Raw genomic sequence first — 55,578 nt, forward strand, 5'->3', positions numbered from 1 at the left:
GCCGCGCTGGTGCCGGACAGGGTCACGACGACGCCCCGGATGCCGGGCTCGCCCGCGTCGCGGGCGCCGTTGCCGTTGCGGTCCTCGTAGACGACGCCGCCGATGGACGACGGGAACTCCTGGAAGACGTACCCGCTGCCCGTCTGGCCGGAGCGCAGGACGATGCCGCTGAACACGTCGTTGTCGGAGTTGACGCCACCCGCGTCGCCGACCGTCTCGGGGCCGTCCGCGTAACCGGGGGGCTGGAACTCCACGACGCTGTAGGTGCCGGGGCGCAGGCCGTCGAACAGCCAGACGCCGTTGTCGGCGGTGGTGGTCTCCTTGGAGCCGTCCGGTCCGGTGAGGACGACGCGCACGTTCGGGATCGGGTCGTCGTGCTCGTCGACGACCGAGCCGTTGAGCGAGGCGAGCAGGTAGTCGGCGAAGTTGTAGCCCGTGGCGGCGGTGCGCGAGGGCAGGTTGATGTCGGCGATGTCGCTGGAGGTGGGGGTGCCGCCGACCGTGCCCGGCGTGGACTGGCCGTCCTGGTAGGTGCTCGGGTGGTCCTCCTCGATGTTGTACGTGCCCTGGCGCAGCCGGTCGAACCGGTAGGTGCCGTCCGCGGCGGTCAGGGTCGTGACGCGGACCGGGTTGCCCGCCGAGTCGGTGCCGGTGAGCGTGAGGGTGACGCCGCCGATGCCCGGCTCGCCCGGCTCCAGGACGCCGTTGACGTTGAGGTCGTTGTAGACGGTGCCCGCGAGGCTGGAGGCGGCCAGCTCGGCGAAGTCGTTGCCGACGCTGGAGCCGTTCTGCGGCAGGGTCACGGTGAACCGGTCGTTGCCCGCGCTCGTCGCGAAGGTGCCGGGGGTGTCCTTGCCGTCGTCGTAGTCGGCGGGCTGGGTCTCGGCGACGGTGTAGGCGCCCGCCGGGACGCCCGCGAACGAGTAGGAGCCGTCCGAGGTGGTCGTGGTGGTCTGGTTGACCGCCGTGCCGGTGCCGCTGGTGCCGGACAGGGTGACGGTGACGCCCTGGATGCCGGTGCCGCCGTTCTCGGGCTCGTAGAGGCCGTCGTCGTCGCGGTCGTTGAACACGCGGCCGGAGATCGAGCCGGGCGTGGTGGTGACGACCGTGGCGGTGTCGCTCACGGTCTTGCCCGCCGGGTCGGCGCCGGCCGCGGTGGCGGTGTTGGAGTCACCGGCCAGCGGCGCGGTCGTGGTGCAGGTGTAGGTGAAGCGCGCGCCCACGGCGAGGTTCTGGTTGGGGCGGGCGCAGGCCGGGACCTTGGGGTCCGAGACGTTCACGTTGGTCAGCGGGGCGTCGCCGGTGTTGGCGACGGAGATCGTGAAGGTGATCGTCTCGCCCGCCGCGTAGACGGTCTTGTCTGCGGTCTTGGTGATGTCGATGGCCGGGTGGATGACGGTGAAGGACTTGCTGGCCTCGCTCTCCACCACCCCGCCGAAGTCGTCGCCGCCGGAGGCGTAGGCGATGTTCGTGCCGCTCGTGTCCGGCGCGGGTCCGGTGCAGGTGTAGGTGACCGGGACGTTCGGGAGCAGGGTGCCGATGGCGCGGTTGCAGTCCGCGAAGGACGGGTCGGTGACCGTCACGTTGACCGCGCGGCTGGCGCCGGGTGCGACCACGCTGATGGTGAACGGGATCTGCTCGCCGGGGCGGTACGGGCCGCCGGTGGTGTCCTTGGTGATGTAGATGGCCGGGACCGGCACGGAGAACACCAGGTTCTGCGCCAGGTAGGTGTCACCGGCGGTGGTGAAGGTGAGCTGCGCCGAGGTGTCGCCGACCGCGATGGAACTGGTCTCGACGACCTTGGCGTCGACGCTCATGTTGTTCGGCACGTTCGGGCTGACCGAGTTCTGGCCGTTGGACACCCAGAAGTTGTTGGTGTTCGACGGGTCCAGCAGCGCCGGTTGCGCGGTCCCGTTGACCACGAACCGGTCGCCGGAGATGTTGAAGTCGCCCTCGTAGGCGGTCAGGCCGATGCGCACCGGGGTGGCGGCGACGCGGAATCCGGTGACCGGGATGGTCGTGGCGGCGTCGGTGGAGGACTGCCGCACGTGGCCGTCGTAGAGGAAGATCTCCCGCTTGGTCGGCGCGTAGTCGGTGTTGGGCGCGTCGTAGGCGTAGACGAGCACCAGGGACCAGCCCGAGTAGCAGCCGAAGCCCTGCGGGGTCCAGACGTTGCCGAGGGTGATGGTGTTGGCCGTGCCGGACGGCAGGTTCTGGAAGCGGGAGGTCACGTCCGCGTAGGCGGAGTAGAACTGCGGCTGGCTGGAGGGCACGTTCGCCAGCGCGTCGCGGGTGATCACCTGCGGGGCGATGTTGACCGGGGCGCCGCCGCCGATGGTGAGCACGGTGGAGGTCGACTCGGGCGTGCCGGAGGGGACGACCGCGGTGCCCGCCGTGGACTGGAACTGGCGGGTGTTGCAGCCGGGCGCGGTGGAGACGGCGCCGGTGCTGAGCTTGATGGAGCCGGTGTCGCCGGACCAGTTCAGGCGGGCGTAGGCCACGCGCGAGCCGGGCGGGATGGTGACGCTGCCCCTGGAGGAGTTGAACGTCGCGGCGTTGCTGTCGACGTCGGCCCACTGCATGTAGTACGAGTCGTTGTTGTTCGCGGCGGCGGTGAGGGTGCGGGCCTGCGCGCCCGCGCAGTTGGCCTTGGCCTCGCCGAACGGGTCGGTGGGGGCGCTCGCGTCCGGGCAGGAGGAGTTGCCGTTGCCCGCCTCGACGAAGTCGCCGTAGACCTCTTCGTTGTAGTTCAGCGTGAAGGCGCGTTCGACGGCGGCTTCGGCGGTCAGGGGAGCGAGACCGACGCTCACCCCTGCGGCTATGAGGAACGACGTCGCCGCTGCCAGCAATCGCCGGCCGGGTGCGAGCAGGGTCATCAGACGGCCCCCTTTAAAGGCGTGACCATACGGATACGGACAGCAATATCCGGGGGTTTGACCACCGCCGCTGGGCCCGATCGGCAACTCCACCTGTTCGAGTGGGCGGGCGCGGGGTATGGGGCGCTCGCCCGATGAGGCGGTTTGGCGCGGAGGGCCCGGAGGGGCGTCCGAGGATCGGGGCGCGGGTCCGGAGCGGGCCCGCCACGAGTGCCACCAGGAGGATTCGGATGTTCGCTCGCAACGCCGCCACCGCCGCTGCCGCCACCGCCGCCGTCGCGGGGCTGTGCCTGGTCACCGCCCTGCCCGCCGCGGCGGCGCCCCGGTTCGGCTCGGCGACCCTGTGCAACACCTCGCCCACCGAGGTGCAGGTGTTCTCGGCCGACCTGGACGAGGGGGTGCGGTACGTGATGCCCTACGAGTGCGACGACACGCTGTACTTCCCGTTCTCGGAGGGCGACTCGACCGTGACGCAGTGGCGGAACCTGTCGACCGGGAACGGGTGCGTGCGGGTGACCGTGCGGAACCGGGACTCGCTGGTGATCACGGCCGCGCCCGGCGGGGTCCGGCTGCACCGGCAGGACTCGCCGACGAACCTGACGCTGCTGTGCTCGACGTTCTGACGTGCGCGGCGCCCTGACCTGATCGGCGTTCTGACGTTACCGGGGCGCGTGGGCCGTGCGGGTCGCGGTCCGCGCGTCACCCGCGCGGGTGGCCGTAGTGGCACTCCGGTCGCGGCGGGTGGTCGGGGCCTCGCACGACGGGGGGTGGCTACGCTCGCTCCCGTGGGGGAACGGGGGTTCGACGCGCAGGTGCTGGGCAGGCTCACCGGCTCGTTGTCGGCGGAGCGGGTGCACCTGCTGCAGCGGGTCATGGGCGGGGTCGACCCCGGCGCGGTGCTGAGCAAGCACGCCTCCGGGCTCGCGGGGCTGGTCACCGAGCTGCCCAGGGTGCGGGCGGCGCTGCACTACCACCACCGGCAGGGGCAGCCCGCCGTGCGGCTGGTGAACCGGATGTGCGCGAACGCGCTGCGACAGGTGCGGGCGGTGCGCGCGGTGTGGGAGCCGGACCCGGTGCTGGAGCGGGTCGCGCGGGTGCTGGAGGAGGCGCACGCGGCGGTCGTCGCCGACCAGTCGGGGTTCCGGGCGCGGGCCGGTGGGTTCGCGGTGGAGCTGGAGCGGGCCGCCGACGAGGTGCCGGAGGTGCTGCGGGCGCGGTTCCGGCAGGCCTGGGACGGGCAGCTGGGGCCGACCGCGCACGACGCGCTCGCGGACGAGGTGGCCTGCCTGCTGGCCGCCGCCGACCGGGACCTGACCGCGCTGGAGCAGGACCTGCTGACCGCCGACGTGCCGCGCGACGGCGACGCGGCCTGGGAGCTGCTGCTGCCACCGGCGGCGGAGTACCGGGTGCTCGGGGTGGTGCGGGGCACGAGCGAGCTGGTGGACCTGGAGCGGTTCAGGGCGGACGCGGCGCAGTGGCCGCTGCGCGAGGCCGCCGGGCTCAGCTGGGGGCGGGAGACGGCGCGGATGCGGCGGTTCGCCGAGACGTTCGCCGGTGGCGGCGAGGCCTGCCTGGTCGGGGTGGTGGTGACCGCGCGGGACAAGCCGTCGGCGGGGCGGTTGGCGCGGCGCACGCTGGTGGAGCTGCTGGACCAGTACCTGGCGGGCGACCGGTTCGCCGAGCCCGCGCTGGAGCCCAGGGTGCTGGTGGCCAGGGCCGGGGGCGGCACGGAGGAGATCGGGCCGAGCGGGCGCGGCACCCGGCGGGCGAGGCCGCTGACCGCGCCGGGGCTGCCCGACGAGGTGCGGCGGGCGCTGCGGATGGCGCACCTGGCCGCCAGGACGGACTCGCCGAGCGCGACGGCGGCGCTGGCCTGGTCGGCGGTGGAGGCGTGCGGGCTGGGCAACCGGGACGAGCTGGCCGCCGCGCTGGCGCTGCAGAGCCTGCGGCAGGCCGTGGTGCACACCCACCGGTGCGTGCGGCTGTCGGTGACCACGCGGCTCGGGTACGCGCGGAACCGGGCGGCGCTGGCCGAGTCGGCGGTGGCGCAGGCGCGGGCCGCGCTGCCGGGGCGCAGCGGGCGGCACCTGGAGGTGCTGGAGCGCAGGCTGTACGAGGCCGAGGTGGTGCGGGACGCGGCGGTGGGCGAGCGGGACCGGCTGACCGGGGTGCTGGAGGGCGGGCTGGCGCGGGTGGCCGAGCACGCGCCCTACCGGTACCGGTACCACCTGGACGACCTGAACCGGTGGGTCGGGGCGCTGGTGGACCCGGAGTCCCCGCTGGAGGAGCTGCTGGGGCACCTGCACCCGCTGGCGGTGCGGCAGGCCCACGACTGGCGGGGGCGGTTGACCTCGCCGCAGCGGTGCGCGAAGTGGCTGCTGCGGCAGCAGCACCGGATGACGACCGTGCTGGACGCGCTGTACGCGACGCGAAACCTGACGCTGCACGCCGGGGTGTTCCACGGGGCGGCGGACACGGTGCACGGGGCGGGGGCGGTGCTGGTGACCGACCTGGTGCTGGAGCTGCTGGGGAACTGGTACAACACGGCGCCTCGGGTGGGCGGGGCGGACGGCGGGGAGGCCGGGGCGGGCGGAGTGGCCGCCGCAGCAGCCACGGGCGCGGGCGGTGCAGGTGGTGCGGGCGGCGCAGGCGCGGGCGGTGCAGGTGACGCGGGCGGTGCAGGGGCGGCCGGTGCGGGGGCGGCCGGTGCGGCGGGTGGGAAGCCGTCCGGCGAGGCGGTCGAGGCGGTGGACCTCGGCGCGGTCGTGCCCGCCGGGGTGATCGCGGCGCTGGCCCGGCGGCAGGGCCGGGTGCTGGCCGGGCTGTCGGCGGGGCAGGACCCGAGCGGGCTGGACTTCGAGCGGCTCACCGGGCCCGACGTCGCCCCGTGGGAGGGCTGAGCCGCACTCCCCCGCGAGCGCTCCCCTCGGGCGCCCCGCCGCCTCCGCTGAGCGGAAGCCGCAGGTCACCGGCGCGCCACCGCTGAGCGGAAGTCCGCACACGTCCCGGAACCCCTGGGCAGAAGGTCCCGAGAAGGCCGGTCGAGCCCTCCCGCGACCACCCTCAGAGAGCACCCCTCACCCCCCGTGACCAGCGGCTGAGCCCCTCAGCCGAGTAAATACGGACCACTGGTCCCGCCCCGCGCGGGCCCTCCGACCCTGTGTCCGGCGGCCCGCTCGCGGAACGATTCAGGTGGGCACGGAGCTAAGGGGTGCATGATCATGACGGCGGTCTCCGCAGGACTCGGACTCGACGCCTGGAGCGGCTTCAAGGGCGGCGCTTGGCGCGACTCGATCGACGTCCGCGGGTTCATCCAGGACAACTACGCGCCGCACCTGGGCGACTCGGCTTTCCTGAGCGGGCCGACCGAGCGCACCACCGGGCTGTGGCGGGACCTGTCCGGCCTGTTCGCCGAGGAGCGCAGGCGCGGCGTCCTGGACGTGGACCAGCACACCCCGTCCACGATCACCTCGCACCGGCCCGGCTACCTGGACAAGTCCCAGGAGCTGATCGTCGGGTTGCAGACGGACGCGCCGCTCAAGCGGGCGATCATGCCCAACGGCGGTCTGCGGATGGTGGAGAACAGCCTGGCCGCGTACGGCTACGAGCTGCCCGCCTCGGTGCGCGAGGTGTTCACCAAGTACCGCAAGACCCACAACGACGGCGTGTTCGACGCCTACACGCCCGCGGTCATGCGGGCGCGGCGCGCGGGCGTGATCACGGGTCTGCCGGACGCCTACGGGCGCGGCCGGATCATCGGCGACTACCGGCGGGTCGCGCTGTACGGCGTCGACCGGCTGGTCCAGGTCAAGAAGGACGAGCGGGCCGCGCTCAACGAGGTGCCGTCCAGCGAGGACGTGATCCGCGAGCGCGAGGAGATCGCCGAGCAGATCCGGGCGCTGGGCGAGCTGAAGGAGATGGCCGCCTCGTACGGCGGCGACGTCTCCCGGCCCGCCGCCACCGCGCGCGAGGCCGTGCAGTGGGTGTACTTCGGCTACCTGGCGGCGGTGAAGGAGCAGAACGGCGCGGCCATGTCGCTGGGCCGGGTCTCCACCTTCCTCGACGTCTACTTCGAGCGGGACCTCGCGGCGGGCACGCTGACCGAGGAGGGCGCGCAGGAGCTCGTCGACGACCTGGTGATCAAGCTGCGGATCGTGCGGTTCCTCCGCACCCCCGCCTACGACCAGCTGTTCTCGGGCGACCCGACGTGGGTGACCGAGTCGATCGGCGGCATGGGCGAGGACGGGCGCCCGCTGGTGACCAAGTCCAGCTTCCGGTTCCTCCAGACCCTGTACAACCTCGGCCCGGCCCCCGAGCCGAACCTGACGGTGCTGTGGTCGCCCGCGCTGCCCGAGGGCTTCAAGCGGTACTGCGCGCGGGTGTCGGTGGACACCAGCTCCATCCAGTACGAGAACGACGAGCTGATCCGGCCGCAGTTCGGCGACGACGCGGCGATCGCCTGCTGCGTGTCCCCGATGCGGGTGGGCAAGCAGATGCAGCTGTTCGGCGCGCGGGCCAACCTCGCGAAGGCGCTGCTGTACGCGATCAACGGCGGCCGGGACGAGGTGACCGGCGAGCAGATCGGGCCGGAGTTCCCGGCGATCACCGGCGACGTGCTGGAGATCGGCGAGGTGCGGGCCGCGTTCGACAAGATGTCGGACTGGCTGGCGCGGACCTACGTGGACGCGCTGAACGTCATCCACTACATGCACGACAAGTACGCGTACGAGCGCATCGAGATGGCGCTGCACGACAGCCCGGTGCAGCGGATGCTCGGCTGCGGCATCGCGGGCCTGTCGGTCGCGGCGGACAGCCTGTCGGCGATCGAGCACGCGACGGTGAAGGTGGTCAGGGACGAGACCGGGCTGGCCGTCGACTACGAGATCGAGGGCGACTTCCCCCGGTACGGCAACAACGACGACCGCGCGGACTCGATCGCGGCCGGTCTGGTGCGGGACTTCATGGAGAAGGTCCGCCGCTACCCGGCGCACCGGGGCGCGCTGCACACCCAGTCGGTGCTGACCATCACCTCGAACGTGGTGTACGGCAGGCACACCGGCAACACGCCGGACGGCCGCCGGGCCGGTGAGCCGTTCGCGCCCGGCGCGAACCCCATGAACGGCAGGGACAAGCGCGGTCTGGTCGCGGCGGCGCTGTCGGTGTCGAAGCTGCCCTACGAGGACGCGCTCGACGGGATCTCGCTGACCGCGACGATCACGCCGAACGGGCTGGGGCGCGACGCCGAGGAGCGCACCGGGAACCTGGTGGGCGTGCTGGACGCCTACACGGACGCGGGCGGCTACCACCTCAACGCGAACGTGCTGCACCGGGAGACGCTGCTGGACGCCATGGAGCACCCGGAGAACTACCCGCAGCTGACCATCCGGGTCTCGGGGTACGCGGTGAACTTCGTGCGGTTGACCAGGGAGCAGCAGCAGGACGTGGTCAACCGGACCTTCCACGGCGGGCTGTGACCCGGTCATGACAACCACCCTGCCGATGCCGACAGCCACACCCACAGCCACACCTACGCCGATAGCGGGGGCGACTCCGATGACGAGCACACTGGTCGGCCCGACCACGACGGGTTCGGTGCACCCGATGATGACAGGCGCGATGCAGCCGAGGGGCGGGCAGCCCAAGCCGATCAGCGGCACGGTCCACTCCTGGGACCTGGCCACGGCGGTCGACGGGCCGGGGACCCGGTTCGTGGTGTTCACCAGCGGGTGCCCGCTGCGGTGCCTGTACTGCCAGAACCCCGAGACGTGGAAGATGCGCGACGGGACGGTGGTGACGGCCGAGGAGATCATGGCCGAGGCCGAGCCGTACCGGCGGTTCATCCAGGTCGCCGGTGGCGGGTTCACGGTCAGCGGTGGGGAACCGCTGCTCCAGCCGGTGTTCACCGGGGAGCTGTTCCGGCGGGCCAAGGAGTGGGGGATGCACACCGCCCTGGACACCTCCGGGTACCTGGGGATGCGGGCGTCGGACGAGCTGCTGGCGGACGTCGACCTGGTGCTGCTGGACGTGAAGTCGTGGTTCCCCGGCACCTACCGGCGGGTGACCGGCGGCGAGGTGGCGCCGACGCTGGACTTCGCGCGGCGGTTGGCGGATCTGGGCAAGGCGGTGTGGGTGCGGTTCGTGCTCGTGCCGGGGCACACGGACGCCGAGGACAACGTCGCCGGGGTCGCGGACTTCGCCGCGTCGCTGGGGAACGTGGAGCGGGTGGACGTGCTGCCGTTCCACAAGCTCGGTGCGAGCAAGTACGAGGAGTTGGGGATCAAGTTCCCCCTGGCCGGGACGCCGACGCCGACCCCGGCGCTGGTGGCCAGGGTGCGGGAGCAGTTCGCGGAGCGCGGGCTGGTGGTGTAGCCGGTGACCACCGGGGACCGGAGGGGTGCCTTTGGGGTGGCGTTGGAGAGCTGCTTGAGCTGACTGTGCCGGGAGAGCGGGGGCGTGCGAGCGCCCCCGCTCTTTCGCGCGTCGTGGGTTGTGGGTCGCGGTTCGTGCGTCGTGGGTCGTGGAAGTGCTGGGGCGCAAAGGGAACGGGAGCGGTGGCCGTGGCCTCCGCTCCCGTTGTCGTTGCGCCGCTTCGGTTTACTTCAGGGTGGGCACGCTGGCCGCCTTGAGCGGAACGACCATCACCGGGCAGGTGGCGCGGTGCAGCAGGGCCTGGCTGGTGGAGGCGTGCAGCCAGCCCGCCAGGGTGCCCCTGCCCCGGCTGCCCACGACGACCAGGGAGGCGCCCCGCGCCTGCTCGCGCAGCGCGCACGCGGCGCGCTCCCTGCGCACCACCAGTTCCACCCGCACGTCCGGGTAGCGGCGCCGCCAGGGCTCCACCACGCGCGCCAGGCGGGCGCTGCGGTCCGCGTCGCCCTGCGGGTCGTCGTCACCGGCCAGCAGCGGCGGGCGGCAGGTGCTCACCACAACCAGGCGGTTGCCGCGCGCCTGCTCGAACGCCCGCGCGAGCGCGACCGTGTCGTCGACCGAGCGGACCCCGCAGACCACCGGGCCGGGCACGGGGTCGCGGTCCGGGACGACGACGACCGGGCACGCGGCCCGCGCGCCGACGGCGACGGCCGTGGAGCCCAGCAGCAGGGAGGTCAGGCCGCCCACGCCCCTGGAGCCCAGCACGACCAGGTCGGCCCGCTCGGACTCGGCCGTGAGCAGCGGGGCCGCGAGCGCGATCTGGGCCCGGTACTGGACCGCCACTCCCCCGGCCTGGCCCGCCGCCTCGTCCAGCCACACCAGGGCCTGCTCGTGCATCTCCTGCCTGGTCCGGTCGTCCAGACCCGGAATCCCCTGCGGCAGCGGCATCTCCGCGTGGGCCAGGCGCAGCGGGACGTCGCGCGCCCTCGCCTCCGACGCCGCCCAGCGGACCGCGCGCAACGCCGTCCTGCTGCCGTCAACCCCGACCACGACCGTGCTCACCGCGCCGCTCCTCCGCGCCACCGCACCGCTCCGCCCTGCCACCGCGCCGGGCCGCCGTCGGGCAGCTCGGCCTCACCGCACTCCGGGACCCCGGTCCGCGCGCCTGGGAACGGCGCGGGCGCGTCGTCCAGCCAGCGGAATTTGTCAGCCTTCACCACTTCCCCTTGTCCGACAAGGGTTTCGTCCGGTCTCCAGTCGGCCACCGCGTCCACGTCGCGGTGCGCGATGCCGTCGAGCACGCCGACGACGCCGGGCACCGAGTCGACCAGGCGCACGGCGGCCTCCGCGTCGGAGCGGTGCTCCAGCAGACCGGCCAGGACGACCACGCCCCCGTCCACCTCGACCACGACGTCCGCCAGGCCCCTGCGGGCCAGCTCCGCCTCCACGACGTCGCGCAGGGCGGCGTCCGCGCGCAGGAACGGCCGGAGCAGGTCGCCGCGCGAGAGGACGCCGACGAGCCTGCCCGAGTCGTCCACCACGAACACCCGGTGCACGTCCTCCTCGGCCAGCACGGCGGCGGCAAGGCGCGCCGGGTCGTGCGGGCGGACGGTGATCACCGGGGTGGTCATCACGTCGGCGGCGGTGGTGCCGTGCGCGCGCCTCCAGCGGCGGCGGGCCTCGGGACCGGCGAACGGGCTCAGCTCGGCGCGGCCCCGGTACTCCTCCTTGGCCAGCAGGTCGCCGCGCGAGACCACGCCCACCGGGCGGCCGTCGAGCAGCACCGGCGCCGCGCCGAAACCGCCGCCGACCAGCAGTGCCACCAGCTCCTTGAACGGGGTCGCCGGGCTGGCCGCGACCACGTCGGCGGTCATCAGCGAGGCGACGTCGACCTCACGCACGACTGGTCCAGACCGGTTCGACGCGGGCCCACTCGCGCTCCAGCTCGGTGGCGCGCAAGCGGTTGAGCACCGCGCGCAGCACCATGCAGGCCAGCACGATCGCACCCGCGAACCCGGCCCACAGGCCGAGCGCGACGGTCACCCCGGCCAGCACCGCGCCGTCCGACTGCGGCGGTGGCGGCACCAGGCCGCCGAGCCCGTCCACCCACACCTCCACCTCGGCGCCCGCCGGGCTGCCGTTGGGAGCGGCCACCAGGCCGGTGCGGGTCAGGCCGCCGGGGGTGGTCCACTCGGCGCGCGCCTCGACGTTCTCCAGGCCGGTGACGCCCGCGACGACCGGCGCGTCCTCGACGAGGGTGGCGGTCGCGGGGTGCTTCTCGGCGACGTCGGTGGCGATGAAGTCCGAGCGCATCGAGTGCACCTCGGAGCCGATCGCGGCGGCGACGGGCAGCGCCAGCAGCACGAGCAGCACGGCGATCGCGATCACCACGCGTTCGAGCAGGTCGCCGGGACGCGCCAGCGAGTTGCGGCTGGCGGCGCTCGCGCTGTCCGCGCCGCGCTCGCTGTCCTCCCGCTCCGAACCCTCGTCCATCAGACTCGGCCTCCCCACACGGCTTTCCAGTGCACCACCAGGCTCGTCCTTCGCGGGCGCGGGCCACAGGGCCGTTGGTGCCCGCCCCGGAAGGGACCTCCGCCCCTGTGTGGGGGGTGCGTCCGAATGCCAGCGTCGAAAGTGGGGATTTGGAGGTGAGGCGCGATGAACCGGGGCCAACCCGACGCGGCGACAGTGCGAGCCGCGGTGACCTTGGCCTGCCGCGCGCCGTCGGTGCACAACACGCAGCCGTGGCGGTGGCGGGTGGGCGCGCGCAGCGTGCAGCTGCACGCCGACGCCGGACGGCGGCTGCCCGGCGTCGACCCCGACGGCGCCGACCTGCTGCTCAGCTGCGGAGCGGCGCTGCACCACCTGCGGGTGGCGCTGGCGGCCGTGGGCTGGCGGGCGCTGGTGCGCAGGCTGCCCAGCCCGGACGACCCAGGGCACTTGGCGACGGTCGAGTTCGCGCGGCACGTGCCGACGGCCGCGGAGATCAGGATGGCGACGGCGCTGCGGCGGAGGCGGACGGACCGGCGGGACTACTCGAACTGGTCGGCGCCCGAGGCGGCGCTGGAGCGGTTGGAGCGGATCGCCGAGGCGGAGGGCGTGGTGGCGCGGGTGGCCGGGCCCGCGCACCTGGTGCCCGCGATCTCGGTGGCGGCGGCGGTGCAGTCGGCGGACCCGGTGTACCGCTGGGAGCTGCGCAACTGGACCGGCAGGCACGGCGGCAGCCCGGACGGCGTGCCCGCGGCGAGCGTGCCTGCGGCCGGGTCGGGGCGCGGGGTGGTGCGGATGCGGGAGTTCCCGGTGGGCGAGCTGGCGCAGCCGCCGGGCGCGGGAGCGGAGCGCGACGAGGCGGCGCTGCTGGTCCTGGGCACGATCCGCGACGACGCGCTGGGGCGGTTGCGGTCGGGCGAGGCGATGAGCGCGGTCCTGCTCGCGGCGACGGCGGCGGGAATGGCGACCTGCCCGCTGACCCAGCCGCTGGAGGTGGACGAGGCGAGGCACGAGGTGGGGCGAGCGGTGTTCGGGGGCGATGTGGTGCCGCAGGTGGTGCTGCGGTTGGGGTGGGTGCTGCCTGGGGCGGCGGAGCTGCCTTTGACGCCTCGGCGGGGGTTGGATGAGGTGGTGGACCCGTTGTGAGGGGGGCGCGGGTGAACGGTCCGTTGGGCGAGCAGGACGCGAGCGAACGGACCACTGGCCAGCCGTGACCCCGGCGAACGGACCGTTCACCCGCCATAACCCGACGTGCGGACCGTTCACATGCCGATCAGCAGGTAACGGGCCACGAGCGAACGGACCGTTCACCGGACGTCACCTGATGTGCGGACCGTTCACCTGCCATAAACCCGACGTGCGGACCGTTCACATGCCGATCAGCGGGCAATGGGCCACGAGCGAACGGACCGTTCACCAGGCAGCACCCGGCGAACGGACCATTCACTGGCCGATCAGCAGGGACGGGTCGTTAGTGAACGGACCGTTCGCTGCCGGGCCGAACATGAACGGACCGTTGGCGAGCGGCGAGCGGCGAGCGGCGAGCGGCGAGCAGCCAGCAGCCAGCAGCCAGCAGCCAGCAGCCAGCGGCCAGCGGCCAGCGGCCAGCGAATCGGCGATGGGACGCGCCCAGGGTGGGTGCAAATGGGTGAGGGCTCCGATGTCGGTGAGTGTGCAAGACGGGTGAGCGTGCCGGAGTGGGGCGGCGGCAAGGTGGGATCGGCGGCGAAGTGGGCGCGCTGAGATGGGCGGTGCGGTGCGGGCAGCGCGGTGCGGTGCGGGCAGCGCGGCGGAAGGGTTTGTTCGTCGGAGTGCGCGTGCAGGCTGGCGGCTGGGTTTGAGCATCGGGTTTCCAATCCGGGTTGCCCGGTTGGCAGCGGTCCGTTCGGGACGGACTCGTGGCACCCTGCCCGCTCGTTCGCCCCCGCCCCACCCGATCACACCGCCCTATCCCGTCCCACCTCGGTCACATCACCTCACCCGTCCCACCCGGTCACATCGCCCCCTCACCCACCCCGCCAAGACGGCTCCACCCGCGCCCACTCCCGCTCCCAAGCGCGCAAGTGCGCCCTGCGCACCACGACGTGCGCGGTCGCGCCGCAGCCGGTCGCCGTCGCCACCAGGGCCAGCCAGGTGCCCAGACCCGCGCCCGCCGCGCCCAGCAGCGCGTCTCCGCTGGTCAACGGCTCGGGCACCGGCTCACCCGACTGGTTCAACCACACCGGCACCGCGGCGCCCGCCGCCAGGTCGTTCCCGGCCTCCACCTCACCCCGCCTGGGCGTGCCGTCCGGGGCCCGCCAGGTCGCGGGGACCGGGGTGCGCTCGTGGCCCGCGCCGATGGTCGACGAGTCCGACGTGGGGGAGTCCGCCAGCAGCACCGCTCGCGCCGGGACGGTCGTGGCCGTCTGCTGGTCGGACAGGTCGGACAGCCGGTCGTGGGTTCGGGTGCCCACCGCCCCCGCGACCGGCATCCCGATCGCGGCGACCACCCAGACCAGGCCGAACAGCGCGCCGACCAGCCGGTCCCCCGCCCTGGCCAGCGGGTTGGGGCCGGGCAGGAGTCTCATCGGCACCTCCGGGTGCGTGGTGCGACCGCGCCGGGGACGGGGACGGGGAACGTCAGCCACCTGTCCAGGGTCCTGCTTCGCGGGCCGGTCCGCTGTCCTGCGAACGGGCGGTCCTCAGTGGCCGGGCGCGTCCGGCCCGGTCCAACGAGGACTTTCGGCGGTGTGCGGGCCCGCGTCCTCGCCGGATAGTGGTTGAACGGGAACGGAGGTGGCGCGCGATGACCGGAGCGCTGGGACTGGCGGGGCGCGACGTGGCGGACGTGCTGACCGCCGCGGCTGCGGCGGGCGGTCGTTCGTGCAGGTTCCGCCTGACAGCCGACCGGATCGAGCTGCACGCCGAGAGCGACCGGCTCGACGCTCGGCTCGCGGTCGGGTCGGCGCTGCTGGTGCTGCGGCTCGCGCTGCAGGACCGGGGGGTGCGGGCGCTGGTGACGCTGCGCCCGCCGGACGTGCCCGGCGCGCTGGCCGTGGTGCGGCTGGGCGGGACCAGGGACCCCGACGAGGAGACCAAGCGGCTGCTCGCGGCCTCGGGAGCGCCCGAGGCCGAGCCGCTGCCCGGCGTCCCGGTGCCGCTGGCGCGCAGGCAGGCGCTGCAGCGGGCGGCCCAGCGGGAGCGGGCCTGGTTGCAGGCGGTGGACAAGGAGGAGATGGCCTGGCTGGGCGTCGCGGACGCGCCGCTGGTCGCGGTGCTGTGCACGTTCACCGACGGACCCGAGGCCGAGGTCCAGGCCGGGCAGGCGCTGCACCGGGTGCAGCTGGCCGGGGCCTGCCTGGGGCTCACGGTGCGGCGCGACGACTGCGGACCGCAGAAGCTGCGGCGGGCGCTGGGCGGGGCGGTGGTGCCGCAGGTGGTGCTGCGGATCGGGTCCCGGCCGCTGACGGCGGTCGAGCTGCCACCGCAGCGGGTCGCCTCCAACTGACCTGAGGCGGGAGCGGGACCGGGAGCAGGGCCGGGGGCAGGACTGGGGGCGCGGGCCGACCACATCCGGCGACCGAACCACAGCCGCGCCAACGGGCCGCGCACAGCGGGCGAACGCGCGGCTACCGGGGCACGTCCAGCGGTGGAGCGCGTCCGGTGGCCGGATGCACGGCGGGTGGGGCACCCGGCGGGCGGACACCCTGCGGGCAGGGCACGTTCACCGGCGGAACACGCCCGGTGGCCGGACACCTGCGACCGGAGCACGCCCACCTGCAGAACACGCCGGTCGCCGGACACCCGCGACCGGAGCACGCCCAGCGGCGGACCGCGCCCGGTGGTCGCCCCCGGCGAACCGCATCCAGCACCGAGCCGTGCCCGGCTAGCCGCCCCCGCCGAGCCACGTCCGGTGGCCGGACACTCACCCGCCGGACCGCCCCCGACGCCCGGTCACGCTCGGCCGGACCGCCCCCCGACGCCCGGTCACGTCCGGCCGGACCGCCCCCTACACCCAGCCGCGTCCGGCTGGGCCGATCGGAGCACCCCCACGAGTCCGTTGCGCGCCAAGGGGTCCGCGTCGACCGGGCGCGGTTCCGGCCGCTCGATCCGGCCTGGTCGGCGGACGTCCCCGATTACACTGAAGCGGTGGCAGTAGCGGAGCCGCTTTCGGCTGACGAGCAGCAGGACGTGCTGGACGACATCACGACGATGGTGCTGCCCACGCTCCCACCGGGGTGGGCGCAGCTGGTGGTGCGGGCCTCGGTGGTCGGGCGGCACAGCGAGGCCAGCGCCGGGGTGCTGATGCCGGACCGGACCACGCTCCGCTGGGACTTCCCGCCCGACGTGTGGGAGCTGTTCCAGTTGCTGCGCAAGGGGATGCACGTCGAGGGGCTGGGGTCCTGGGTCGGGTTCTCCTACGTGCTCGACCCGCCGCACGAGTGGTCGATCAGCTACAACCGGGACGAGGCGCCGGTGTTCCAGGTCGCGCCCACCGGGTTGGACTACGCCACCGAGAACCGCTGGTTCCCCAGGGACCCGGAGACCGCGCCCGCGTGGTTCCGGGCCGGGTTGGCGCGCGGCCAGGCACAGGGCTGAGCGGGCGCGGGAACGGTCCCGTGCTGGCCGACGCGGGGGTGGCGGCGCTGTGCGTCGTCGTGTTCTGGTTGCCGCCCGGTGGGAACGCCGCGCTGCACGTGGTGCTCGTGGTGGCGCTGGTGCTCGGGGTGCTGCTGCGCGGACGGCTGCCGGTGGTGGGGTTCGCGCTCGTCTCGGTGGTCACCGCGATCGGCTGGGCGGTCGGGCTCGGGCACGACCCGTTCCTGGCCGCCGCCTGGGTGCTGCACCCGGTGGCGGTCCGGTACGGCGGGTCGACGCGGCGGGTCGGGGCGGTGCTGGGCGGGGTGCTCGCGGTGCTGCTGGTGACCGGGACCGAGGAGGAGCCGGGGGTGGTGGTGCGGCAGGTGATGGTGTCCCTGCTGGCGCTGGCCGCCGCCTGGCAGCTCGGCGCCTCGGTGCGGCGCGAGCGGGCCGAGGCCGCGCGGGCGGCTCGGGCCGAGGGCGAGCGGGCCGTGGTGGCGGAGCGGTTGCGGGTGGTGCGGGAGGTGCACGACGTGGTGTCGCACTCGCTGGGGGCCATCGCGCTGACCTCGGGGGTCGCCGCGCACCTCGGCGACCCGGAGGCACTGCGGCGCGGGCTGGACGAGGTGGAGCGGACCAGCAAGCGGGCCATGGGCGAGCTGCGGGCGGTGCTCGGCGCCGTGCGGGAGAGCGGGGTGCGGGAGAGCGGGCCGCAGCCGGGGATCGGGGACCTCGCCGCGCTCGTGCGGGACAGCCCGGTGGAGGCCGAGCTGCGCCTGGAAGGCGAGTGGGGCGGGGAGCTGCCCGCCGCCGTCGGGCTCGCGGTGTACCGGGTGGTGCAGGAGGGGCTCACGAACGCGGGCAAGCACGCGGTGGGCGCGCGGTGCTCGGTGCGGGTGGCGCGGCGGGGCGGAGGGGTCGAGGTGAGCGTGGTCGACAGCGGTGGGGGGTCGGCGGGCCGGGAGGGGCGCGGAAGTGGTGCGGCGCCGGGGTTCGGGCTGGTCGGGGTGCGGGAGCGGGTGGAGCTGCTCGGCGGCGGGGTGAGCGCGGGACCGTTGCGCGGCAAGGGGTTCGCGCTGCGGGCGGTGATCCCCGTTGAGCGGTGAGCGGATCAGGGTGCTGGTCGCCGAGGACCAGGAGGTGGCGCGGGACGCGCTGTGCGCGCTGGTCGGCGCGACGCCGGACCTGCTGCTGGTCGGGCGGGCTCGGGACGGGCGGGAGGCGGTGGACGCGGCGGTGCGGCTGCGGCCGGACGTGGTGCTCGTGGACATCCGGATGCCGGTGCTGGACGGGGTCGAGGCGACCCGGCTGATCAGGGCGCGGGTCCCGCAGGCGCGGGTCGTGGTGCTGACCACGTTCGACCTCGACGAGTACGTCGACCGGGCGCTGCGGGCCGGGGCCTGCGGGTTCGTGCTCAAGAGCGCGCCGGTGCAGGACGTGCTGCGGGCGCTGCGGGCCGCGCGTGCCGGGGACTCCGTGCTGTCGCCGGAGGTCGCGCGGCGGGTGGTCGCCGGGTACGCGGCCCGGCCCGGCGGTCCGACGCCGTTCGACGCGCTGGCCGAGCGGGAGCGGCAGGTCGTGGCGGGGGTGGTGCGCGGGCTGTCGAACGAGGAGGTCGCCGCCGAGCTGTTCCTGAGCCTGGCCACGGTGAAGACCTACCTGAGCCGGGTGTTCGACAAGCTCGGCGTGCGGGACCGGACGCAGCTGGTGGTGCTGGCCTACCGGACCGGGTTCGCCGGGCAGGAGTCAACTTTCGGCTGATGCCGGTCCGGCGCGCGGGCCGCAGGCTGGGCGCGTGATCGAGGTCGAGGAGCTGACGAAGCGGCGCGGCGGGCGCTTCGCCGTGCGGGAACTGGGTTTTCACGCCGCGCCGGGACGGGTCACCGCGTTCCTGGGGCCCAACGGGGCGGGCAAGTCCACGACGTTGCGGGTGCTGCTCGGGCTGGACCGGGCGGATTCGGGGCGGGCGCTGGTGAACGGGCTGCCGTACGCGCGGTTGCGGTGGCCGCTGCGGGTGGTCGGGTCGGTGCTGGAGGACGGGGCGCACCCGGCGCGCAGCGGGCGGGCGCACCTGGCGTGGGTGGCGCGCAGCAACAGGATTCCGCTCACCCGCGTCCAGGAAGTCCTCGGGATTGCTGGTCTTCCGGACGCGGGCGGGGTGAAGGTCGGGGCGTGCTCGCTGGGGATGCGGCGGCGGCTCGCGGTGGCGACCGCGCTGCTGGGCGACCCGGAGGTGCTGGTGCTGGACGAGCCGGTGAACGGGCTGGACCCCGAGGGCATCAGGTGGTTGCGGCGCCTGGTGCGGGACTTCGCCGACCGGGGCGGGACGGTGCTGCTGTCCAGCCACCTGGTGGCCGAGGCGGAAGCGGTGGCGGACGACGTCGTGGTGCTGGACAGGGGGAAGCTGGTCGCCGCCGGGACCGTCGCGCAGGTCGTGGGGGCGCGCGGGAGCCTGGAGGACGCGTTCTTCGCGCTGACCGGGGGTGCGGCGTGATCGCGGCGGCGCTGGCGGCGGAGGCGCGGAAGCTGGTGTCGCTGCGGGCTTTCCCGGTCGCGTTCGGGGTCGGCGTGCTGGTGCCGCTGGCGCTGCTGCTGATCAACCGGGCGGCGGGCGGCGAGGGGGTGCTGGCGTTCGCGGGGCTGCCCGGCGGGGCGGTGGGCGGCGTGGTGCTCGGGGTGGTGGTGATCAGCAGCGAGCACGGGAACGGGCAGCTCGCCACCACGCTCGCGGCGGTCCCCCGGCGGTGGGTGCTGCTGCTGGCCAAGGCTCTCACCGTCGTGGTGGCGGTCGCGGCGCTGGCCGGGACGGCGGTCGCCACCGTGCTGACCGTCGAGGGCAGCTGGGGCGCGGACGGCTCGCACGGGCGGGCCGCCGGGACGGTCGTGTACTGGGTGCTGACGGCGCTGATGGCGTTCGCGGTGGCGGTGGTGGCGCGCAGCGGGCTGGTGCCCGTGGTGGTGTTCACGATCAACGGCACGCTGGTGTCGGTGAGCTACCTGCTGCTGCGCGTCACCCCGCACGCGAAGTACCTGCCGGACCTCGCGGGGGTGCGGATGTTCGCGGGCGCGGACTTCCACGGCGAGGCGCTGCCGCCGGTCACCGGCGGGCTGGTCATGGCGGCCTGGGCCGCCGCCGCGCTGGCGGCGGCCGGGGCCGTGTTCGCGCGGCGGGACGCGTGAGCCGGGTGATCCCGTTGCGCGGCAACGGGATCACCCCTTCGGCAACGGGATCACCCCTTCACCGAACCGGCCAGACCGCCGACGATGCGGCGCTCGGCCAGCGCGAAGAAGCCCAGCGCGGGCAGCATCGACAGCGCGGTGAACGCGAGCACGCGCGCGGTGTCCTGCGAGTACTGGGCCTGGAAGGTCGCCACGCCCAGCGGCAGGGTGAAGCTGGTCTGGTCGTTGAACACCAGCAGGGGCAGCAGGTACGCGTTCCAGCTGGTGACGAACGCCAGCACCGCGACCGTCGCGAGCGCGGGCGTGGACAGCGGCAGCAGGACCCGCCAGAAGAAGCCGAGCCTGGTCGCGCCGTCGAGCGTGGCGGCGTCCTCGATCTCCTGCGGGATCGCCCGCATGAACGGGCGCAGGATCACGATGGTGACCGGCAGGGAGAACGCGGCCTGCGGCAGCGCCACGCCCCACGCGGACTCCAGCAGGCCGAGCTGGCGCAGCCACGGGTACAGCGGCAGCGCGGCCAGGCCGACGGGGAACAGCAGCCCGAGGGTGAACAGGGTGTAGACGGCCTCGCGGCCCGCGAAGCGGTAGCGGGACAGGGCGAAGCCCGCCGCCGAGCCGCAGGCGACCGCGAGGACCGTGGCGGCGAGGGCGATCGTGGCGCTGTTGCCCAGGAAGCGCCAGAATTCCCACGAGCCCAGGATCGACGCGTAGTTGTCCAGCACCCACGGCGCGGGCAGGCCCGCAGGGTCGTCGTTGATCTGGGCGTTGGTGCGGAAACCGCCCAGCACCACGAACAGCAGCGGCACGACGGTGATCCCGACGACCGCGATCGCGGCGGTGTACCCGGCGGCGAGGCCGGTCCTGGTGTGCGTGGCGGCCATCAGCCCAGCGCCCCCTCGGTGTCGCGGCGCAGCGCGAAGCGCTGGTACAGCAGGGCGAACGCGAAGCAGACCACGAACACCAGGACCGCGACGGCGCTGCCGTAGCCGATCTCGTAGCGCTTGAAGCCGTGGTCCACCAGGTAGGTCGCCATGGTGGTGGAGGCGTTCGCCGGACCGCCCAGGGTCATGATCCAGACCAGGTCGAACAGCTGGAGCGAGCCGATCACCGACAGGAACACCCAGATCCGGACGGTCGGGCCGAGCAGCGGCAGCAGCACGTGCCTGGTGGTCTGCCACGGACTCGCGCCGTCCAGCGCGGCGGCCTCGCGCAGCTCCTCGGGGATGCCCTGGAGCCCGGCCAGCAGCAGGATGATGCCGAAGCCGAGGTACTTCCAGGTGATCACGCCGAACAGGGTGTAGAACACCACCTCCGGGTCGGCGAGCCACTGCTGCACGAGGTCGCCGAGGCCGACCGCGCCGAGCACGCGGTCGGCGAACCCGCCGGGTTGCAGCACCATCAGCCACACCACGGCGGTGATCGCCTCGGACAGCACGTACGGGGCGAACACGATGGCGCGCAGGGCCGCCCGACCGCGCAGGCGGCGGTTCAGCAGCAGCGCGAGGCCGATGCTGAGCGGCAGCTGCACCGCGATCGACAGGACCGCGATGACCGCGTTGTGCCAGAAGGCGTCCTGGAACACCTTCCCGGTCAGCGCGTCGGCGTAGTTGCGCCAGCCGACGAAGTCGGTGAGCGGGCCGAAGCCGTTCCAGTCGTAGGCGCTGTAGAAGCCCGCGATCGCCATGGGGGCCAGGACGAACAGCCCGAACAGCAGGAGCGCGGGGGTCAGCAGCAGCGCCAGTTCCAGCCTGCGCGCCACCGGCATCACTTCGCCCCGTCCGCCGCCTCGTTGACCGCGTCGACGATGCCCTGCGGCGAGCCCTGGCCCGCGAACAGGTTCGCGACGGCCTCGTTCAGCGCGGCGCCCACGTCGGTCGGGAAGGCCCGGTCGAAGTACATCTGCACGTACGGGGCGTTGCGGCCGTGCTCGGCCACGGTCTTGAGGTTCTCGGTCTTGAGCGCGCTGACGGCGGCCTCGTTGACCGGAAGGCCGGTGCCCGCCGCGGCGAGCTTGTTCTGGATCTCCGGGCCGGTCAGGTACTCCAGGAACTTCGCGCAGGCGTTGGCCGCGCGGGTGGTGCAGGAGAAGCCGTCACCGCCGCCGAGCACCGCGGCCGGGTCGCCCTGGCCGCCGGGGACGGTGGGGAACGGGAACCAGCCGACCTTGCCGTCCAGGTCCTTGTCCTCGGTGAGGGAGGACATGGTGCCGGGGTTCCAGTCGCCCTGGAGCTCCATCGCGGCCTTGCCGTTGGCGACCAGGCCAGCCGAGCTGCCCGCGCCCTGCTGGGCCGGGGTGCCGTTGAAGCCCTCCTGGAACGGCTCGGTCTCCAGGAAGTCCACCAGGTCCTGGCCCGCCTTGACCCAGCACGGGTCGTCCAGCTTGAGGTTCTTCACCGAGGACTCGATGGTCTGCTGCGAGCACTCGCGGACCGCGAAGTAGTTCCAGTAGAAGGCGTCCGGCCAGCGGTCCTTGCCGCCGACCGCGATCGGGGCGAGCCCGGCGGCCTTGAGCTTGGCGACGGCGCCGTTCAGCTCGGCGATCGTGGTGGGCGGGGTGGTGATCCCGGCCTGGGCGAACAGGTCCTCGCGGTACCAGAAGCCCACGACGTGCTGGGCGAACGGGACGCCGAGCTGGCGGCCGTCGACCTGCCAGCCCTTGGCGAAGTCGCCGATGGTGGAGATCCACGGCTTGCTGGCGTCGGTGATGTCGGCGAGCTTGCCTGAGGTGACCTGCGAGGCCAGGTCGCCGCCGCCCCACTGCTGGTAGACGTCCGGCGGGGTGGGCGACTGGAGCGCCAGGGGGATCTTGGTGGAGAAGCCCTCGTTCTGGATGGGCTGGGCCTCGATCGTGATGTCCGGGTTCTTGCCCTGGTAGTCGGTGATCACGTCCTGCCAGACCGTCTTGATCGGGTCGGACGTGCCGTTGTGCCACCAGGTGAGCGTGATCGGACCGGTGGGGTCCTGCGGGGCAGCCGGGCCGCCGCAGGAAGCGAGCAAGGCGAGCGCCGCCGCTGCGGCCAGTGCTCGGGGTAAGCGCATGGGGGTCCACTCCTGACGTCGTCGGCCGAGTAGGACGTGCATGGGCTGAGCTGCCAGCGAGTCTGGCCCCAGGCAAAATCTCGTGTCAATCGTTATCGATAACGTTTTACTTCGGTAGTCTGCGGGACGTGCAGCCCGGTCCCCGCGCCACCATCCGAGACGTCGCCGCGCGGGCGGGCGTGTCCGTGGCCACCGTGTCCAAGGTGATCAACCAGCGGCACGGGGTCGCCGCCGCGACGTCCGCGCGGGTCAGGGCGGTGATCGAGGAGCTCGGCTACGAGGCCAGCCTGGTGGCGCAGAGCCTGCGCAACCACCGGACCAACGTGATCGGGGTGCTGGTCGCGGACCTGGAGCCGTTCAGCACCGAGCTGCTCAAGGGCGCGGCGGGCGCGATCCGGGGCAGCGGGTACGAGCTGGTGGTGTACTCGGCGGGCGGCGACCAGGCGGGGTGGGAGAAGCGGTACCTGTCCCGGCTGAGCGGGACGCTGGTCGACGGGGCCGTGGTGGTCACCCCGGCGGTGGTGCTGGAGGGGCTGCCGGGCACGCCCGTGGTGGCCGTCGACCCGCACACCGGGCCGTCCAGGGTGCCGACGATCGACTCGGACAACCTGCGCGGCGCGTGGGCCGCCACCTCGCACCTGCTGGCGCTGGGGCACCGGCGGATCGGGTTCCTGGCCGGGCGGCCGGACCTGCAGTCCGCGCAGCTGCGCGAGGCCGGGTGGCGGGGGGCGCTGGTCGAGGCCGGGGTGGCGGTGGACGAGTCGCTGGTGCGGGTCGGCGGGTACGACCCGGCGGTGTCGCTGGGGGTGGCGCGGGAGCTGCTGACGTCGGCGGACCGGCCGACGGCGGTGTTCGCGGCGAACGACCTGTCGGCGATCGCGACCGTGGAGGCGGCGCGCGGGCTGGGGTTGCGGGTGCCCGAGGACCTGTCGGTGGTGGGGTTCGACAACCTGCCGGACTCGGCGCTGTGCACGCCGCCGCTGACCACGGTGGACCAGCCGATCCAGGAGATGGGGCGGCGGGCGATCGAGTGGTTGATCGCGCTGATCCGGGGTGAGGGCGGGGGCGGGGAGCACCACCTGACGCTGGAGACGCGGTTGGTGGTGCGGGGGTCGACCGGGCCGGTGGTCGAGGGTGCTGGGGGCGGGGGCGCGGCGGCTGGCGGGGGCGCTGCGGTCAGCGGGTGAGCTGCCTCGGCAGGCAGTCGGCGGTGGGCAGGCCGAGGTCGGCGCACCAGGCCGTGACGGCGGCGGAGTCGGCGAACGGGCCGGGGTGGTAGCCGACCAGGTAGCCGGGGCGCAGTGCGGAGTAGTCGGAGCTGAGCAGCACGGGGATGTCGGACCCGGTGCGCAGCGAGAACTCCAGCAGGCGGGCTTCCAGCACGCTCGGCGGCTGGTCCACGGCCACCGAGAACAGTTGCGCCACCCAGCGGCCGTCCAGGTCGTCGGGGGCGGGGGTGTCGAGGGGCGGGATCGGCTCGACCGGCTGCTCGGGGGTGTTCGGCGGCGCGGTGGTGGTGGTGGTGGTGGTGGCGCTGACAGCGGTGGTGGGGGACGGCGTCGGCTCGGCCGTGCTCGGCTCGGACGCGCCGGTCGTGGTGGTCCCGGCTGTCGCCTCGGCGTTGGACGCCGCCACACCCGACGCGGCGCCTGCCCGGCCCGGCAGGACGTCGTCGTGGCCCAGGAGCGCGATCAGGCCCACCGCCAGGCACGGCAGCACCAGCAGTGCGGTGGTCGCCGCGCTCTTCGCGCGTCCTCCGGTCATCCTCGCCCGCCCCACCGCGCCACTCCCCCGACCTGTCGCCCCGGTTGCCCGTGCCAGTGGGTTCGCGGGAGGCGGGGGCGGTGTTAGCGGGCTCGGATCCGGTACCCGCCGAACGGGCTACCGGTGGCGCGGGCGAGGTCGGCTGATGCGGGAGGCGCGGCCCCGACCGGTCAGCGAGTCCGAGGCCGGTCGGGCGAGCGCGGAGGTCGGGACGCGCGATTGTCCCGGTGAGGAGGATGGGATGACCACGACGAGGAGGAGCCGCCATGCTCGACGAGCTCGCGGACGAGACTCGCAGGCCACCGGCACGCCGTCCCGCGCAGGCCGGGGGCGTGGCGGAGCCGGTGGTCGTTCCCGCTCCAGGTCCGGCGCGGCCGAGACCGCTGAGCCCCGCGCACTTCAGCGCGCTCCAGCGGGTCGTGGGCAACCGGCGGGCCGGGATGGCGCTGGCGGGCGCCCCGGTCCAGCGGCTCGCGGTCCAGCGGCTCGCGGTGACGACGGCGCCCGAGGACGATCGGACCTACGCCAGGTCCGACGACCACCGGGTGGTCACCGGCCTGGACAACCCGAACCACGAACTCCTCGTGGCGGACACCGGCGCGATCGGCGAGATCAACACGGCCATCCGGGACTCACCGCTGGCAGTCGTGCCCGGCGCGAAGCGCACGCTGTTCACCACCGGGATGACCGAGGTCCGCCTCGCCTACTCGTCAGCGCGACGGCCCGCCGAGGCGCGCGGGCACTGGCAGCCGCGGCCCTTCTCGCAGGGAGTGCCGGAGAACCTGCAAGCCCGGTACGAGAAGCACATCCTCCCCAACATCATCGCCTACCGGACGACCATCCGCGCCAACGCGCTGAACGAGATGTACGCCGAGAAGTTGACGTTGGCGTCCACCTGCGGGATCGCGACGCGCCTGGAGGAGCTGAGCGGGTCGCTCGGCAGGTTCCGCAACGTCGTGGCCGCGGAACTGGCGGGCAGGGGCGACTTCCCCGGCGAGGTCCACGAGCTGACCCGGTCCGCGCTGGACGTCCTCATCGAGGTCGAGTCGGCGCTGGCCGAGGAGAGCGTGACGAAGGCCAGGCTCCGCTACGCCGCCACCAGCATGTCCGAACTGCCGTTCTTCAGCGCGCGGAACGTCCCCCCGTCGCTGGTGCGGCTCGCCCTGCGCGTTCACCGGGAAGTGACCGCGTTGTCCGAGCTGGTCCCCGAGGCCCCGCTGTCGCTGCTGCCGTTCCAGGTCTACAACTTCAACCGGCAACTGCTCGGACAACTGCACACGCCGGACAACGTCGCGCTCTACCGCGCGTGCGACGTGCAGGCGTCGACCCTGCTGGGCAACTCGCTGACCGAGAAGAACGCGCACCGGCTCAAGACCTACAACACGGGCAACGGCAAGGACTTCCACTACGCCACCAAGATCCTCAGTTCCGGCGCGGACTGGGTCAGCCTGGAGCACTTCGCCGCCTCCCAGCGCGAGAGGAGGATCAGCGGGCTCGGCGACGGCGACATGTTCAAGAACCTCGACCACACCTGGCAGTTCCTGATGATGGGCACCAGCGGAAGCGGGGCGCGGCGGTCCACCGAGGACGAGGACAGGTACTTCGAGAGGTACACGAGGATCGTGTACTACCTGGACAACCTGGTGGAGCACGAACGGGGCGGCTTCAGCACCGCGCTGCGCGACCGGATCGCCGATCGCGGCGGGACAACCCACGTCCAGCTCTCCAGTTCGAGCCAGCTCGCCAACGTCATGGGGTGGCGCGCCTTCTACCGGAAGGTCGCGGACCGGGCCGAGGAGAACCGGCTGATCGACCTGATCGTCGCGATGGAGAAGGCGGTCGGCGCCGACGAGGTCAGCCCGCTGCAGGCGGCCCTCCGCTCCTGGGACGACCTGGTCAAGGAGATCGGCTGACCCCGCGCGGGCGCCTACCCGCGCGGGACCTCTGGCTCAGTCCTCCTCGACCGGCTCGTGCGCGGTCTCCTCCGGGCGGCCCTCGCGCCAGTAGCCGCAGAAGTAGACGCGCTTGCGGTCGACGCCCAGGTCCTTCACCAGGTGCCTGCGCAGGCCGCGCACCAGGCTCGACTCGCCCGCGAGCCACGCGTAGCCGGGGCCGTCGGGGACGCCCTCGGCGCGGATCGCGTCCAGCAGCGGGACGTCGGCGCCGCGCACCAGCCAGGTCGTGTCGACCTCGCCCTCGGTGCGCCACTCCTGGCGGTCGCTCGCGCTCGGGACCTCCAGGACCACCCGCGCGCGCACGCCCTTCGGCAGGGACTCCACGATGCCGCCGATCGCGGGCAGCGCGGTCTCGTCGCCGACGATCAGCTGCCAGGTGGAGTCGGCGGGCGGGGCGTAGTCGGCGCCCATGCGCGCCGGGTTCTCCGGGACGTGGTGGGCGTTCGGGGCGAGGATGACCGTCCGGTCGCCGACCGAGGCCTTGCCCGCCCAGGTGGACGCGGGGCCGGTGTCGCCGTGGCGGACGAAGTCGATGTCGACCTGGCCCTGGCGCACCGCGCGCAGCGTGTAGGTGCGCATCGCCGGGCGCTCGCGGTCGGGCAGCTCGCGGAAGCGGGTGTACCAGTCGGCCCCGGTGGGCACGGTCAGGCCGACCTGGCCGGACTTCGGGAAGAACAGCTTGATCCGCTGGTCGGGGCCCCAGGTGCGCACGTCGCGCAGCGCGGGGCCGCCGAAGGTCACCCGCACCATGCTGGGGCCGAGTGCCTTCGTGGCCAGCACCTCGGCGTCGAAGTGCTGGAACGGTTCCGTCGTCGGGCTCACCACGACCTCTGCTGCCATGAGCCTTAGGCTAGCCTCACCTATTACCGAATGGAGTAACCGGGGGCGGCGAATGCCACCGGAGGTGGGTCCCGGTGGCCGCGTCCGGGTGCGGATCACCCGAACGCGGCAGCGGGAACCCGCAGGTCAGGCGGTCTTCGCCAGCAGGTCCGCGAACCGGTCCAGCGCCTCGGACGGCTCGTCCACCACGTACGACAGGTCGACGAACAGGTCGTCGAACCCGGCCTGCGCCGAGGCCAGCGCGGTGTCCGCGATGGCGCCGATCGGGGTGTCGCGGGCGGCGTTCAGGCGGAGCACGGCGGGGGTTCCCGCGCCGATCTGCTCGCGGGCGCGCGCCAGCGGGGCCGGGTCCTGCGCGGTGGCCCCGACCTGCAGGACCGGCAACCACCCCGCGCCGCGCCGGGCGATGCGCTGGAACGCGACCTTCGAGAAGCCGCCCAGGTGCACCGGGGGCTTGCGCGCGGGCTTGAGGTCCACGTAGCCCGCCGGGACCGAGTAGTGCTCGCCCTCGTGGGCCAGGACGTCGGCGGTCCAGGCCTGGTCGAGGAGGTCGAGGGCCTCGTCGAAGCGCGCGCCCCTGCCCTCCCACGGGACGCCGGACGCCCGGTACTCGTCGGGCGACCAGCCGATGCCGAAGCCGGGCAGCAGCCTGCCGGAGCTGAGCACGTCGATCGTGGTGAGCAGGCGCGCGAGGGCCACCGGCTGGTACCAGGGCAGGTTGAGCACGCTGCTGCCGAGGGTGGCGGTGGAGGTGTGCGTGGCGACGGCCGCGAGGAGCGCGAACGGGTCGAGCACGCGGCGGAACTCGACCGGGATGTCGTCGCCGCCCGCGTAGCCGACGACGGGGTCGGCGGGTGCGTAGAGGCGGTCTGCGACCCAGAGGCTGGCCGCGCCGAGGCGCTCGGCCTCGACCGCGAAGGGGACGATCTCGTCCACGCGCCTGCTCTGGGGGCCGAACTGGGGTAACGCGATACCGATTCGCATGTGTGGATCAACGCGGGGAGGGGGCTTGAGCTTCCGGGTGACGGGGGTGTTGTCCGGAACCGGTCACGGGGGTCACCGCGCCCGTCGTGCCCGTGCCCGTGGTCACCGTGCCTGTGGTCACCGCGCCCGTGGTCACCGCGCCCGGTCGTGGGGAGCACGACCGGGCGCGCGCGGCCGGTTCGCACCGGGCGCGCGCCCGGCCTGCCGGTCGGCGCGGCCTGGGATCCGCGTCGACCGGGACCTGGGGACCCCCTGAGGGGTCAGCGCAGGCGGATCAGCGCAGGCTCCGCCTGCCGTAGGCGCCGGCCGCGACGCCGACGCCGACCACGGACAGGGCGAGCTGGATGCAGAACTCGACCCAGTCGAAGCCCCTCGTGTCGCCGATCCCGGCGGCGTCGGCGACGAGCGTGCCGAGGAACGCGGCCAGGATGCCGACGACGATCGTCAGCCAGATGGGGATGTCCTGCTTCCCCGGCCGGATCAGCCTGCCCAGCACGCCGATGACCAGACCGACGAAGAGCGCGCCGATGACGCTGCTGAAGCCCACTTCCGCTCCTCCTGGTTTCGTGGTGGACCACTGGTACCCGTTCCGCGCCGCGCTCACGCTTCCACTCCGCCGCAGCGCCGTGACCAGCCCGTTCGGCGGCGTGCGGCGGGTGGTTCCCGCTTCCGGCGCGGTTGCCGGGATGATGGGGGGATGGAGTCCACCCGCGTGGACCGCTGGCTGTGGGCGGTCCGGTTGACCAAGACCCGCCCGGACGCGGCGGACGCCTGCCGGGGCGGGCACGTGCGCGTCAACGACCGGCCCGCCAAGCCCGCCACCGTGGTCGTGCCCGGTGACCAGGTGCGCGCTCGGGTGAACGGGGTCAACCGGGTGGTCGAGGTGGTGCGGGTGATCCAGAAGCGGGTCGGGGCCGAGGCGGCGTCCACGTGCTTCATCGACCGCACGCCCAAGCCGCCGCCGGAGGCCGCCGTCCAGATCGCGCACCGCGACCGGGGGGCCGGTCGTCCCACGAAGCGGGAACGGCGGGAGATCGACCGGTTCCGCGGTGGCAGGCTGTGATCGGGACGCGGTGAGCGCGGCCCCACGGGTCCGCTGGGGACCGTGCGATCCACCGCGGAGGACACCGTGCCGCTCCCGTCCGAGCCGCTGCGCAAGCTCGGCTTCCTGACCATCGGGCTGTTCGACCCGGAGGACCCGGCCAAGGGGCACGAGTCGACCCTCCAGGTGCTGGAGCTGGGCGAGCGGCTCGGCTTCGACAGCGCGTGGGTGCGGCACCGGCACCTCCAGCACGGCATCTCCTCCCCCGTCGCGGTGCTGGCCGCCGCCACCCAGCGCACCAGGCGGATCGCGCTGGGCACCGCCGTGACCCCGCTCGGCTGGGAGAACCCGCTGCGGCTGGCCGAGGACCTGGCGACCGTGGACGTGCTGTCCGGCGGGCGGCTCAACCCCGGCGTCAGCGCGGGCAGGCCGATGGGGTTCGACCGGGTGAAGGACGCGCTGTACCCGGAGACGGCGGAGGTGGAGGAGCTCGGGCACGAGCGGGCCCGGCGGCTGGTCGGGTTCCTGCGCGGGGAGCCTGCGAGCGACTTCGAGGGCACCGAGGGCGTCGAGGTGTTCTCCCGGCGCGTGCAGCCGCACTCCCCCGGCCTGGCCGGGCGGGTCTGGTACGGGGCCGGGAGCCTCGGGTCGGCGCGGTGGGCCGGGGAGAACGGGGTGAACCTGCTGACCAGCAGCGTGGTGAAGGCCGAGGAGTCGGAGGACTTCGCGCAGGTGCAGGCCTCGCACATCCGGGCGTTCCGGGCCGCTCACCCGGACGGGGCGGCGGCGCGGGTGTCGCAGGGGCTGGTGGTGGTGCCGACGGACAGCGCGGACGCCCGGCAGCGGGAGCGGTACGAGCGGTACGCGGAGGCGCGGCTGCCGCGCACGCGCACCCCGCAGGGGCCCGCGCGGGTGCTGTTCGCGCCGGACCTGGTGGGGACGTCGGAGCAGATCGCGGAGCGGCTGCACGCGCACGCGGGGTTCCGGGAGGTGGAGGAGGTGGCGTTCGCGCTGCCGTTCACCTTCGACCAGGAGGACTACGAGCAGATCCTGACCGACATCGCCGGGAAGCTCGGGCCCGCGCTGGGGTGGTCGCCCGCTGCGGTGGGGTGAGCGGCCCGCGAGCGAGTGGGGCGAGGCGGGTCCGCGAGCGGGTGAGGCGAGGCATGACCGGGTGAGTGCGGCGGGCGCGGGGCGAGCGGAACGCGGCGGCGCCGGCCCGCGCGCGGGTGCACGGCCCGCGCGGCGACCCCGGCCGCAGGTTCGCGGCGGGCGCGATCGGCCGACCCGCCGCCCGTCAGCGCAGGTGCGACGCCCCGTTGAGGTCCAGCACCGCGCCCGACGCCCACGCCGCCTCCGGCGAGGCGAGGTAGAGCACCGCCGCCGCGACCTCCTCCGCCGTGCCCACGCGGCCGAAGCGGCTCTGGGCGCGCAGGGCGCCGCCCGCCTCGCCCGCGAGCTTGCCCTCCTGCCGCTCGGTCGCGACGAACCCCGGCGCGACCGAGGCGACCGCGATGCCGTGCGGGGCGAGGGACACCGCGATCGACTGGCCGAACGCGTGCAGCGCGGCCTTCGTCGCGCCGTACGCGGGGTGCTCCGGCTCGCCCTTGTACGCGCCGCGCGAGCCGATGTTCACCACCCGGCCCGGCACGCCGCGCGCGACCATGCGGGCGACCACCCGGTGGGTCAGGTCGACCGTGCCCAGCAGGTTGACCTCCACCGACCTGCGCCACACCCGCCGCCAGTGCTCGTAGGAGACCTCGGCGATCGGGTGCGCGCTGTCCTCGGTGGGCGCGGTGGCGGCGTTGTTGACCAGCACGTCCACCCCCTCCAGGCCGTGGTCGGCGGACTCGGCGACCAGTTCGGCGGCCTCCGGGTCGGACAGGTCGCCGCGCACCAGCACGTGGCCGTCGCCCGGCAGCTCGGCCAGGGTGCGCTCGGCGTCGGCCCGGTTGTGCGCGTAGTGCACCGCGACCCGGTCGCCGCGCCGGGCGAACGCGAGCGCGGTGGCGCGGCCGATGCCCCTGGACGCCCCGGTGACCAGGACGCCCCTCGGCGCGTCGGGGGACGTCGGACCGGTCATCGCTGGCTCCTGCGGGTAGGTCGTGCCGGGGTCTCCCGACCGGGAGCCTTTGCGAGCGGTGCTCAGCTTCGTCGGTGGTGATCGGCGCGTCAACGGGCCGACGGTAACCAGGGGTCGCCCGGCGCGCCCGGTGGACCGCCGACCACCCCCGGACGTGCGGCGTTCCCCCGGTTGGCGCGGTTGGGGAGCGCGCCGGTGGGAAACCCCTCCCGGCGACGAGGACCGCGTGCGCACCCGGAGGAGGCAGGTCATGGCGGAGGACCGCAGGAGGACCCGGTTCGAGCCCGTCGCGGAGGTCGAACCTCGGCGCGGGGAGGCGTTCCCCCGGCCCCGCCCCGGCGAGGCGGAGGAGACCGCCGTGCTGCCGCAGCCCGTGGAGCGCGAGGTCCGCGAGCCCGCGAGGCCCAAGCCTGAGCGGCTGTTCGACGCGGGGCGGTTGTGGGCGGGCGGGGTGGCCACGGCGCTGGTCGCCGGGCTGATCTCGGTGGTGGGCATCCTGGTGGCCAGGGGGCTGCTCGGGGTGCCGGTGCTCGCGCCGCAGGGCGAGGGCGCGTGGGGCAACGCGAGCACGATGACGTACTGCGTGGCCTGCGCGGTGGTGGCGCTCGGGGCGACCGGGCTGGCGCAGGTGCTGCTGGCGACCACGCCCAACGGGACCCGGTTCTTCGGCTGGATCATGGTGCTGCTGACCGCGATCGCCGTGGTGCTGCCGCTGAGCGTGAACTTCGACCCGGAGTCGAAGGTGTTCACGGCGGTGCTGAACCTGATCATCGGGCTGGTGATCACGGCGCTGGTGCGCGGGGTGGTGACCAGCGCGCAGCGCGCCGTCGTCACCGGCAGGCGCGACTGGCGGTAGCGGTAGCAGCAGCGGTAGCGCGCGGGCGGTGGTGGCGCGCGGCTCGCGGTGGCGCGCGAGCGGAGCACGACGGCGAACGGCGCCGCGACCTCCCCTGGCAGGGGATCGCGGCGCCGTTCGCGCGTCCGGGGCCGGGCGGTCCTAGCCCGTCCCGCCCTCCTCCCGCGCGGCGCCCGTCTCCCGCGCGGCGTCCGTCTCCAGCACCGCGACCAGCCTGCGCACCTCGCCGTCGCGCACGTCCGGGACCGCGTCGAGCAGCCTGGCGTCCAGGCTGTTCAGCACCCGGTCGGCCGCCGTGAGCATCTCGCCGCCCGCGCCCGTGACGTCCAGCAGCGACCTGCGCCCCCGGCCGGTCCGCGAGCGCTCCACCGCGCCCAGGTCCTCCAGGCGCAGGATCGTGGCGTGCGCGCTCTGGGCCGTGATCCCCATGCGCCGGGCCAGGTCGCTGCCCGACAGCTCCGCGCCCCTGGCCAGGTGGCCCAGCGCGTCCAGGTAGCGCAGCGTCAGGCCGTAGTCGGCCAGCTCGTCCTCGATGCGGCGGCGCGCCGAGCGCCCCGCCTCGACCAGCGCCATCGCCAGGTAACCGGCGAAGGCGGATTCAACCCCCTGCGTGTCCACAGCAGACAAAGCGGTTCCGCTCCCTCCACATTCCGCTCGCCCCATCCCCCGCACGAACGCGCCACCCACCGTCCACAGCGGACTCCGAGCCCAGGACACCCCGACCTGGCGCGGATGCGGTGGCCCGCCCTCCCAGTATGGCGGGACTTCGGCGGTGGCACTCGGAAAACCGAAAAACCGAAGTCGACGGCTTTCCGCACAATTGCAGATCAAACGCGGCCGAACCGGCCCGCCGACGGGGGCGCGCGACTTTTCCCCGAACGCGCGGACCTGCCGCGACGCCCTCCCCCGGCCGACCCCCAGCCGCCGGGAAACCCCTTGCCCGCTGCGGGTTCCCCGCCCGCTCGCCGCTCAACCCCGGTGCGGGCGCGAGCGTCCGAACGCCGGAACCGGGCATCGCCGTTTCACACCGATCACACCTGGAGCGTTGTTTCCGCGCGCTCCCGGACGTTTCCCGGAACACCCCCGCGCTTTACCGCGCGATGACGCGGAGGGGTGTTTAGCACGGGCGCATACTCCCCCTCCGGACGACGTTTTCCCGAGTTCGCGGCGGGGCCGGACCGGGCGGTTCCGCTCGGGGCGGGCGGCGGCTGGATAGCATGGCGGGTCGGCAGTCCCGATCGATCGAATCGCAAGAGAGGTCACGCACGTGGAAACGCTGGAGTTCCAGACCGAGGCGCGCCAGCTCCTCAACCTGATGATCCACTCGATCTACTCGAACAAGGACACGTTCCTTCGCGAGCTGGTGTCGAACTCCTCGGACGCGCTGGACAAGCTGCGCTTGGAGGCGTTCCGCGACAAGGACCTGGACGTCGACGTGTCGGACCCGCACATCGACCTGGTCCCGGACCCGGTCGCGCGCACCCTGGTGATCAGGGACAACGGGATCGGCATGTCGCGCGACGAGGTCGTCGGGCTGATCGGCACCATCGCCAGGTCCGGCACCTCCGAGTTCCTGCGCAAGATGAAGGAGGCGCAGGACTCCTCGCAGCAGGAGCTGATCGGCCAGTTCGGCATCGGCTTCTACTCGACGTTCATGGTCGCCGACCGGGTGGTCATGGTGACCAGGCGGGCCGGGCTCGACAAGGGCGTGCGGTGGGAGTCCACCGGCGAGGGCAGCTACACGATCGAGGAGGTCGACGACGCGCCGCAGGGCACGTCGGTGACCCTGCACCTCAAGCCCGCCGACGAGGAGGACCAGCTCCCCGACTACACGTCGGCGGCGAAGCTGACCGAGATCGTCAAGAAGTACTCGGACTTCATCACCTGGCCGGTGCGGCTGGTCGAGCCCGCCCCCGCCCCTGCCGCGCCGGTCGAGGCGGAGGGTGCGGAGGACGCGGAGGGTGCGGCGGAGGGCGAGGGCGTCGAGGCGCCCGCCGCGCCGGAGCCGAAGGTGCTGAACTCGGGCAAGGCGCTGTGGGCGCGCTCGTCCAGCGAGGTGAGCAAGGAGGAGTACGCCGAGTTCTACCGGCACGTCAGCCACGACTGGAACGACCCGCTGGAGACCATCCGGCTCCAGGCCGAGGGCACGTTCGAGTACCAGGCGCTGCTGTTCCTGCCGTCGCGGGCGCCGATGGACCTGTTCATGCGCGACCACAAGCGCGGCGTGCAGCTCTACGTGAAGCGCGTCTTCATCATGGACGACTGCGAAGAGCTCATGCCCGAGTACCTGCGGTTCGTCAAGGGCGTGGTGGACGCGCAGGACCTCTCGCTGAACGTGTCGCGGGAGATCCTGCAGCAGGACCGGCAGATCCAGCTGATGCGGCGCAGGCTGGTCAAGAAGGTCCTGTCGACCATCAAGACCATGCTGAACGACCGGCCCGAGGACTACGCGGTGTTCTGGCGGGAGCTGGGCACCGCGCTCAAGGAGGGCCTGCTCAGCGACGTCGACAACCGGGACGCGATCCTCGCGGTCTGCTCGTTCGACTCGACCGAGGACGCCGAGAAGAAGACCACCCTGGCGCAGTACGTCGAGCGGATGAAGGACGGCCAGGAGCACATCTACTACATGACCGGCGACTCGCGCACGGCCGTGGAGAACTCCCCGCACCTGGAGGCGCTGCGCGCCAAGGGGTACGAGGTGCTGATCATGACCGACACCATCGACGAGATGTGGGTCGACTCGGTGCCGGGCTTCGACGGGCGGACGTTCCAGTCGGTGGCCAAGGGGCAGGTGGACCTGGAGAGCGAGGAGGAGAAGGCCGCGGCGGCCGAGCGCGTCGCGGACTTCGCCGAGCTGACCTCGTGGATGACCGGGCTGCTGGCGGAGCAGGTCAAGGAGGTGCGGCTGACCTCGCGGCTGACCACCTCGCCCGCGTGCGTGGTCGGCGACGAGCACGACCTGACGCCCACGCTGGAGAAGATGTACCGGGCGATGGGGCAGGAGCTGCCGCCGGTCAAGCGCATCCTGGAGCTGAACCCGGAGCACCCGCTGGTGGCGGGGCTGCGGACGGCGTTCGCCGAGCGGGAGGACAAGGAGCCGCTGGCGGAGACCGTGGAGCTGCTGCACGGGATGGCGCTGCTGGCCGAGGGCGGGGAGCTGGGCGACCCGGCTCGGTTCGTGCGGTTGATGGCGGAGAACCTGCGGCGCGGGCTGTGATGTTGCGGGCGCGTCGTTCCTCCGGGGCGGCGCGCCCGTAATCCCGTTGCGGGTGGTGGGCGCGGGTGAGCAGGATGGCGCGGTTTCCGGGGCGTCCGGTTCGCGGGCGCCCGCGTCGTCAGGAGGAGCGCGTGGCCGATCACACCTACCGGGTCATGGTGCGCGGGAGGTTCGCGGACCTGGACGAGACCGGGCGGGCGCGGTTGCTCGCCGTCGCCGGGGAGCACGACGTGCTGCGCGGCGGGTTCTCGGACGAGGGGGCGCTGAGCTACGACGCGAAGTTGGACTTCTTCAGCTTCCGGGTGCAGGTCAGGGCGGCCGAGGACGCCGGGGACCGGGCGGTGTCCGAGCGCGGGATGGCGCTCGCCGGGCGGGCCGTCGACGCGCTCGGGGTGGACTTCCGGGACATGAAGGCGACCGTGACGGACGTGGACCTGATCAAGGTCAAGCGGAAGCGGTAGCGGTAGCAGCGGCGGTAGCGGGGGTAGGAGCGGGAACGGGGTTGTGGGGCGCGACCCCGGTGGGCGCCGGGGTCGCGCGGGCGGGGTGGGGACCGTGCGAGGTCACCAGGGCAGCGGTGTGCCGTCCCAGGAGTGGAAGCCGCCGGTGGGGCCGTCCTGGTCGAGCAGGGCCAGGCGGACCGCGCCCGCCGCGCCCTCTGCCGGGTCGCCGCCGAGTTCGGCGGCTCGGGCGTTGAGGTCGGTCGCGCGCAGGCCTGGGGCCAGGGCGTTGACCTTGAACGGGTCGCCGAGGGACTGGGCGTAGAGCGCGGTCAGGGCGTTCAGCGCGGTCTTCGCGGAGCGGTAGGCCGCCGCCGCGCCCCGGTAGGCGCCCATGCCCGCCGGGTCGGCGGACGCGGTGAGCGAGGCGGTTCCGCTGGAGATGTTCACGATGCGCGGGGCGCTGGAGCGGCGCAGTGCGGGCAGGAACGCGTTGGTGACGGCGACCACGGCGAACACGTTGGTCTCGTAGACGCGGCGGAGGGTTTCGGGGGTGGTTTCCTCGGCGGTGGCGCCCTCGTCGGAGATGCCCGCGTTGTTGATCAGGACGTCCAGGTGGTCGGTGGTGGCTGCGGCTGCGGCGATGGACGACGGGTCGGTGACGTCCAGGAGCAGGGGGTGGGCGTTCGGGCCGATGGCGGCTGCGGCCTCGGCGCCGCGCTCGGGGTCGCGGGAGCCGATGAGGACGGTGTGGCCGAGGGCCGCGAGCTGCTGGGCGATGTGGCGGCCGATGCCCTTGTTGGCCCCGGTGACCAGGGCGGTGGGGGTGTTCACGGGGATGACGGTGCCTCGGGTGGGGGCGGGCAGCCAGGGACGAGGTGTACCAGGGAGGGTGAGGGCTGGGCTGGCGACCGGGGTTGAGCTGGCGAATGGGGCTGGGCTGGCGACTGGGGCTGGTTCGGGGGCGGGAGGTGTTCGGTGGCGCGGGTGGAGTTGGCGAGGTTCCTGCGGGAGCGGCGGGAAGGGGTGGCGCCGGAGGCGGTGGGGTTGTTCGGCGGGGGTGTGCGGCGGACGCCGGGGCTGCGCCGGGAGGAGGTGGCGCGGCTGGCGAGCGTGTCGGTGGACTACTACGTGCGGATGGAGCAGGCGCGGGGGTCGCGGCCGTCGGCCGGGGTGCTGGAGGGGGTGAGCGGGGCTCTGCGGTTGTCGGCGGCCGAGCGCAGGCACCTGTTCCGGTTGGCGGGGGTGGCCGCGCCTGCGGCGGGTGGGCCGGTGCGGGTGGTGAGGCCGCACGTGGCGGCGTTGCTGGAGCGGGTCGGTGGGGTGGCGGCGCTGGTCACGGACGCGACGTACGAGGTGGTGGCGGCCAACTCGGTGGCGTGCGCGGTGTTCGGCGGGTGGCCGGGGAACCTGGCCAGGGCTCGGTTCCTCGGGGATGGGGGTGAGGGTGGGGGCGGCGGGATGACTGAGGTCAGCGGGGGTGAGGAGTTCGGGGCGATCGTGGTGGCGCGGCTGCGGCGGGCTTCGGCGCGGTACCCCGGTGACGCGCGGCTCTCCGGGCTGCTGGGCGAGCTGCGGGCGGGGAGCGCGGAGTTCCGGGCGGTGTGGGACAGCAATCCGGTGCGGGAGGCGGGGCATCGGCGGAAGGTCGTGGCGCATCCCGAGGTCGGGGAGCTGCGGGTGGCGTGCGACGTGCTGGAGGTGCCGGAGGACGACCAGCAGGTCGTGTTCGTGACGGCCGATCCGGGGAGCGCTTCGGAGGCTGCCCTTCGGGAGTTGGCAGGACGGGGTGCGGGTGGACGGGGTGTGAGCGGGCGGGGTGCGGGTGGGTGAGACCACCGGCGGCGCGGGCGCGATGACGGTCGCGCCCGCGCTTCTCCACCGGGTGGTCGTGCGCCGGGCCCGATGAGCGTGGGCGACCGGGTCCGGCGAGCGCGGGTCAGACGATCGTGGTCGTGGTGATCACCGGGTTCGGGTCGGGGTAGCAGGCCGCCGGGACGCTCACGTCGAGCAGCACGCGCACGATCGCCGTCGCGGTCAGGCCTGGGTCGGTGTAGCCGGTGCCGTAGAGGGTGGTGCTCGCGGTGGTGCCCGGCGCGCCCGCGACCACGTTCAGGGTGATGGTCGGCAGCTCGAACGACGCGCCGCCGTTCACCGGGCCGGACGCGGTCAGGGTGGCCACGCCGCCGGAGACGGACAGGGCGGTCGTGCCGACGTTCACGCCGCCCGACAGGGAGCCCGACGCGAAGGTGGTGTTCGCCGGGATCGGGACCTTGAAGGTCAGGTTCTGGACCCGGCGCAGGGTGAAGCCGCCGACCGACGCGGGCGCGGTGGCGGCGTCCGGGTCGACCACGATCGCGAACGTGCTGCCCGAGGCGGCGGTCGCGGGCGCGGAGACGTCGGCGGGCTGGGTGAGCGTGAAGTCCTGGGTGCCGAAGGGGGTGTTGGCGCGGCAGGCGTAGGCGACGGTGGTGGGCGTGGCGCTCGCGGCGGGTGCGAGCGCCAGTGCGGGGAGGGCGGCCAGGAGGGCGGTCGCGGCACGGCGCAGGGTGGGCTTCATGGGTCTCTCTCCTCGTCCGGTCGGTGGTGTGCGGGGCCGCGCGGCCCAACCATGGTTGCTCCGGGTGGGCGTGGTGGACAAGGGGTGGGGGTTCGGGTGGAAAGCGCCTTCCCCGGCGGGTGGGAGCCCACCGTCAGCGGGGGCTGCTCCGAACGGGCCACCGGGTGGCGGCGGGTGGCGCGGTGGGCCACCCGTGCGGCCCAGCGGTGGACGCGGGCAGGGGTCGGGCGGGGGTGGGCGGACTTCGGGCGGGTGGACTCGGATTCCTCCTTGCGCCAAGGTGGAAAACGTAGTGTTAGCGTTCACATTGGTCCGTTCGCACCACCTCCGGGAGGCCGCCCAGATGCTCCGCTACCCGCTGCTGCACCCGCCCCTGCTCGCCGTGCTCGCCGCGTCCGGCCACGGCAGCAAGGTGCTGATCGCCGACTCGAACTACGCCCACCGCACCAACGTCCACCCCGCCGCCGAGGTCGTGCACCTGAACCTGACGCCGGGGCTGCTGACCGTGGACCAGGTGCTCGCCCCGGTGCTCTCGGCGATCCCGGTCGAGGCGGCGCACACCATGCGGCCCGACGAGGGCGGCACGCCGGAGGTGTGGGCGGACTACGAGCGGCTGCTCGGGCCGGACCTGCCGCTCCAGCCGTTGGGGAGGCGGGACTTCTACGAGACCTGCAAGTCGTCCGACCTCGCGGTGTGCGTGGCGACCGGGGACACCCGGCTGTACGCGAACGTGCTGCTGACGATCGGGTTCGTGGCGTAGCGGCAAGGGGCGCGGGGACCGGGTCCGTGCCGTAGCGGCAGGGATCGTGGGGACCAGGTCCGTGCCGTAGCGGCAAGGGGCGTGGCGGCCGGGTCCGTGGCGTAGCGGTAGCGGCGAGGGGCGGGGGCCTTTGCGCGTCCTTGGGCTGGTGTTGGCGGGGCGTTGACCGGCCGTCCGGGTTACCTACTTGTGGGGGCTGGCGGGTCGGCGGCGAGGCTGGTTGCTTGGAACGCGGGGCCCCACCCTGCACCGGGGTCCCGCGTTTTCCCTGTGACACGAGGAGACGACCATGCTCGTGCGAAAGGTCGCGCGTGCCGTTGTTGCCGCGCTCGGTCTGCTGCTGCCGCTCGCGGTGGTGGCGCCGGTGGCGTCGGCGGAACCGGTGGCGCTGGCGCGCACCCTGTACTACGACACCAGCCAGGCCCAGGAGTTCGCCGCCGACTGGGACGTGGCCGCCGCGAACTGGAACAAGTCGGTGAGCAACGTCAAGCTGGCGAAGCGCACGTCGACGTCCGGCGTGAACATCCGGATCTACGCGGACAACGGCTGGCCGCGCGCCTACCCCGGCACGCTGGGGAACGGGACGGTCTACATGGGGCGCGAGGCGGTGAACCAGGGCTACTACCGGCCCAGGATCGCGACCCACGAGATCGGGCACCTGCTCGGGCTGCCCGACCGGCGGACCGGGTTGTGCTCGGACCTGATGTCGGGGTCGAGCGCGCCGGTGGCCTGCAAGAACGACCTGCCCAGCGCGGCCGAGAAGGCCGAGGTGGACCGGAGGTTCAGCGGGTCCGCGGTGACGGGCGCGAAGGCGGTCGCCGAGGCGAGTTACGTGTACTGAGCCCGCTGCGGGAAACGCAGCGGGGTGACGAGGAGCGGGTTCGGCGTGCGCGCCGGGCCCGCTCCTCCCGTTCAGGACCAGGCTTTGAGCAGGAGCTCGGCGTGCGCGTCGAGCAGTTCGGGGGAGAACTCGTCGTCCACTTCGAGGACGCGGGTGAGGATCGGGCCGACGAGCTGGGCGGCGGCGAGCGCGGGGGTCGGCATCGCGGGGGCGGTGGGGCGGACCCGGCGCAGGACCTCGCCGGTCGCGGTGCTGACGACGTCGGCCTCGCGGACGAGGTCGCGGACGGCCGGGTCGTGCTGGGCCTCGCCGAGCAGGGCGCGGTAGGCGAGCCCGGCGGGTGAGGTGGTGAGGAAGCGGCCGAGGGCGTCCAGGTAGGAGACGAGTTCGGCGCGGGCGGTGGGGAGGGGGGTGGCGACCAGCTCCTCGCGGACGTCCTCCAGGCAGGCCTCGACCAGGATCTCGGCCTTGGTGGCCCACCAGCGGTAGACGGTCTGCCTGCCGACCCCGGCGCGTTCGGCGATGCCCTTCATGGTCATGGCCGCGTACCCGACCTCGACCAGCAGGTCGTCGGCGGCTTCGAGCACCGCCCTGCGCGCGACGTCGCTGCGAGGCCTGCCGGGGCCGGCTGAGTCTTGTGCCACGGGTGGAGTTTAGCGAGACATGGTGTCTCGGAACTGTGGTAGCGTCCGCTGCGCCCAAATACGAGACAGGGTGACTCGATTTTGAGGGCGCTGGAGGGATCAACCATGTGCTCCGCCTGCGGCACGCCCGGACACGTCGTCGAGGGTGGGGACCCGGCTGAGGTCCCCGGCGGACCCCTGGGCGGGACGGTGGGTGGGGCAGGTGGGGCAGTAGGTGGGGCAGTAGGTGGGGCAGTAGGTGGGGCAGTAGAAGGAAAAGCGGTGCGCGTGGCGCGGTTCGCGGCGTTGCGGAACCGGGATTGTCGGCCTTACCTGTTCGGCACGGGGTTGGCGATGATGGCCGACAACATCGAGCACGTCATCACCTATTGGGTGTTGTGGGAGCGCTTCCACTCCCCCGCGCTCACCGGGTTCCAGGTGATCAGCCACTGGGTGCCGTTCCTGCTGCTGTCGGTGTGGTTCGGCGGGCTCGCGGATCGGTACGACTGCCGGAGGCTCATCCAGGCCGCGCAGGGGTTGTTCATGTTCGTGTCCGCCGCCTGGGGGGTGCTGTTCCTGACGGGGGCGTTGCAGGTGTGGCACGCGTGCGTGCTGCTGGTGCTGCACGGGTGCGCGGGGGCGATGTGGGGGCCCGGTGAGCAGATGCTGCTGCACGACTTCGTGTCGCGGGAGGAGCTGCCCAGCGCGGTTCGGCTGAACGCCACGTTCCGGAGCCTCGGGGTGCTGTTCGGGCCGGTGGTCGGGTCGGCGCTGCTGCTGGGGCTCGGGCCAACGTGGGGGATCTTCGCGAACATCGCCTTCTACCTGCCGCTGACGCTGTTCCTGTTCCGGACGCGGTTCACCGGGCACCTGCGGGAGGGCGGGCGGAAGGCCCGCGTGGGGATCAAGGACGCGGTTCGGGTGCTGCGGGACGTGCGTGGCGACCGGACGTTGGTGAGCATGATCGCGTTGGCGGGGTTGGGGTCGTTCCTGGTGGGGGCCTCGATGCAGTCGGCGATGCCGGTGTTCGCGCACGATCTGGGGGCCGGGTCGGCGGGGGTGGCGTACGGGGTGCTGCTGTTCGCCAACGGGGCAGGCGGGGTGATCGGCGGGCTGGTGCTGGAGGCCACCGGGTGGGTGCGGCCGAAGGTCGGGGCGGCGATCGTGGCGACCGGGGTGTACGGGGTGACCACGGTGGTGTTCGCGCTGTCCGGGAACTACGGGGTGGCGGTGGTCGCGCTGGTGGTGGGCGGGGTGGCGAACCTGGCGTCGATGTCGATCACGCAGACGGTGGTGCAGCTGCTCGCGCCCGCTGCGGACCGGGGGCGGGTGATCGGGTTGTACAACGTGTCGGCGGGCGGGTTGAAGGCTGGTAGCGGGTTCACGGTGGGGTTGTTGGGGGCCGTGGTGGGGCTGCACTGGTCGTTGGCGGTCAGCGCGGGGGTGCTGGTGGTGGGCGCTGGGGCGGTTGCGGCGCACGCGTTCCGGGGGCGGGTGGCGGGTTAGGGCCTGGTCGGTCAGGTCGTCTTTTTGAGGGTCTTCATGTTCTGGTGGGAGATGATCCGGTTGACGGCTTTGAGGGTGCTGAGCTTGTTCATGATGAAGCCCTCGTAGGCGGCGCTGTCCTTGACGTTGACGCGGAGGTAGTAGTCGGGGAGGCCGAAGAGCCTGAGGACCTCGGTGACCTCGTCGTAGGAGGTGATCGCGGCCTCGAAGTCGACGACGGTCTGGCGGTCGTTGAACGTGATCTCGACGGCGACGACTACCTCGAACGGGCGTCCTGCGGCGGTGGGATCCAGGACGGCTCGGTAACCGGCGATGACGCCGTCGCGCTCCAGGCGCTGGACCCGGCGCAGGCAGGGGGCCGGGGTGAGGCCTACGCGGCGGGCCAGCTCGGTGTTGCTGAGCCTGCCGTCCTCGGAGAGTTGCAACAGGATTGCTCGATCTGTGTCGTCCAGTTTGGGTTTGTTGCTCATTTGGCGATTATAGGGCGACGTGGAGCAATCCAAGCGGGGGTTCGGGGACATAAAGTTGTGGCATGTCAGTTTCTTCCCCTGCCGCTGTTGAGGGCCATGAGGATCACGTGGGCCTCGTGGAGAGCGGTGGTGTGTCGCGCGGGCTTCGGGACATGCTCCCGGCGGCGCTCGGCGCGGTGCCGCTTGGGCTTGCGTTCGGTGTTCTTGTCACCCACACGGGGCTCGCCTGGTGGTGGGGGACGGTGTTCGCCTCGGTGGTGTTCGCCGGGTCGTTCGAGTTCCTGCTGCTGGGGCTGGTGATGGCGGTGGCGCCGTTGTCGCAGATCGCGGTGACGGCGTTCCTGGTGAACTTCCGGCACGTGTTCTACGCGCTGTCGTTTCCGCTGCACCGGGTTCGGGGGGCGGGGGCGAAGGTGTACAGCACGTTCGCGTTGACGGACGAGGCTTGGGCGTTGACCGCGTCACCTGGGGCTCGGGGGTGGAGCCGGGGGCGGATCCTGGCGATCCAGGGCGGGTTCCACGTGGTGTGGGTCGCGAGCGTGACGGCGGGTGGGCTGGTCGGGAACCTGGTGCCGGAGGGTGTGCACGGGCTGGGGTTCGCGTTGACCGCGTTGTTCTTGGTGCTGGGGATCGACGCCTACCGGGTGCGGCGGAGGTTGCCCGCGCCGATCGCGGCGGTGGTGTGCGCGGTGGTGGCGGGGGCGTTGTTCGGCGAGGGGATGTTGGTGGGGGCGATGGGGTTGTTCACGGGGTATTTGGTGGTGACGTTCCTGGTGGAGCGGCGGAGGGGGCTGAGGGGGCGTCGTGCCTGAGGCTTCGTACTTGGTTGCGGCGGTGTTGGTGAGCGCGGGGGTGACGTGGGGGTTGCGGGCGTTGCCGTTCACGTTCCTGGGGCGGTTGCGGTCGAGTGAGTTGTTGGCTCATGCGGGGGATGGGTTGCCGGTTGGGGTGATGTTGATTTTGGTGCTGCACACGGTGCGGGAGACGGAGTTGGGGGATGTTCGGCAGGCGTTGCCGGTGGTGGTGGGGTTGGCGGTGACGGGTGGGTTGCATTTGTGGCGGGGGAATGCGTTGTTGAGCATTTTCAGCGGGACTGCGGTGCATGTGGCGTTGGCCAGCGCTTTGCGGTGAGGGGGTTCGGGGGTTGAGGGTGAAGATCAAGATCAAGAGCTGAAGGGCAAGAGCTGAAGGGCTCGCCTCGCCGGCGGGGCAGGCCTCCAAAAAAGAGGGAGACAGGCTCTGCCGGCCGGTGGCTGTTGGTCTTGTGGTGCGGTTTACCCCTGCGGTGGGCGGGGTCCCTCTTCTCCGTTTGGCCTCCTTTCAGGCAAGCACACTCGTCAAGACGCCGTTTGACTCGGGCGGTCTTCCGGGCGGTGCGGCGGCATCTTGACGAGCGCGCTCGGGCTTGCCCCTATTCACAATTACGGTCAAGTCCATGAATGTTCAAATCAGTAAGCCAGCAGGTTGCTTCCCCTCCGATCCCCCCTTTGGAGAAACGTACCCGATTTCCGGTTTGCGAGATATTCGCGGTTGTGTCGACTACACTGGCACTATCGTGATCGGGGGACAGTAATGGCCATCTTCTCCACTCCTTCGTCGGGTTCCGTGCGCGCGGGCCGCTCGCTCTCGATGCCCCTGTCCGGGGTTATCTACCTGCGTGCCTCGCAGGACCGTTCGGGGGCTGCGGTGTCCGTTGATTCGCAGCTCAAGATCGGGTTGCAGTTCTTCCGCGACAACGACATCAAGCACGTCGCCACGTTTTCCGACAACAACCTGAGCGGTTCGACGTTCGCCACCGAGGTGCGGGGCGGGTACGAACTCACGGTGGACGCGATGCGGTCCGGGCTGGGCAACCTGGTCTGGACGTGGGACTCGGCGCGTGCCCAGCGTGACATCGGGGTGTACGCCCGTCTGCGGGAGCTGTGCAGGGAGACCGGCGGTTTCTGGGCCTACGGCAACCGCATTTACGACATGCGCGATCCGAAGGACAGGCGTGACAGCGCGAAGGACGCGGTGGAGGCCGAGGGGCGTTCGGATGAGATTTCGCTCAACACGCGCCGAGGGGTGTGGTCGCGTGCGGAGCGCGGCGAGCACGCGGGGACCGTCGCCTACGGGTATCGCCCGGTGTACAGCTCGGAGACCGGGAGGTCTTTGGGGTGGGCGGTCGTGGAGGAAGAAGCCGAGGTGATCCGCCGGATCGTGGCGTGGGTGCTGGAGCGGAAGCCGCTGTCCTGGATCGCCCGCGAGTTGAACGGGGAGGGTGTTCCCTGCCCGCACGACCGGCGTTGGGACAAGCGCTACGTGGCGCGTCTGGTGGAGCACCACCGCTATCCCGAGGAATGGTTGCGGCTGATGTCGGAGTTGTCACCGGAGGAATGCGAGAACGCGGCGGCGATCGTCGCCGAGGTGCGCGGCGGGCAGACCCCGAAGGAAGTCGCGCGGGCGCTGAACCGGGCCGGGGTGAAGCGCATCTTCCGGTGCGAGTGGGACGCGGGCAAGGTGCGGGGACTGGCGCTGTCCGCGCCGTCGGCGGGGCTGCGGGTCTACCACGGTGAGGTGGCGATGCGCGAGGTCGTCGACGAGTCCGGCGGGGTCCGGGCGGTGCCCCTGGAGACGCGGTGGGAGCCGATCAAGACCCTGGAGCAGCACGAGCAGGTGGTGGCGCTGCTGTCCGCGCCCGAGCACGGGAAGGTCCGGGACGGCAACCGCGTGAAGTACCGCTGGTCGGGGATCGTGGTGTGCGGGGTGTGCGGCGGCAACACCACGGTGGTCTCGAACGCGGGCAAGTTGCGTATGCGCTGCTATCGGCGTTCGTGTGTGGTGCGGGAGTACGCGCCGTTGGACCTGTGGCTGACCGAGTCGGCGTTGTCGCTGCTGGAGCGGGAGAACGCGGCGGCTTTGTTCCGGCTTGACGAGGCCGACACCGGCCAGGCCCGCGCGGCGCAGCGGAAGGCGCAGCAGCTGCGCGCCCGGTTGGACGGGCTGCGCGCGCAGGCGATGGCGGGCGGGATCACTCCCGAGTCGTTCGCCATGTTCGAGTCGGGGTTGCTGCCGGAGATCGCCCGGCAGGACGAGTTGGCCCGGCGGGTGACGGTGCCGCCGTCGCTGGTGAGCCTGCTGGCCGAGCGGCAGACCGACCTGCGCGCGGTGTTCTTGGGGATGTCGGTGGTGGAGCAGCGGGAGATCCTGCGCACGATCATGCGGCCGAGGCTGCTGCGCGCGTCCCGCAAGCGGGGACCGTTCGACCCCGGTGCTGTGGATCTCGGGGTGCGGTCCGCTCCGGCAACGACCCCGGCGCAGGAGGCCGCCACGGCGGCCTGACCGCGTACCAACGCCAAAGATGGCCCCGCCCCGGTGACCGGGGCGGGGCCATCTGTCTGTGCGGGGTCAGGCCGCGCGGTCGGGCTGGAGCAGTGCTCGCAGGTGCGGGCGCAGGACCGCCGCGACCGTGTCCAGCTGTGCAGGGGTGAGGCGGGGAGCACGTGCGACGTTCGCGCGCGCCGTGTCCAGCTCCTCGGCGGAGAGCAGGGTGCGGGGGTCGGTGGCGGGGGTGTAGCGGAGAGGCTCTGTGGTGGCCACAGGGCTCCTTTCCGGTCCGGGACGGGTCAGCGGTGCGGGGGTCGGCGGGGCAGGCTCCGGCCGCGCGCGTGTTCGGCAGCCTGCCACTCACCGAAGGTGCGTCCGCCGATGCGGTGGCGCAGGTGCGGTTGGGCGTTCTGGGTCATACCGACCGGGCTCGGGCCCAGGACGGCGTCGAGGTCGGTGGCCGCGTTGGTGTGCCATCCGGCGGAGGTGATGGCGGCCTCGTCGGGGAACACGTCGGCGACCCGGTCTCCATGCTCAGGGTCGAGGAGGTGGTCCTCCCGGCCGCCGTAGCTGTAGACCCAGCGGAAGTTCGCGGGCGGGTCCGGCTCGACCAGACGCCGGAACCTGGAGACCTCCTTGGTGTAGCTGTAGAACAGCACGTCCGGGACGGCGCGGGCGATGCGCAGCCAGGCGCTCAGGTAGGCGTCGGAGAAGTAGTCCCCGCTGTCGTGCACCCGCACCGCCCGCCCTCCCCGGAACCGGGGGTGGGCGAGTTCGGCGAGCAGGTCGCTCTCCCACTGCGGCAGGTCGTCCAGCACGCGCGCGAGGTTGCGCTCGTGCTTGGCGAGGACCTTCGGGAACCGGTAGCTACCGTGTCTGGCGTAGCACACCCCGGCGCACACCCCGGCGGTCGGGCAGGTCAGGTAGGTGCGGCCGTCGGGCAGGCGTCCGGCCAGTGCGGGCAGGGTGAAGCCGTAGATCCCGAACTGCCGCAGGTAGCGGTTCTGGGTCAGCAGCCGTTCGGGGCGGCGCGATGGCGTGGTGCTCGCGGCAGGTTCCTCGCTCAGTCGGCGTCCTCGGCGGGGGTGAGCGGACGGCCCTGGGCGTCGCGCGGGTCGGTCAGCGGGGTGACGTGGCGCTCGGTGGCGATCACCACGCCGAAGCTGCCCAGTGCGACCACCACGGCGGTGATCATGCCGGTGACGCCGTCGCCCTGGCCGGGGGTGAGCAGTCCGGCACCGACGAGGCCGGTGACCAGCGCGGTGAGGCCGCCGATGACGGAGGCGGTGAGGCGCAGCGGGCGGGGACGGGGGTCGGTCATGGGGTTTCCTCCTGGTGGGGGTGGTCGCCGCTGTGCTTGTCCATCCAGGCCGCGAACCGCCAGGCGGCCTTGGACGCGGCCCACAGCAGCAGGGCGAGGGAGAGCACGAGGGAGCCGCCGCCGGGGGTGATCCCGGTGGCGGTTTCGTGGGCGGTCACGGGCGGGTGAGCCAGTCCCCGGCGTAGATCCGGTTCGGGTCGGCGATGTTGTTGCGCGAGGCGATGGCGGCCACGGTGGTGCCCCAGCGGGCGGCGATCGCGGACAGGGTGTCGCCGGGGCGGATCTGGTAGCGCTCGCCGCCGCCCGCTCCCCCGCTGGCGGGGACCTGGATGGTGCGGCCCGCGTGGATCAGGTTCGGGTCGGGGATGCCGTTGCGGTTCGCGAGTTCGGCCACGGTGGTGCCGGTGCGGGCGGCGATGGCGGAGAGGGTGTCGCCGGGGGCGATCACGTAGGGCACCCAGCCCGTGGGGGCGGGTGCGGGCTGCTGGGGTGCGGGGGTGGGCGGGGTGCCGAGGATGAACGCGTCGCGCGACCAGCCGGGCAGGGTGGCGTTGCGGTCGACAGGCTTGGGGAAGCCGTGGACATTGCCGCTGCTGGTGTGCTGGTGCAGGGCGAGCCGGGGGTGGGAGTAGTCCGGGCGGCCGGGGTCGCCGTTGTACTGCGCGACCCACAGCAGCACGCGATCGTCGGCCCACTCGTGGGGGCGCAGGAGCCGGGTGAACCAGTTCTGGTTGGCGTAGACCAGCAGCGGCGCGCCGGTCGCGGCGCGGAACCGCGTGATGAACTCGGCGACGAACGGGTTGGGGTCGCCGAGGCTGTTCTCCTCGATGTCGAGCATGGGCCACATCGAGCCCTCGGCGAGCAGCCCGCGGGCGTGCAGGCTTGCGGCGAAGCGCCCGACCTGTGCGGCGAGGTTGCCGGGGTGGGCGTAGTGGTAGCCGCCGACCGCGATACCGACGCTGCGGGCGCCCTCGACCTGCGCGGCGGCCAGGGGGTTGGTGTAGGTGGTGCCCTCGGTGGTCTTCACCGAGCAGTAGGTGATGTTGTGCCCGGCGACTTGGTTCCAGTCGATCCGGTCGCCCTGGTGGCTGGCGATGTCGATTCCGTAGTCGGTCAAGCGCGTCCGATCTGTCGGTGGGCATGGCGAAGCGGCCGGAGCACCGGGTGGTGGTCGGCTCGCAGGTGGTGCCGGGTGGTTAGGCCGGTGGTGGGTAGGGCTCGCCGCGTCGGGCGGCGGCTGCGGCATCCTCGGCGGCCCGGCGGCGGTCGCGCTCGGCGTCCAGCTCGGTCTCCAGGTCGCCCAGGCGGCGCTCCAGCTTGGTCAGCCGGGAGCGCAGCGCGGCGAGTTCGGCGGCGTGGGCGGTGCGCACGCTGGCCAGCTCGGCGGCGTGCGAGGTCTCGCGGGCCGCCAGCGCGGACAGGTACTCGGCGCGGTCGCTGCGATTGGCGGTCATGAGGCGGTGGTTGGCGCTGAGCAGGTAGGCCACGACCAGCACCAAAGCTCCGGCCACACCGAAACTGGGGAGTGCCTCTATTCCCAATCGCCTCCCTCTGTGGTGGACACGACGCGCTAGAAGTGCGTGGCTGCTAGCCTGTCGAAGTTCCTCGCTCTGATGACAAGGGGTGAGGGGCGGAACCGAAAAACGCTCCGCGTAGTTCCACGGGAAGTTCGGTTGCTTCGTCGGCTCTTCCTCGGGGCCGGTCGAGCCGAAGCAACCACTATGGCTTGTGTCCACCACGCAGTACCGGCACCGATCGCCACTAGGCGCTCAGCCGCTCGACCTGATCGCCAGGGGTGGAGTGTGTCGTGCAGCAGTGGGGCGTCCTCGTCGTCGTGGCCGCGGTGACTGTTCTCGTCGTTCTGGTGAGGGCGATGAAGGCCTTCGAGAAGGTCGCGCCGAACGCGCGCTTCCGCGCCGAGTTCAAAGTAGGCAAACACAGCGCGGCGTCACTGGAGATCAGCCCCGTGCGCCCCGACCGGCAGCAGTTGCCCGCATCTCCCGTAGACGCGCCACAGCCTCTCGCCCCGACTACGGCACCCGTACTCCCTCGGCGGCGAGGACGGCGTGGGCGTCGGGGTCGGTAGGCGGGTCGGGGAACAGCCCGACGTCCTCGGGTGGTGTGGGGCTGCTGGTGGCGCGCAGGGTGAGGGTCTGGCGGACCTGGCCGGTGTTGTCGCCGCTGGTGCTGATGCCCACCACCCATGCGGGGGTGTCCAGGGCCGCGCCGGTCTGGTCGACCACGCGCACCAGGTCGCCGAGCGTCAGGCGCGGGTCGGGCAGGATCTCGACCTCGCCGAGGACGGGGAGAGGGCGGGCGGCCATGCCGAGCAGGTGGTTGGCCAGGGTGGCGGCGGTGTCCCAGCGTTGGATCCACGGGGTGGCTGTGACCTGGTAGGTCTGCGCGCCGTAGCGCTGCTGGCTGGTGGTGTCGGTGCGGCGGACGGTGCGAGTGCCGGTGGTGCTGTCCTGGTAAGCACGGGGGGCGCGGATGGCCAGGGAGTTGGTGCCGCCGGTGGTGATCATGTAGACGGTGCCGCCGGTGGCGTTGCGGAAGGTGATCACCAGTTGGTTGCCGTCGCGGTCGGTGGTGGTCTCGATGCCGCCGAACAGGCCGGTGGTGCCGCTGGCAGAGGGTGAGAAGCGGACCCGGCTGGAGGTGAAGGGCGTGGTTGCGGCGAACAGGCGCGGTGGCGCGCAGTCGTACTCGGACGTGCCGTAGTCGAAGGTCAGCGTCAGGCTCTGCCCGGCCGGGATGGAGCGCGTGCCGGTGTCGCTGAACACCTCGACGTCCCCGTCGTGCTCGATGCTCTGATAGGTGACGTCGATGACGTTGCGGACGCTGTCGATGGCCTCGGACACGCGCAGCGCGGCGATCTCGCGGGCGCTGGTGACGGTCAGCGCGGGCTGTCCGGGTGCGCGGAAGCGGGAGTTCGGGCGGTAGCGCAGCAGGCCGTGCGGGTCGAACTCGCAGGTGGCCTGTTCGGCCTGGGCTACGGCGCTGATGATCTCCCACGCGCTGCCCTGTGTGGGCGGGATGGCGTTGAGCTGGGAGGTCAGGCCGGTGACGACGCCGCCGCGCGTCCAGGCGGGCTCGAACTCGCCGCGCCCGGCAGGGGTGGTGATGGTGGTGCAGACCTGCACGGCCTCCACGGGTGCGCCGCCGGTGATCTCCACGTGGGAGAGCTGGGCGTCGGCAAGCGGGACGAGGTCGCCGAGCCAGGCCTCCAGGTAGCCGCCCCGGATACCGGGGCCGGTGGCGTAGATCCGCGCGGAGGGGGTCTTGCCGGTCCAGGACCAGTGCACCCCGACGTGGTAGGTGCCGCGTGTGGTCAGGCCGACGCCGCTGTAGCCCTTGGAGCTGGTGCTGCTTCCGGCGGTGCCGACGGTGATCGTGTTCGCGGTGAGGTCGACCAGCAGGTACAGCGTCTCGGCGACGGAGTCGGTGGCGTAGTGCAGGGACAGCCGCAGCTGGTTGCCCGCCGAGCCGCCGCCGCTCTGCTGAACCCACGCTTCCACCAGCAGGGACCGGCCGCCGATGGTGGTGCGGGTGCGCGGGTCGTAGCGCAGCACGTAGGGCGTGGAGTACGCCTCCAGCGCGCACTGCCACGGCACGTCGTCGGTGAAGCGGTAGCTGATCGGGGTCTGCGCGTGTTCGCGGTAGAAGCCGGTGGAGGGGACGATGCCGCCGTGCATGGTCACGTCCAGGACGCAGCCGGGGCGCGGTGGCGGGCAGGTGAAGATCCCGGCCCGGCGGGCGAGGTGGTCCACGATCCAGGTGCCGGAGGCGATCGGCCCGCCCGTGGTGGACAGCGTTGCCGGGAGGCGCGCGGCGTCGCGCAGGCGTTCGGCGCCGTCGAGGGCGGTGAGCTCGACCAGGCCGGTGACGGCGTCGGCGGAGCGGTCGCGGATGCCGCCCCGGAACGCGGGCAGCGCGTCGTCCGCGACGCCCCAGCCGTGGATCACGGACTGTCCGGGTCGGGCCAGATCGCCCGTGGTGTGGGGGGCGTAGGGGCCGTAGAGGCGGGCGGCGGTGTCGGTGCCGTCGCCGGAGAGGGTCAGGCGCAGCTCTGCGGCGGCGGAGCCGTTGGTGGCGCGGATGGGGGCGGGCAGGTCGGTGTCGTAGGCGCGGTCCAGCGCCCAGGCGGTGATCTGGTCGGTGACCTCGCGCCCGCCCAGGCGGGTCAGGGTGGTGGTGACGCGGTCGGGGGCCTCCAGGGCGGCGACGAGGGCGGGGTCAGCGTCGAGCACGGCGCACCTCCACCAGGTGCAGGGTCATGTCGCGGTGGGGAAGGCGCGGGGTGTCGGCGTAGTCGGTGACGGTCATCGCCGGGCAGCCCTCCCCCAGCGGCGGGACCTCGCCCTCGGCGACCGGCTCGCCCAGGCGCAGCACCGCCCCGCCGATCGCGGTGGGCACGTTCAGCTCGGGGAGCTGGAGCTTGGGAGTGACGACCACCGCGCCCGGCGGTGGGACGGCGGTCGCGACCGGGGCGGGGTCGGTGCCGCCCACCGCCGTGCCGGTGGCGTCGAAGAAGCTCAGCAGGCACCGGCCGCCGAAGGCGGTGGCCTCGGCGGTGAAGCTCACCGGCACATCGGGCACGACCGGGTAGCCGCCCCAGTGGGGGTGCCGGTAGTAGAGCTGGGAGTCCGCGCGGGTGCCGGTGACGGTCAGGACGCCGTCCGGCCGCGCGGCCAGGGTGCCCCACCCCACCATCTGAATCATCGCGGCGGGCACGACGCCCAGGGATTGGCCGGGTTCCAGGAGGTTGGGGGCGGTGGTGGGGTCGAGCACGGCCAGCGGGCCGGGGCCGGTCGCGCCGAGCGCGAGCGCGGCCACCCAGCGCGCGGAGGGGGCGGACAGCGCGCCCCAGGCCAGGGTCAGGCGGCGCGGCGGGGTGGCCAGGCGGGTGGTGGTGATCCCGCCCGACAGCGCCGCGAACTCCGCGACGCCCAGGTCCACGGTCCGGTCGTGCTGTTCGGCGGCCTCGGGGATCTCCCGCAGCCGCCCCAGGGGGCCGATCCACAGCGAGCGCATCGCGTCACCTCCTGGCCAGGGAGCGGTTTCCCTCGGCGGTGGCGCGGGCGATCTCGACCGCGCCCACCTTGACCACCACGGGCCGCTCGGCCAGCCGCCGCACGGCGTCGGTGAACGCGGCCAGGTCCTCGCCCCGCACGGCGGCGCCCGTGGTGGTGGCGCGGGCGGGGGCGGCGGGTTCGACGGTGGCGACCATGGCGGGCAGGGAGTCCGTCAGGTCCGCCAGGTAGCGGCGCACCTGCGGCTCCCCGTCCGCCAGGCCCTCAACGAGGCCGCGCATCAGCAGGTTCCCGTTGCCGCGCAACAGGTTCCGGTCCCGCGCGGGCGGTCCCTTCCACTCCGGGAGCATGTCGGTCAGGCTGCCGAGCTTGTCCTTGACCCAGCCCCAGCCGTGCTCGATGCCTTTCACCAGCCCCTTGATCAGGTTCTTTCCGGCCTCGAACAGCAGCCCGCCCACGTCCGCGAACAGGTCGAAGATCGCCCTGGGCAGGTCGGCGAGCATGGTCATCAGGTCCACGACCAGCAGTTTCGTGGTCGCGACGATCAGGTCCCAGGTGCCGCCGAGGAAGTCGCGCAGGCCGGTCCAGGCGCGCTGCCAGTCGCCGGTGATCAGCCCGATGGCCATGTCGATGACGCCCTGAAGGGCGCGGAGCGCGCCGTCGACGATCTCCACCAGGCGCGCGAAGACCGGCATCACGACGCCGTCGACCAGCCACGTCAGGGTGGGCATGAGCTTATCGACCAGCACGGCCGCCGCCGTGGTCGTGGCCACGGCCATGGACGTCACCGTTTCGGTCGCCCGGACGACCAGCGGCGTCCAGTCGGTGAGCAGCTTGAGCAGCGGCGGAAGCAGCAGGTCCACCAGCTGCTGCACCGGCGTGATCAAGGGGGCGAGGCCGCCGACGACGAGCCCGAGCAGCGCCTGCGTCAGCGGCGCTACCAGCGGGATCAGGGCGATTAGGGTCTTGCCGACCAGGTCGCCGAGCAACCGTCCGATTTGGACCAGGGCGGGTGTGGCGGCCGAGAGCCCGGTGGTCAGCGCCCAGCCCAGCTCGACGATCCCGTCGAGCAGCACCGGCAGCACCGGCAGCAGGGGGCGTAGCGCGGCGTCGAGCAGTTTGCCCAGGGTGGTGACGAGTACGAGGGCCAGCGGCAGCAGGGCCGACAGCGCCGCCAGCAGGTTCCTGCCGAGCAGGTCGGCCACGGGCGTGGCCACGGTGAGCAGCTGCGCGAACAGCGGGGCCAGGACCCGGAGGACCTGCGAGACGAACTGTCCAAAAAGGATGATCAGTGGGGTCAGGCTCTGCGCCATCCCGACCAGGGCCGGGGTCAGGCTGGTGATCCCGGAGACCAGACCGGACCCGACGACCTCGGCGACGACCTGACGCAGGGCCGGTGCCAGCGCGTCGACCAGACCGGCGAGCAGCCCCAGGGCGGGCACGACCAGCGAGGCCGCGACCTGGGCGACGGTGGCCAGCAGCGGCACCAGCGCCAGTAAGAGCTTCGCGACCGGTTCGAGAGCGGGTGCCAGCGACCCGAGCGCCTGGCCGACCACAGGGCCGAGCTGGGCGATCGCGGGCGCGAGGACCCCGGCGAAGAGCTGGCCCAGGACCACGACGAGCGGCGCCGCGCCCACGACTGCGGCGTGCAGACCGCCGAAGACCTGTTCGAGCGTGTGCGCGCCCTGCGCCGAGCGCAGATAATTCGCCATCCCCTCGGAGAGCGCCACCAACGTGCCCAGCAGGCCAGCTCCCTGGCTGTTGGCCGCCGAGAGGATCGAGAACAGGGCGGAGGCGAGGTTGGCCAGGATCGTGCCCAGGTCGCCGAGTGCGTTGAATCCGTTGTCCAGCCAGGTGTTCAGCTGGCCGGACTCGCGGGCGGCGGAGGTGAACGAGGCCAGCCGGGTGGTGGACTCGCCCACGCGCGTGGCGAAGCCGGGCAGGAAGTCCGAGCCGACCACCGACACGTCCACCAGTGCGGCCACCAGCGGAATGGCCGCATCGGAAAGCTGGCGCACGGCGGTGCTGGTGTTGCCCAGCACGTGCTCCACGTCCTCGGCGGTGCCCGCCCGGTCGGCGAACCCGGCCGCCTTGATGGCTGCGGTGTTGTAGCCGCCCGCGATCGTGGACAGCTCGCGGCGCAGCATCGGCAGGTAGCGCCCGCCGAGCTGGGAGACCTGCTGCCCGAGCCCGGCGAACAACTGGGCCTGGACGTCGACCCTGAGGCCGTCCAGCTCCGGCTTGAGTGCCCGCGCGGCGTCGGCGGTCTCGCGCATCGGCGGCGCGAACCGCTCGATCGCTTTCGCGTACTCCTCGGGACTCTCCGCCTTGAGCGCGTCGCCCAAGCCCTCCACGCCGAGCGTGAGCGTCTTGACCGCGACGGCGGCGGCGATCCCGGCCGCGGGCAGCACCAGCAGCGAGCCCGCGGCGGTCCCGGCCGCCGCGCCGAGCCCGCCCACCAGCCCCACCGTCTCGCCCAGCGCGGCGGTCATCGACGTGTACTTCAGGGTCGCGCCGCCGACCGCCGTGGTGTGCGCGGTCAGCGCCCCGGTCGAGCGGGTCACCGCCCGCGAGAGCAGGCCCAGCCCGCGCGCCGACGCGCCCACCGAGCGGTCCAGCGCGGCGCGGATGGTGACGCTGTGCCCGGACATCGAGCGCTTGAGCGCGGTGAACTCGCCCCGCGCCGCCGCCGAGTCCAGCTCGGCCAGCAGGGTCAGCGCCGACTTGTCGCCCTCACGGGCCAGCGCGGCCAACTGCGCGCGCACCAACGCGGTCTGGATCTGCGCGCCCAGCGAGATGTTCGGGGCGCCGCGCTCGGCGTCGTTGATCTGCTCACGGACGTGCCGCCCGAGCCCTTGCAGGCTCGGCAGGATCTTCAGGTAGGCGTGGCCGACGGTCGCCAGGGGGCATCACGCCCCGCGCATCCACACCGCGATCTCGCGCAGCGACCGTGTTTCCGGTTCGGGCTCACCCCCTCCCGGTACGGGAGGGGTGGCGGTGCCCAGGTCCAGCGGGGAGGCCAGCGCTTCCTCGGGCACGGTGGACCCGAGCGCGCTCGCGACCGTGGCCCACAGCAGCGTCACGCGACGCTCCAGCGCGGCGAGCAACAGCTCGGCGCGCGTCCACCCGGCGTCGGGACCGACCGCGCGCCACACTGCGGCGTCGGCGGGCAGCGCCGCCACGACCGCGCACACCCGCCGGAAACTGAGGCTGCCCCGGTACAGGTCGAGCAGGTCCAGGCCGTACCGCAGCAGGTCGGCCTCCAGCGCTTCGGAGGTGGCGTCGCCTGCGATCAGGCGGGCGACGCAGAACGGTTTCCCCGCCCCAGCTCCCGCATGATCGTCTGAGAGAAGTCCTCCGCGTCCCCGGCGGTCCGGGCGAGGTCGCGCCAGGTCAGGTACTGCTGATCGCCCAGGATCAGCCGTAGCGAGTGCAGCATCCGCCCCTCCTCCTCGGCCTCGATCGC

The 55,578-nt window shown here is 73.1% G+C and carries 54 protein-coding genes (2 of these 54 only partly in view); 25 read left to right on the forward strand and 29 right to left on the reverse strand.

The window, feature by feature from the left end:
* Positions 1-2,810, reverse strand: partial view of an SdrD B-like domain-containing protein gene (locus LV78_RS02765; protein WP_253843069.1) — the 5' end (the start) only. 7,243 nt of this gene lie to the left of the window's left edge; 2,810 of the gene's 10,053 nt are visible here — the first part of the coding sequence; it begins with the start codon at positions 2,808-2,810; its stop codon lies off the left edge, out of view.
* Positions 2,811-3,106: 296 nt separating this feature from the next.
* On the opposite strand from LV78_RS02765, the gene LV78_RS02770 reads away from it, so the two are divergent.
* The 4 genes from LV78_RS02770 to pflA all read left to right on the forward strand — a co-directional run bounded on the left by LV78_RS02770 (position 3,107) and on the right by pflA (position 9,245).
* Positions 3,107-3,499 (forward strand): hypothetical protein, encoded by a 393-nt coding sequence (locus LV78_RS02770; RefSeq protein ID WP_253843071.1) that lies wholly within the window; start codon positions 3,107-3,109, stop codon positions 3,497-3,499.
* Positions 3,500-3,661: 162 nt separating this feature from the next.
* Entirely contained in the window at positions 3,662-5,776 is a 2,115-nt protein-coding gene (locus tag LV78_RS02775) for a hypothetical protein (protein WP_253843072.1), read from the forward strand.
* A 321-nt stretch (positions 5,777-6,097) separates the two neighbouring features.
* Positions 6,098-8,350 carry a formate C-acetyltransferase gene (gene pflB, locus LV78_RS02780; protein WP_253843074.1) on the forward strand — a complete coding sequence of 751 codons (2,253 nt, stop codon included), beginning with the start codon at positions 6,098-6,100 and terminating at the stop codon, positions 8,348-8,350.
* Positions 8,351-8,429: 79 nt separating this feature from the next.
* Positions 8,430-9,245 carry a pyruvate formate-lyase-activating protein gene (gene pflA / locus LV78_RS02785; RefSeq protein ID WP_253843076.1) on the forward strand — a complete coding sequence of 272 codons (816 nt, stop codon included), beginning with the start codon at positions 8,430-8,432 and terminating at the stop codon, positions 9,243-9,245.
* 225 nt (positions 9,246-9,470) lie between these two features.
* On the opposite strand, the gene LV78_RS02790 is transcribed toward pflA, so the two are convergent.
* The 3 genes from LV78_RS02790 to LV78_RS02800 are packed head-to-tail and all read right to left on the reverse strand — an operon-like array spanning position 9,471 to position 11,735.
* Positions 9,471-10,304, reverse strand: coding sequence for a universal stress protein (locus LV78_RS02790; protein ID WP_253843078.1), 834 nt, complete (start codon positions 10,302-10,304; stop codon positions 9,471-9,473).
* On the reverse strand, positions 10,301-11,143 hold the full coding sequence (locus tag LV78_RS02795) for a CBS domain-containing protein (protein ID WP_253843080.1): 843 nt from the start codon (positions 11,141-11,143) through the stop codon (positions 10,301-10,303). The genes LV78_RS02790 and LV78_RS02795 overlap by 4 nt, the downstream gene beginning before the upstream one ends.
* Positions 11,136-11,735, reverse strand: coding sequence for an Rv1733c family protein (locus tag LV78_RS02800; RefSeq protein ID WP_253843081.1), 600 nt, complete (start codon positions 11,733-11,735; stop codon positions 11,136-11,138). Before LV78_RS02800 ends, LV78_RS02795 begins: the two co-directional genes overlap by 8 nt.
* Positions 11,736-11,900: 165 nt before the next feature.
* Between LV78_RS02800 and LV78_RS02805 the strand changes: the two genes are divergently transcribed.
* Complete coding sequence (locus LV78_RS02805; protein WP_253843083.1) at positions 11,901-12,878, forward strand: Acg family FMN-binding oxidoreductase; 978 nt, start codon at positions 11,901-11,903, stop codon at positions 12,876-12,878.
* Positions 12,879-13,738: 860 nt separating this feature from the next.
* Here LV78_RS02805 and LV78_RS02810 read toward each other — a convergent pair.
* Entirely contained in the window at positions 13,739-14,299 is a 561-nt protein-coding gene (locus tag LV78_RS02810; RefSeq protein WP_253843084.1) for an Rv1733c family protein, read from the reverse strand.
* Between the two features lie 218 nt (positions 14,300-14,517).
* On the opposite strand from LV78_RS02810, the gene LV78_RS02815 reads away from it, so the two are divergent.
* The 6 genes from LV78_RS02815 (at position 14,518) to LV78_RS02840 (ending at position 19,472) form a co-directional block, all read left to right on the forward strand.
* Positions 14,518-15,219: a hypothetical protein gene (locus LV78_RS02815; RefSeq protein WP_253843086.1), complete on the forward strand. Its 702-nt coding sequence runs from the start codon at positions 14,518-14,520 to the stop codon at positions 15,217-15,219.
* A gap of 641 nt (positions 15,220-15,860) precedes the next feature.
* Entirely contained in the window at positions 15,861-16,310 is a 450-nt protein-coding gene (locus tag LV78_RS02820) for a hypothetical protein (RefSeq protein WP_253843088.1), read from the forward strand.
* Positions 16,311-16,330: 20 nt separating this feature from the next.
* Positions 16,331-17,398 (forward strand): sensor histidine kinase, encoded by a 1,068-nt coding sequence (locus LV78_RS40530; RefSeq protein ID WP_308208662.1) that lies wholly within the window; start codon positions 16,331-16,333, stop codon positions 17,396-17,398.
* A complete protein-coding gene (locus tag LV78_RS02830; protein WP_253843090.1) occupies positions 17,388-18,053 on the forward strand; it encodes a response regulator transcription factor in 666 nt (221 codons plus the stop codon). The genes LV78_RS40530 and LV78_RS02830 overlap by 11 nt, the downstream gene beginning before the upstream one ends.
* A 34-nt stretch (positions 18,054-18,087) precedes the next feature.
* Complete coding sequence (locus tag LV78_RS02835; RefSeq protein ID WP_253843091.1) at positions 18,088-18,786, forward strand: ABC transporter ATP-binding protein; 699 nt, start codon at positions 18,088-18,090, stop codon at positions 18,784-18,786.
* Positions 18,783-19,472: an ABC transporter permease gene (locus LV78_RS02840; protein ID WP_253843092.1), complete on the forward strand. Its 690-nt coding sequence runs from the start codon at positions 18,783-18,785 to the stop codon at positions 19,470-19,472. Before LV78_RS02835 ends, LV78_RS02840 begins: the two co-directional genes overlap by 4 nt.
* A gap of 50 nt (positions 19,473-19,522) precedes the next feature.
* Here LV78_RS02840 and LV78_RS02845 read toward each other — a convergent pair whose 3' ends face one another.
* Genes LV78_RS02845 through LV78_RS02855 form a run of 3 tightly spaced genes read right to left on the reverse strand, consistent with a single transcriptional unit; the run spans position 19,523 to position 22,511 of the window.
* The gene (locus LV78_RS02845) at positions 19,523-20,353 is read right to left on the reverse strand and encodes a carbohydrate ABC transporter permease (protein ID WP_253843094.1); all 831 of its coding nucleotides are present in this window, start codon (positions 20,351-20,353) and stop codon (positions 19,523-19,525) included.
* Positions 20,353-21,237, reverse strand: a complete 885-nt coding sequence (locus LV78_RS02850) for a carbohydrate ABC transporter permease (protein WP_253843095.1) — start codon at positions 21,235-21,237, stop codon at positions 20,353-20,355. Before LV78_RS02850 ends, LV78_RS02845 begins: the two co-directional genes overlap by 1 nt.
* Positions 21,237-22,511 (reverse strand): extracellular solute-binding protein, encoded by a 1,275-nt coding sequence (locus LV78_RS02855; RefSeq protein ID WP_253843097.1) that lies wholly within the window; start codon positions 22,509-22,511, stop codon positions 21,237-21,239. The genes LV78_RS02850 and LV78_RS02855 overlap by 1 nt, the downstream gene beginning before the upstream one ends.
* Positions 22,512-22,639: 128 nt before the next feature.
* Between LV78_RS02855 and LV78_RS02860 the strand changes: the two genes are divergently transcribed.
* Positions 22,640-23,698, forward strand: a complete 1,059-nt coding sequence (locus LV78_RS02860) for a LacI family DNA-binding transcriptional regulator (protein ID WP_253843098.1) — start codon at positions 22,640-22,642, stop codon at positions 23,696-23,698.
* On the opposite strand, the gene LV78_RS02865 is transcribed toward LV78_RS02860, so the two are convergent.
* The gene (locus tag LV78_RS02865) at positions 23,688-24,275 is read right to left on the reverse strand and encodes a hypothetical protein (RefSeq protein WP_253843099.1); all 588 of its coding nucleotides are present in this window, start codon (positions 24,273-24,275) and stop codon (positions 23,688-23,690) included. The two genes, LV78_RS02860 and LV78_RS02865, sit on opposite strands and share 11 nt — an antisense overlap.
* A gap of 266 nt (positions 24,276-24,541) precedes the next feature.
* Here LV78_RS02865 and LV78_RS02870 point away from each other — a divergent pair, with 266 nt between their 5' ends.
* Positions 24,542-26,188 carry a hypothetical protein gene (locus LV78_RS02870; RefSeq protein WP_253843101.1) on the forward strand — a complete coding sequence of 549 codons (1,647 nt, stop codon included), beginning with the start codon at positions 24,542-24,544 and terminating at the stop codon, positions 26,186-26,188.
* Between the two features lie 36 nt (positions 26,189-26,224).
* On the opposite strand, the gene LV78_RS02875 is transcribed toward LV78_RS02870, so the two are convergent.
* From LV78_RS02875 to LV78_RS02885, 3 genes are all read right to left on the reverse strand, one after another.
* Positions 26,225-27,070 (reverse strand): siderophore-interacting protein, encoded by an 846-nt coding sequence (locus LV78_RS02875; RefSeq protein WP_253843103.1) that lies wholly within the window; start codon positions 27,068-27,070, stop codon positions 26,225-26,227.
* Between the two features lie 126 nt (positions 27,071-27,196).
* Positions 27,197-28,054: a TIGR03619 family F420-dependent LLM class oxidoreductase gene (locus LV78_RS02880; RefSeq protein ID WP_253843104.1), complete on the reverse strand. Its 858-nt coding sequence runs from the start codon at positions 28,052-28,054 to the stop codon at positions 27,197-27,199.
* Positions 28,055-28,328: 274 nt separating this feature from the next.
* Positions 28,329-28,601, reverse strand: a complete 273-nt coding sequence (locus tag LV78_RS02885; RefSeq protein WP_253843106.1) for a GlsB/YeaQ/YmgE family stress response membrane protein — start codon at positions 28,599-28,601, stop codon at positions 28,329-28,331.
* 150 nt (positions 28,602-28,751) lie between these two features.
* Here LV78_RS02885 and LV78_RS02890 point away from each other — a divergent pair, with 150 nt between their 5' ends.
* Together LV78_RS02890 and LV78_RS02895 are read left to right on the forward strand one after the other, a co-directional pair.
* A complete protein-coding gene (locus LV78_RS02890; RefSeq protein WP_253843107.1) occupies positions 28,752-29,117 on the forward strand; it encodes an RNA-binding S4 domain-containing protein in 366 nt (121 codons plus the stop codon).
* A 66-nt stretch (positions 29,118-29,183) separates the two neighbouring features.
* A complete protein-coding gene (locus LV78_RS02895; RefSeq protein ID WP_253843236.1) occupies positions 29,184-30,209 on the forward strand; it encodes an LLM class flavin-dependent oxidoreductase in 1,026 nt (341 codons plus the stop codon).
* 184 nt (positions 30,210-30,393) lie between these two features.
* Here LV78_RS02895 and LV78_RS02900 read toward each other — a convergent pair whose 3' ends face one another.
* Complete coding sequence (locus LV78_RS02900) at positions 30,394-31,179, reverse strand: SDR family NAD(P)-dependent oxidoreductase (protein ID WP_253843108.1); 786 nt, start codon at positions 31,177-31,179, stop codon at positions 30,394-30,396.
* 250 nt (positions 31,180-31,429) lie between these two features.
* Between LV78_RS02900 and LV78_RS02905 the strand changes: the two genes are divergently transcribed.
* Complete coding sequence (locus LV78_RS02905; protein WP_308208663.1) at positions 31,430-32,035, forward strand: DUF6069 family protein; 606 nt, start codon at positions 31,430-31,432, stop codon at positions 32,033-32,035.
* Between the two features lie 141 nt (positions 32,036-32,176).
* On the opposite strand, the gene LV78_RS02910 is transcribed toward LV78_RS02905, so the two are convergent.
* Positions 32,177-32,653, reverse strand: a complete 477-nt coding sequence (locus tag LV78_RS02910; RefSeq protein ID WP_253843239.1) for a MarR family winged helix-turn-helix transcriptional regulator — start codon at positions 32,651-32,653, stop codon at positions 32,177-32,179.
* Between the two features lie 697 nt (positions 32,654-33,350).
* On the opposite strand from LV78_RS02910, the gene htpG reads away from it, so the two are divergent.
* A complete protein-coding gene (gene htpG / locus LV78_RS02915; RefSeq protein ID WP_253843240.1) occupies positions 33,351-35,252 on the forward strand; it encodes a molecular chaperone HtpG in 1,902 nt (633 codons plus the stop codon).
* A gap of 131 nt (positions 35,253-35,383) precedes the next feature.
* Positions 35,384-35,713: a DUF6204 family protein gene (locus LV78_RS02920; RefSeq protein WP_253843109.1), complete on the forward strand. Its 330-nt coding sequence runs from the start codon at positions 35,384-35,386 to the stop codon at positions 35,711-35,713.
* Positions 35,714-35,815: 102 nt separating this feature from the next.
* Here the strand turns inward: LV78_RS02920 and LV78_RS02925 are convergent, their stop codons facing one another.
* Positions 35,816-36,526, reverse strand: coding sequence for an SDR family NAD(P)-dependent oxidoreductase (locus LV78_RS02925; RefSeq protein WP_253843110.1), 711 nt, complete (start codon positions 36,524-36,526; stop codon positions 35,816-35,818).
* Positions 36,527-36,670: 144 nt separating this feature from the next.
* On the opposite strand from LV78_RS02925, the gene LV78_RS02930 reads away from it, so the two are divergent.
* Positions 36,671-37,525, forward strand: a complete 855-nt coding sequence (locus LV78_RS02930) for a helix-turn-helix transcriptional regulator (RefSeq protein WP_253843111.1) — start codon at positions 36,671-36,673, stop codon at positions 37,523-37,525.
* Positions 37,526-37,631: 106 nt separating this feature from the next.
* Here LV78_RS02930 and LV78_RS02935 read toward each other — a convergent pair whose 3' ends face one another.
* Positions 37,632-38,252, reverse strand: coding sequence for a cyclase (locus LV78_RS02935; protein WP_253843245.1), 621 nt, complete (start codon positions 38,250-38,252; stop codon positions 37,632-37,634).
* A gap of 343 nt (positions 38,253-38,595) precedes the next feature.
* Here LV78_RS02935 and LV78_RS02940 point away from each other — a divergent pair, with 343 nt between their 5' ends.
* Together LV78_RS02940 and LV78_RS02945 are read left to right on the forward strand one after the other, a co-directional pair.
* Positions 38,596-39,012, forward strand: a complete 417-nt coding sequence (locus LV78_RS02940; protein WP_253843113.1) for an RbsD/FucU family protein — start codon at positions 38,596-38,598, stop codon at positions 39,010-39,012.
* Between the two features lie 289 nt (positions 39,013-39,301).
* Positions 39,302-39,853, forward strand: a complete 552-nt coding sequence (locus LV78_RS02945; RefSeq protein WP_253843114.1) for a snapalysin family zinc-dependent metalloprotease — start codon at positions 39,302-39,304, stop codon at positions 39,851-39,853.
* Between the two features lie 71 nt (positions 39,854-39,924).
* Here the strand turns inward: LV78_RS02945 and LV78_RS02950 are convergent, their stop codons facing one another.
* Entirely contained in the window at positions 39,925-40,497 is a 573-nt protein-coding gene (locus LV78_RS02950; RefSeq protein WP_253843115.1) for a TetR/AcrR family transcriptional regulator, read from the reverse strand.
* A 261-nt stretch (positions 40,498-40,758) separates the two neighbouring features.
* Between LV78_RS02950 and LV78_RS02955 the strand changes: the two genes are divergently transcribed.
* Positions 40,759-41,982, forward strand: coding sequence for an MFS transporter (locus tag LV78_RS02955; RefSeq protein ID WP_253843116.1), 1,224 nt, complete (start codon positions 40,759-40,761; stop codon positions 41,980-41,982).
* Between the two features lie 11 nt (positions 41,983-41,993).
* Here LV78_RS02955 and LV78_RS02960 read toward each other — a convergent pair whose 3' ends face one another.
* Positions 41,994-42,452, reverse strand: coding sequence for an Lrp/AsnC family transcriptional regulator (locus LV78_RS02960; RefSeq protein ID WP_015801212.1), 459 nt, complete (start codon positions 42,450-42,452; stop codon positions 41,994-41,996).
* 152 nt (positions 42,453-42,604) lie between these two features.
* On the opposite strand from LV78_RS02960, the gene LV78_RS02965 reads away from it, so the two are divergent.
* From LV78_RS02965 to LV78_RS02975, 3 genes are all read left to right on the forward strand, one after another.
* Positions 42,605-43,264 (forward strand): AzlC family ABC transporter permease, encoded by a 660-nt coding sequence (locus tag LV78_RS02965; RefSeq protein WP_253843242.1) that lies wholly within the window; start codon positions 42,605-42,607, stop codon positions 43,262-43,264.
* A complete protein-coding gene (locus LV78_RS02970) occupies positions 43,257-43,583 on the forward strand; it encodes a branched-chain amino acid transporter permease (protein WP_253843118.1) in 327 nt (108 codons plus the stop codon). Before LV78_RS02965 ends, LV78_RS02970 begins: the two co-directional genes overlap by 8 nt.
* A gap of 498 nt (positions 43,584-44,081) precedes the next feature.
* On the forward strand, positions 44,082-45,773 hold the full coding sequence (locus tag LV78_RS02975) for a recombinase family protein (protein ID WP_301305809.1): 1,692 nt from the start codon (positions 44,082-44,084) through the stop codon (positions 45,771-45,773).
* A 66-nt stretch (positions 45,774-45,839) separates the two neighbouring features.
* On the opposite strand, the gene LV78_RS02980 is transcribed toward LV78_RS02975, so the two are convergent.
* The 11 genes from LV78_RS02980 to LV78_RS03030 form a co-directional block, all read right to left on the reverse strand.
* Positions 45,840-46,031, reverse strand: a complete 192-nt coding sequence (locus LV78_RS02980; RefSeq protein ID WP_253843121.1) for a hypothetical protein — start codon at positions 46,029-46,031, stop codon at positions 45,840-45,842.
* Positions 46,032-46,057: 26 nt separating this feature from the next.
* The gene (locus LV78_RS02985) at positions 46,058-46,774 is read right to left on the reverse strand and encodes a GP88 family protein (protein ID WP_425546822.1); all 717 of its coding nucleotides are present in this window, start codon (positions 46,772-46,774) and stop codon (positions 46,058-46,060) included.
* Positions 46,775-46,821: 47 nt separating this feature from the next.
* Entirely contained in the window at positions 46,822-47,079 is a 258-nt protein-coding gene (locus LV78_RS02990) for a hypothetical protein (RefSeq protein ID WP_253843123.1), read from the reverse strand.
* The gene (locus tag LV78_RS02995; RefSeq protein ID WP_253843124.1) at positions 47,076-47,237 is read right to left on the reverse strand and encodes a hypothetical protein; all 162 of its coding nucleotides are present in this window, start codon (positions 47,235-47,237) and stop codon (positions 47,076-47,078) included. Before LV78_RS02995 ends, LV78_RS02990 begins: the two co-directional genes overlap by 4 nt.
* Positions 47,234-48,196 (reverse strand): LysM peptidoglycan-binding domain-containing protein, encoded by a 963-nt coding sequence (locus LV78_RS03000; protein ID WP_253843126.1) that lies wholly within the window; start codon positions 48,194-48,196, stop codon positions 47,234-47,236. The genes LV78_RS02995 and LV78_RS03000 overlap by 4 nt, the downstream gene beginning before the upstream one ends.
* Positions 48,197-48,275: 79 nt before the next feature.
* On the reverse strand, positions 48,276-48,590 hold the full coding sequence (locus tag LV78_RS03005) for a hypothetical protein (protein WP_253843127.1): 315 nt from the start codon (positions 48,588-48,590) through the stop codon (positions 48,276-48,278).
* 519 nt (positions 48,591-49,109) lie between these two features.
* On the reverse strand, positions 49,110-51,329 hold the full coding sequence (locus tag LV78_RS03010) for a hypothetical protein (protein ID WP_253843246.1): 2,220 nt from the start codon (positions 51,327-51,329) through the stop codon (positions 49,110-49,112).
* Positions 51,316-52,113: a hypothetical protein gene (locus LV78_RS03015; protein WP_253843128.1), complete on the reverse strand. Its 798-nt coding sequence runs from the start codon at positions 52,111-52,113 to the stop codon at positions 51,316-51,318. The genes LV78_RS03010 and LV78_RS03015 overlap by 14 nt, the downstream gene beginning before the upstream one ends.
* Positions 52,114-52,117: 4 nt before the next feature.
* The gene (locus LV78_RS03020; RefSeq protein WP_253843130.1) at positions 52,118-54,877 is read right to left on the reverse strand and encodes a phage tail protein; all 2,760 of its coding nucleotides are present in this window, start codon (positions 54,875-54,877) and stop codon (positions 52,118-52,120) included.
* A 144-nt stretch (positions 54,878-55,021) separates the two neighbouring features.
* Positions 55,022-55,306, reverse strand: coding sequence for a hypothetical protein (locus LV78_RS03025; protein ID WP_253843131.1), 285 nt, complete (start codon positions 55,304-55,306; stop codon positions 55,022-55,024).
* A 98-nt stretch (positions 55,307-55,404) separates the two neighbouring features.
* A protein-coding gene (locus LV78_RS03030) for a hypothetical protein (RefSeq protein WP_253843132.1) crosses the window boundary here: on the reverse strand, positions 55,405-55,578 show its 3' portion. 123 nt of this gene lie beyond the right edge of the window; 174 of the gene's 297 nt are visible here — the last part of the coding sequence; its start codon lies off the right edge, out of view; it ends in the stop codon at positions 55,405-55,407.

Source organism: Actinosynnema pretiosum (assembly GCF_024171695.1).
GTDB lineage: Bacteria > Actinomycetota > Actinomycetes > Mycobacteriales > Pseudonocardiaceae > Actinosynnema > Actinosynnema pretiosum.

Bases quoted from the DNA above. Each gene is read 5' to 3' on its own strand.
- LV78_RS02770 (WP_253843071.1), top strand. From the start codon at position 3,107: ATGTTCGCTCGCAACGCCGCCACCGCCGCTGCCGCCACCGCCGCCGTC.
- pflB (WP_253843074.1), top strand. From the start codon at position 6,098: ATGACGGCGGTCTCCGCAGGACTCGGACTCGACGCCTGGAGCGGCTTC.
- pflA (WP_253843076.1), top strand. From the start codon at position 8,430: ATGACGAGCACACTGGTCGGCCCGACCACGACGGGTTCGGTGCACCCG.
- LV78_RS02800 (WP_253843081.1), bottom strand. From the start codon at position 11,735: ATGGACGAGGGTTCGGAGCGGGAGGACAGCGAGCGCGGCGCGGACAGC.
- LV78_RS02805 (WP_253843083.1), top strand. From the start codon at position 11,901: ATGAACCGGGGCCAACCCGACGCGGCGACAGTGCGAGCCGCGGTGACC.
- LV78_RS02810 (WP_253843084.1), bottom strand. From the start codon at position 14,299: ATGAGACTCCTGCCCGGCCCCAACCCGCTGGCCAGGGCGGGGGACCGG.
- LV78_RS02815 (WP_253843086.1), top strand. From the start codon at position 14,518: ATGACCGGAGCGCTGGGACTGGCGGGGCGCGACGTGGCGGACGTGCTG.
- LV78_RS02845 (WP_253843094.1), bottom strand. From the start codon at position 20,353: ATGGCCGCCACGCACACCAGGACCGGCCTCGCCGCCGGGTACACCGCC.
- LV78_RS02850 (WP_253843095.1), bottom strand. From the start codon at position 21,237: ATGCCGGTGGCGCGCAGGCTGGAACTGGCGCTGCTGCTGACCCCCGCG.
- LV78_RS02855 (WP_253843097.1), bottom strand. From the start codon at position 22,511: ATGCGCTTACCCCGAGCACTGGCCGCAGCGGCGGCGCTCGCCTTGCTC.
- LV78_RS02865 (WP_253843099.1), bottom strand. From the start codon at position 24,275: ATGACCGGAGGACGCGCGAAGAGCGCGGCGACCACCGCACTGCTGGTG.
- LV78_RS02870 (WP_253843101.1), top strand. From the start codon at position 24,542: ATGCTCGACGAGCTCGCGGACGAGACTCGCAGGCCACCGGCACGCCGT.
- LV78_RS02875 (WP_253843103.1), bottom strand. From the start codon at position 27,070: ATGGCAGCAGAGGTCGTGGTGAGCCCGACGACGGAACCGTTCCAGCAC.
- LV78_RS02880 (WP_253843104.1), bottom strand. From the start codon at position 28,054: ATGCGAATCGGTATCGCGTTACCCCAGTTCGGCCCCCAGAGCAGGCGC.
- LV78_RS02890 (WP_253843107.1), top strand. From the start codon at position 28,752: ATGGAGTCCACCCGCGTGGACCGCTGGCTGTGGGCGGTCCGGTTGACC.
- LV78_RS02900 (WP_253843108.1), bottom strand. From the start codon at position 31,179: ATGACCGGTCCGACGTCCCCCGACGCGCCGAGGGGCGTCCTGGTCACC.
- LV78_RS02905 (WP_308208663.1), top strand. From the start codon at position 31,430: ATGGCGGAGGACCGCAGGAGGACCCGGTTCGAGCCCGTCGCGGAGGTC.
- htpG (WP_253843240.1), top strand. From the start codon at position 33,351: ATGATCCACTCGATCTACTCGAACAAGGACACGTTCCTTCGCGAGCTG.
- LV78_RS02935 (WP_253843245.1), bottom strand. From the start codon at position 38,252: ATGAAGCCCACCCTGCGCCGTGCCGCGACCGCCCTCCTGGCCGCCCTC.
- LV78_RS02940 (WP_253843113.1), top strand. From the start codon at position 38,596: ATGCTCCGCTACCCGCTGCTGCACCCGCCCCTGCTCGCCGTGCTCGCC.
- LV78_RS02945 (WP_253843114.1), top strand. From the start codon at position 39,302: ATGCTCGTGCGAAAGGTCGCGCGTGCCGTTGTTGCCGCGCTCGGTCTG.
- LV78_RS02960 (WP_015801212.1), bottom strand. From the start codon at position 42,452: ATGAGCAACAAACCCAAACTGGACGACACAGATCGAGCAATCCTGTTG.
- LV78_RS02965 (WP_253843242.1), top strand. From the start codon at position 42,605: ATGCTCCCGGCGGCGCTCGGCGCGGTGCCGCTTGGGCTTGCGTTCGGT.
- LV78_RS02975 (WP_301305809.1), top strand. From the start codon at position 44,082: ATGCCCCTGTCCGGGGTTATCTACCTGCGTGCCTCGCAGGACCGTTCG.
- LV78_RS02990 (WP_253843123.1), bottom strand. From the start codon at position 47,079: ATGACCGACCCCCGTCCCCGCCCGCTGCGCCTCACCGCCTCCGTCATC.
- LV78_RS03015 (WP_253843128.1), bottom strand. From the start codon at position 52,113: ATGCGCTCGCTGTGGATCGGCCCCCTGGGGCGGCTGCGGGAGATCCCC.